The 57,671-nt window shown below is 53.9% G+C and carries 46 protein-coding genes and 2 pseudogenes (1 of these 48 cut by a window edge); 34 read left to right on the plus strand and 14 right to left on the minus strand.

The annotated features are described in order from the left end of the window. Positions 1 to 104: 104 nt before the first annotated feature. The 5 genes from glpE (at position 105) to malQ (ending at position 6,775) form a co-directional block, all read left to right on the plus strand. Positions 105 to 428, plus strand: a complete 324-nt coding sequence (gene glpE, locus H4F65_RS19810) for a thiosulfate sulfurtransferase GlpE (RefSeq protein ID WP_010277860.1) — start codon at positions 105 to 107, stop codon at positions 426 to 428. A 68-nt stretch (positions 429 to 496) separates the two neighbouring features. Continuing rightward, a complete protein-coding gene (gene glpG / locus H4F65_RS19815) occupies positions 497 to 1,330 on the plus strand; it encodes a rhomboid family intramembrane serine protease GlpG (protein WP_014916895.1) in 834 nt (277 codons plus the stop codon). A gap of 24 nt (positions 1,331 to 1,354) precedes the next feature. Beyond that, positions 1,355 to 2,113 (plus strand): DeoR/GlpR family transcriptional regulator, encoded by a 759-nt coding sequence (locus H4F65_RS19820; protein ID WP_010277854.1) that lies wholly within the window; start codon positions 1,355 to 1,357, stop codon positions 2,111 to 2,113. 42 nt (positions 2,114 to 2,155) lie between these two features. Further along, entirely contained in the window at positions 2,156 to 4,678 is a 2,523-nt protein-coding gene (malP, locus tag H4F65_RS19825) for a maltodextrin phosphorylase (protein ID WP_010277850.1), read from the plus strand. A gap of 12 nt (positions 4,679 to 4,690) precedes the next feature. Next, entirely contained in the window at positions 4,691 to 6,775 is a 2,085-nt protein-coding gene (malQ, locus tag H4F65_RS19830) for a 4-alpha-glucanotransferase (protein ID WP_010277848.1), read from the plus strand. Between the two features lie 69 nt (positions 6,776 to 6,844). Here malQ and nfuA read toward each other — a convergent pair whose 3' ends face one another. Together nfuA and gntX are read right to left on the minus strand one after the other, a co-directional pair. Next, complete coding sequence (gene nfuA / locus H4F65_RS19835; RefSeq protein WP_010277845.1) at positions 6,845 to 7,420, minus strand: Fe-S biogenesis protein NfuA; 576 nt, start codon at positions 7,418 to 7,420, stop codon at positions 6,845 to 6,847. A 60-nt stretch (positions 7,421 to 7,480) separates the two neighbouring features. After that, positions 7,481 to 8,182 carry a DNA utilization protein GntX gene (gntX, locus tag H4F65_RS19840; protein ID WP_010277841.1) on the minus strand — a complete coding sequence of 234 codons (702 nt, stop codon included), beginning with the start codon at positions 8,180 to 8,182 and terminating at the stop codon, positions 7,481 to 7,483. An 83-nt stretch (positions 8,183 to 8,265) separates the two neighbouring features. Between gntX and bioH the strand changes: the two genes are divergently transcribed. The 17 genes from bioH to H4F65_RS19925 all read left to right on the plus strand — a co-directional run bounded on the left by bioH (position 8,266) and on the right by H4F65_RS19925 (position 26,490). Continuing rightward, complete coding sequence (gene bioH, locus H4F65_RS19845; RefSeq protein ID WP_010277837.1) at positions 8,266 to 9,033, plus strand: pimeloyl-ACP methyl ester esterase BioH; 768 nt, start codon at positions 8,266 to 8,268, stop codon at positions 9,031 to 9,033. Positions 9,034 to 9,214: 181 nt separating this feature from the next. Next, complete coding sequence (gene acrD, locus H4F65_RS19850) at positions 9,215 to 12,331, plus strand: multidrug efflux RND transporter permease AcrD (protein ID WP_010277834.1); 3,117 nt, start codon at positions 9,215 to 9,217, stop codon at positions 12,329 to 12,331. Positions 12,332 to 12,477: 146 nt separating this feature from the next. Beyond that, positions 12,478 to 13,092 (plus strand): LysE family translocator, encoded by a 615-nt coding sequence (locus H4F65_RS19855; protein WP_010277832.1) that lies wholly within the window; start codon positions 12,478 to 12,480, stop codon positions 13,090 to 13,092. Positions 13,093 to 13,198: 106 nt separating this feature from the next. Next, positions 13,199 to 14,182 carry a GlxA family transcriptional regulator gene (locus H4F65_RS19860; protein ID WP_010277830.1) on the plus strand — a complete coding sequence of 328 codons (984 nt, stop codon included), beginning with the start codon at positions 13,199 to 13,201 and terminating at the stop codon, positions 14,180 to 14,182. Positions 14,183 to 14,306: 124 nt separating this feature from the next. Continuing rightward, positions 14,307 to 16,052 (plus strand): alkaline phosphatase, encoded by a 1,746-nt coding sequence (locus tag H4F65_RS19865; RefSeq protein ID WP_010277828.1) that lies wholly within the window; start codon positions 14,307 to 14,309, stop codon positions 16,050 to 16,052. Between the two features lie 12 nt (positions 16,053 to 16,064). After that, positions 16,065 to 16,544: a hypothetical protein gene (locus tag H4F65_RS19870; RefSeq protein WP_010277825.1), complete on the plus strand. Its 480-nt coding sequence runs from the start codon at positions 16,065 to 16,067 to the stop codon at positions 16,542 to 16,544. Positions 16,545 to 16,552: 8 nt separating this feature from the next. Beyond that, complete coding sequence (locus H4F65_RS19875; protein WP_010277821.1) at positions 16,553 to 17,245, plus strand: ABC transporter ATP-binding protein; 693 nt, start codon at positions 16,553 to 16,555, stop codon at positions 17,243 to 17,245. Then, entirely contained in the window at positions 17,242 to 18,681 is a 1,440-nt protein-coding gene (locus H4F65_RS19880; protein ID WP_010277817.1) for an FtsX-like permease family protein, read from the plus strand. The genes H4F65_RS19875 and H4F65_RS19880 overlap by 4 nt, the downstream gene beginning before the upstream one ends. A gap of 393 nt (positions 18,682 to 19,074) precedes the next feature. Beyond that, positions 19,075 to 19,809 (plus strand): carbapenem biosynthesis transcriptional regulator CarR, encoded by a 735-nt coding sequence (gene carR / locus H4F65_RS19885; RefSeq protein WP_010277812.1) that lies wholly within the window; start codon positions 19,075 to 19,077, stop codon positions 19,807 to 19,809. Positions 19,810 to 19,990: 181 nt separating this feature from the next. Next, positions 19,991 to 21,502 carry a carbapenam-3-carboxylate synthase gene (gene carA / locus H4F65_RS22025; RefSeq protein ID WP_010277808.1) on the plus strand — a complete coding sequence of 504 codons (1,512 nt, stop codon included), beginning with the start codon at positions 19,991 to 19,993 and terminating at the stop codon, positions 21,500 to 21,502. 2 nt (positions 21,503 to 21,504) lie between these two features. Beyond that, positions 21,505 to 22,257 carry a carboxymethylproline synthase gene (gene carB, locus H4F65_RS19895; protein ID WP_010277805.1) on the plus strand — a complete coding sequence of 251 codons (753 nt, stop codon included), beginning with the start codon at positions 21,505 to 21,507 and terminating at the stop codon, positions 22,255 to 22,257. 14 nt (positions 22,258 to 22,271) lie between these two features. Beyond that, positions 22,272 to 23,093: a TauD/TfdA dioxygenase family protein gene (locus H4F65_RS19900; RefSeq protein ID WP_010277801.1), complete on the plus strand. Its 822-nt coding sequence runs from the start codon at positions 22,272 to 22,274 to the stop codon at positions 23,091 to 23,093. Between the two features lie 54 nt (positions 23,094 to 23,147). After that, the gene (gene carD, locus H4F65_RS19905) at positions 23,148 to 24,278 is read left to right on the plus strand and encodes a carbapenem biosynthesis protein CarD (protein ID WP_010277797.1); all 1,131 of its coding nucleotides are present in this window, start codon (positions 23,148 to 23,150) and stop codon (positions 24,276 to 24,278) included. After that, positions 24,278 to 24,556 carry a 2Fe-2S iron-sulfur cluster-binding protein gene (locus H4F65_RS19910; RefSeq protein WP_010277792.1) on the plus strand — a complete coding sequence of 93 codons (279 nt, stop codon included), beginning with the start codon at positions 24,278 to 24,280 and terminating at the stop codon, positions 24,554 to 24,556. The genes carD and H4F65_RS19910 overlap by 1 nt, the downstream gene beginning before the upstream one ends. Beyond that, positions 24,550 to 25,416 (plus strand): formylglycine-generating enzyme family protein, encoded by an 867-nt coding sequence (locus H4F65_RS19915; protein WP_072014224.1) that lies wholly within the window; start codon positions 24,550 to 24,552, stop codon positions 25,414 to 25,416. The genes H4F65_RS19910 and H4F65_RS19915 overlap by 7 nt, the downstream gene beginning before the upstream one ends. Next, positions 25,406 to 25,939 carry a carbapenem self-resistance protein CarG family protein gene (locus H4F65_RS19920; RefSeq protein WP_010277774.1) on the plus strand — a complete coding sequence of 178 codons (534 nt, stop codon included), beginning with the start codon at positions 25,406 to 25,408 and terminating at the stop codon, positions 25,937 to 25,939. The genes H4F65_RS19915 and H4F65_RS19920 overlap by 11 nt, the downstream gene beginning before the upstream one ends. After that, positions 25,936 to 26,490: a hypothetical protein gene (locus tag H4F65_RS19925; protein WP_010277770.1), complete on the plus strand. Its 555-nt coding sequence runs from the start codon at positions 25,936 to 25,938 to the stop codon at positions 26,488 to 26,490. Before H4F65_RS19920 ends, H4F65_RS19925 begins: the two co-directional genes overlap by 4 nt. A 93-nt stretch (positions 26,491 to 26,583) precedes the next feature. On the opposite strand, the gene H4F65_RS19930 is transcribed toward H4F65_RS19925, so the two are convergent. The 5 genes from H4F65_RS19930 to H4F65_RS19950 form a co-directional block, all read right to left on the minus strand. Continuing rightward, the gene (locus tag H4F65_RS19930; protein WP_010277768.1) at positions 26,584 to 27,633 is read right to left on the minus strand and encodes an asparaginase; all 1,050 of its coding nucleotides are present in this window, start codon (positions 27,631 to 27,633) and stop codon (positions 26,584 to 26,586) included. A 302-nt stretch (positions 27,634 to 27,935) separates the two neighbouring features. Next, a complete protein-coding gene (gene kduI, locus H4F65_RS19935; protein WP_010277766.1) occupies positions 27,936 to 28,772 on the minus strand; it encodes a 5-dehydro-4-deoxy-D-glucuronate isomerase in 837 nt (278 codons plus the stop codon). A 12-nt stretch (positions 28,773 to 28,784) separates the two neighbouring features. Continuing rightward, complete coding sequence (gene kdgT / locus H4F65_RS19940) at positions 28,785 to 29,741, minus strand: 2-keto-3-deoxygluconate transporter (protein WP_010277762.1); 957 nt, start codon at positions 29,739 to 29,741, stop codon at positions 28,785 to 28,787. 353 nt (positions 29,742 to 30,094) lie between these two features. After that, positions 30,095 to 30,883, minus strand: coding sequence for an IclR family transcriptional regulator (locus H4F65_RS19945; protein ID WP_010277756.1), 789 nt, complete (start codon positions 30,881 to 30,883; stop codon positions 30,095 to 30,097). Between the two features lie 222 nt (positions 30,884 to 31,105). Beyond that, complete coding sequence (locus tag H4F65_RS19950; protein WP_010277752.1) at positions 31,106 to 33,439, minus strand: Tex family protein; 2,334 nt, start codon at positions 33,437 to 33,439, stop codon at positions 31,106 to 31,108. A gap of 345 nt (positions 33,440 to 33,784) precedes the next feature. Between H4F65_RS19950 and H4F65_RS19955 the strand changes: the two genes are divergently transcribed. Continuing rightward, positions 33,785 to 35,071, plus strand: coding sequence for a citrate synthase (locus H4F65_RS19955; protein WP_010277750.1), 1,287 nt, complete (start codon positions 33,785 to 33,787; stop codon positions 35,069 to 35,071). A 59-nt stretch (positions 35,072 to 35,130) separates the two neighbouring features. Here the strand turns inward: H4F65_RS19955 and H4F65_RS19960 are convergent, their stop codons facing one another. After that, positions 35,131 to 36,798 carry a methyl-accepting chemotaxis protein gene (locus H4F65_RS19960; RefSeq protein ID WP_010277748.1) on the minus strand — a complete coding sequence of 556 codons (1,668 nt, stop codon included), beginning with the start codon at positions 36,796 to 36,798 and terminating at the stop codon, positions 35,131 to 35,133. A gap of 463 nt (positions 36,799 to 37,261) precedes the next feature. Further along, positions 37,262 to 38,965, minus strand: a complete 1,704-nt coding sequence (gene olsF / locus H4F65_RS19965; RefSeq protein ID WP_039320287.1) for a bifunctional ornithine lipid synthase OlsF — start codon at positions 38,963 to 38,965, stop codon at positions 37,262 to 37,264. A gap of 173 nt (positions 38,966 to 39,138) precedes the next feature. Here olsF and greB point away from each other — a divergent pair, with 173 nt between their 5' ends. Next, positions 39,139 to 39,618 (plus strand): transcription elongation factor GreB, encoded by a 480-nt coding sequence (gene greB, locus H4F65_RS19970; RefSeq protein WP_010277745.1) that lies wholly within the window; start codon positions 39,139 to 39,141, stop codon positions 39,616 to 39,618. 85 nt (positions 39,619 to 39,703) lie between these two features. On the opposite strand, the gene H4F65_RS19975 is transcribed toward greB, so the two are convergent. After that, on the minus strand, positions 39,704 to 40,585 hold the full coding sequence (locus H4F65_RS19975) for an HpcH/HpaI aldolase/citrate lyase family protein (protein WP_010277743.1): 882 nt from the start codon (positions 40,583 to 40,585) through the stop codon (positions 39,704 to 39,706). A 250-nt stretch (positions 40,586 to 40,835) separates the two neighbouring features. Here H4F65_RS19975 and H4F65_RS19980 point away from each other — a divergent pair, with 250 nt between their 5' ends. The 10 genes and pseudogenes from H4F65_RS19980 (at position 40,836) to envZ (ending at position 54,073) form a co-directional block, all read left to right on the plus strand. Continuing rightward, the gene (locus H4F65_RS19980) at positions 40,836 to 42,737 is read left to right on the plus strand and encodes an IucA/IucC family protein (RefSeq protein WP_010277740.1); all 1,902 of its coding nucleotides are present in this window, start codon (positions 40,836 to 40,838) and stop codon (positions 42,735 to 42,737) included. A gap of 81 nt (positions 42,738 to 42,818) precedes the next feature. Beyond that, positions 42,819 to 45,032 carry a TonB-dependent receptor gene (locus tag H4F65_RS19985; RefSeq protein ID WP_039320290.1) on the plus strand — a complete coding sequence of 738 codons (2,214 nt, stop codon included), beginning with the start codon at positions 42,819 to 42,821 and terminating at the stop codon, positions 45,030 to 45,032. Between the two features lie 41 nt (positions 45,033 to 45,073). Next, positions 45,074 to 46,477 (plus strand): Y4yA family PLP-dependent enzyme, encoded by a 1,404-nt coding sequence (locus H4F65_RS19990; RefSeq protein WP_010277729.1) that lies wholly within the window; start codon positions 45,074 to 45,076, stop codon positions 46,475 to 46,477. 13 nt (positions 46,478 to 46,490) lie between these two features. Then, positions 46,491 to 47,507, plus strand: a complete 1,017-nt coding sequence (locus tag H4F65_RS19995; protein ID WP_010277727.1) for a PLP-dependent cysteine synthase family protein — start codon at positions 46,491 to 46,493, stop codon at positions 47,505 to 47,507. Positions 47,508 to 47,517: 10 nt separating this feature from the next. After that, a pseudogene (locus H4F65_RS20000) lies at positions 47,518 to 48,689 on the plus strand (NAD/NADP octopine/nopaline dehydrogenase family protein). Positions 48,690 to 48,749: 60 nt separating this feature from the next. After that, positions 48,750 to 50,000, plus strand: coding sequence for an MFS transporter (locus H4F65_RS20005; RefSeq protein WP_010277723.1), 1,251 nt, complete (start codon positions 48,750 to 48,752; stop codon positions 49,998 to 50,000). Continuing rightward, complete coding sequence (locus tag H4F65_RS20010; RefSeq protein ID WP_010277721.1) at positions 49,993 to 51,153, plus strand: ABC transporter substrate-binding protein; 1,161 nt, start codon at positions 49,993 to 49,995, stop codon at positions 51,151 to 51,153. The genes H4F65_RS20005 and H4F65_RS20010 overlap by 8 nt, the downstream gene beginning before the upstream one ends. Positions 51,154 to 51,221: 68 nt before the next feature. Next, positions 51,222 to 51,632: a ParB N-terminal domain-containing protein gene (locus H4F65_RS20015; protein WP_010277720.1), complete on the plus strand. Its 411-nt coding sequence runs from the start codon at positions 51,222 to 51,224 to the stop codon at positions 51,630 to 51,632. 363 nt (positions 51,633 to 51,995) lie between these two features. Continuing rightward, positions 51,996 to 52,715 carry an osmolarity response regulator transcription factor OmpR gene (gene ompR, locus H4F65_RS20020; protein WP_005969424.1) on the plus strand — a complete coding sequence of 240 codons (720 nt, stop codon included), beginning with the start codon at positions 51,996 to 51,998 and terminating at the stop codon, positions 52,713 to 52,715. Further along, entirely contained in the window at positions 52,712 to 54,073 is a 1,362-nt protein-coding gene (gene envZ / locus H4F65_RS20025) for a two-component system sensor histidine kinase EnvZ (RefSeq protein WP_010277715.1), read from the plus strand. The genes ompR and envZ overlap by 4 nt, the downstream gene beginning before the upstream one ends. A gap of 78 nt (positions 54,074 to 54,151) precedes the next feature. Here the strand turns inward: envZ and pckA are convergent. The 4 genes and pseudogenes from pckA to yrfG form a co-directional block, all read right to left on the minus strand. Next, positions 54,152 to 55,772: pseudogene (pckA, locus tag H4F65_RS20030) on the minus strand (phosphoenolpyruvate carboxykinase (ATP)). Positions 55,773 to 55,969: 197 nt separating this feature from the next. Then, positions 55,970 to 56,839, minus strand: coding sequence for an Hsp33 family molecular chaperone HslO (hslO, locus tag H4F65_RS20035; RefSeq protein WP_010277708.1), 870 nt, complete (start codon positions 56,837 to 56,839; stop codon positions 55,970 to 55,972). A gap of 115 nt (positions 56,840 to 56,954) precedes the next feature. Then, entirely contained in the window at positions 56,955 to 57,365 is a 411-nt protein-coding gene (gene hslR / locus H4F65_RS20040) for a ribosome-associated heat shock protein Hsp15 (protein WP_010277707.1), read from the minus strand. A gap of 118 nt (positions 57,366 to 57,483) precedes the next feature. Next, on the minus strand, positions 57,484 to 57,671 hold the final stretch of the coding sequence (gene yrfG / locus H4F65_RS20045) for a GMP/IMP nucleotidase (protein WP_010277704.1). It continues 499 nt past the right edge of the window; only the last 188 of its 687 coding nucleotides appear in the window; the start codon falls outside the window, past its right edge; the stop codon is at positions 57,484 to 57,486.

Genomic DNA, 57,671 nt, shown 5'->3' on the forward strand with positions numbered 1-57,671 from the left:
AAATAACCTTATAATCATATGGGTTTTATGCCGTTGAAGGCGGGTTACAATGACGCCAGTTGTTACTAACATCCTGTCCATTATTAACAAGGTTGTCACTTTCGATGGAACAATTTGAAGCTATCAGTATTGATCAAGCCCATTCCCGCTGGCAGGAAGGGGGCGTTGTTGTTGATATTCGCGATCCACAGAGCTTTGCCGCAGCCCATGTTCCCGGCGCGACGCACCTGACGAACGAGACGCTGTCTGATTTCGTGCGCGGCGCTGACCTCGAAGCACCGGTCATGGTGATTTGCTACCACGGCATCAGCAGCCGCAACGCTGCACAGTACCTGATTAGCCTGGGGTTTGATTCGGTGTACAGTATCGATGGTGGCTTTGAGGCCTGGCAAAACCGCTACCCGCAAGACACGCAGGCGCAAGCCTGATCGCATGACGATTAAAGAACCTTTATTATCATGTTCCTAACTCAACCTACCCACTGGCGCTCCCCGCTATGATGATTCGCGTTATTGCTCTCTCCAACCCGCGTCTGGCTCAGGCATTTGTTGATTACATGCGTACACAGCAGGTCCATCTGGAAATGCGGCCTCAGGGGCATGAAGCTGAACTGTGGCTGGAGGATGAAAGCCAACTGAGCAAGGTTCAGGGTGAACTGGAGATTTTTCTGCGCGATCCGACAAACCCGCGCTATCTGGCGGCCAGTTGGCAAACGGGATCGATGGATACCGGTATTCAATACCAACGCTACTCTTACCTGCAAACGCTGAAACAAAAAGCAGGCCCGCTGACGCTCTCCCTGATGGTCGTGACGATCGCGGTGTTCATCCTGATGCAAATCTCGGGCTATGAGAGCGTGATGGTATGGCTGGCATTCCCGGCTGAGGGGCAACAGATAGAGGTGTGGCGCTGGTTCAGTCATGTTTTGTTGCACTTTTCCCTGCTGCACATTTTGTTCAATCTCATGTGGTGGTGGTATCTGGGCGGCCCGGTTGAAAAAGTGCTGGGAACCGGAAAGTTGCTGGTCATCACGCTGGTTTCCGCGCTGGTGAGCGGTTGGGCGCAGTCCTGGTTTAGCGGCACCCATTTTGGTGGCCTGTCTGGCGTGGTTTATGCCCTGATGGGCTATGTCTGGCTGCGAGGGGAACGAGAGCCTGACGGTTATTTATCCATGCCGCGCAGTTTGATGGCCTTCGCTTTACTGTGGCTGGTCGCCGGATATTTCGATATTTTAGGCATGTCGATCGCGAATGCGGCGCATGTGGCCGGTCTGGTTGTTGGGCTATTGATGGCCTTTTGGGACACGTATAATAAAACAAACCCTCGGTAAATCGGGGCGTCTTAGGGGATAAATGTGAAGCAGACACAACGGCATGACGCCATTATTGAGCTGGTGCGCCAGCAGGGCTATGTCAGTACTGAAGAGCTAGTGGAGCATTTTGCGGTGAGCCCGCAGACCATTCGTCGCGATCTGAACGATCTGGCCGAGCAGAATAAAATCCATCGCCACCACGGCGGTGCGGCATTGCCGTCCAGCTCGGTTAACACGGCCTACCATGACCGTAAAATGATGTGGTCGGATGAAAAAGCGCGTATTGCCCGTCGGGTGGCGAGCCAAATTCCAGACGGCGCTACCTTGTTTATCGATATCGGTACCACGCCGGAAGCGGTAGCCTATGCGCTGATGCAGCATAAGGATCTGCGCGTCGTCACCAATAACCTGAATGTAGCCACGCTGCTGACGGCAAAAGAGGATTTTCGCCTGATCTTGGCCGGTGGCGAAGTGCGTACCCGCGATGGCGGTATCATGGGTGAGGCGACGCTGGATTTTATCTCTCAGTTCCGCCTGGATTTCGGCATTTTGGGCATCAGCGGTATTGACATGGATGGGTCATTACTGGAGTTTGATTACCATGAAGTGCGCACAAAACGGGCGATTATTGAAAATTCTCGCTGCGTCATGCTGGTGACCGACCATTCCAAGTTTGGTCGTAATGCGATGGTGAATTTGGGTAACATGGATTTGATAGACTATCTTTTTACCGATCAGTCACCACCGCCCAGCGTACTGAAAATCATTGAACAACATAAGGTACAGTTGGAGTTGTGTTGAACCCGATGTGCCTTTTCCATGATGGACAAAGGAGGAGGCACGATGTCAGATTCTTCAAGAAAGTCGGGTTCTGCAAAAGTATCCGGATCGTCAAAACGTTCAGCGGCTGCAAAAAAGCCAGAGGCTTTAACGCAGCCCGTTTCCTCCACCCATCCTGCTATCGCCTTTGATGCCTCAGAATTTACCGCCGCGCTGCGCCGCCAACAGCGGCTCGGTGGCGTCGCGTCCCTGAAAGCGATGACGCCAGTGCAGTGCTGGCGCGCCGTCAGCCTTGCACTGTCTGAACAACTGCTGATGCACTCCGCTTCGCCAACGTCTCCTGCTGCCAATACGCCTCAGCGCCATGTGAACTACCTGTCGATGGAGTTTCTGCCCGGTCGTCTGACGGGCAACAACCTGCTGAATCTGGGCTGGTATGACGCGGTAGCTGCCGTGCTGGCTGAGCAGGGGCTGAACCTGAGCGACATTCTGGAGCAGGAAACCGATCCGGGTTTAGGCAACGGCGGATTAGGTCGGCTGGCGTCCTGCTTTCTGGATTCGATGGCAACGGTGGGGCAGCCTGCAACGGGTTACGGCCTCAACTACCAATACGGCCTGTTCCGGCAGCATTTTGCGCAGGAAAAGCAGCAGGAAACGGCCGATGACTGGCAGCGCGATACCTATCCGTGGTTTTTACCGCGCGCGGAGCTGGCGGTGGATGTCGGGTTTGGCGGGCGTCTGCAACCTCAAACTGACGGCACCTTGCGCTGGTTGCCGGATACCGTTTTCAGAGGTGAAGCCTGCGATCTGCCAGTGATTGGCTATCACAACGGTGCGGCGCAACCGCTGCGTTTGTGGCGTGCGACGCATCGCGCGCCGTTTGATTTGACGCTATTCAACGAAGGGCACTATCTGCGTGCGGCACAGGCGGGGATTTCCGCCGCCAGTCTGACCAGCGTGCTGTATCCGAATGACAATCACGCGGCGGGCAAACGTCTGCGCCTGATGCAGCAATACTTCCACTGTGCCTGTTCGGTGGCCGACATTCTGCGCCGGCATCTTAAGGCGGGACGCGCGCTGTCCACGCTGCCGGATTATGAAGTCATCCAGCTTAATGATACTCACCCGACGCTGGCGATCCCTGAACTGATGCGGCTGCTGATGGATGAGCATCAGATACCGTGGGAGGAAGCCTGGTCGATAACCGGACGCACTTTTGCCTATACCAACCACACGCTGATGCCGGAAGCGCTTGAGCGCTGGGATGAACGGCTGTTTGGCCGCCTGCTTCCGCGCCACCTGTCTATCATTCGGCAAATCGATACGCAGTTTAAGGCGCAGGTCGAACAGCAATGGCCTGGCGATCGGCAGGTATGGGCGAAACTCGCGATTCGCCACCAGCGCCAGATTCGCATGGCAAACCTGTGCGTTGTCAGCTGCTTCGCGGTCAATGGCGTGGCGGCGCTGCACTCGGAACTGGTGGTGAAAGATCTGTTCCCGGAATATCACCAGCTGTGGCCGACCAAATTCCATAACGTCACCAACGGCATTACGCCACGCCGCTGGCTAAAGCAGTGTAATCCGGCGCTGTCCACGCTGATCGACGACACGCTGCACACGCCGTGGGTGAATGACTTGCCCGCGCTGCAAGGGCTAGAGCCCTATGCTGACGATGCTGGCTTTCGTGAGCGTTATCGACAAATCAAAGCCGATAATAAAACGCAGCTGGCGACTTATCTCCGCCAGCAGTACGACATCGTGATCGATCCGCACGCGTTGTTTGATGTGCAAATCAAGCGATTGCATGAATACAAACGCCAGCATTTGAATCTGCTGCATATCCTCGCGCTATATCGTCAATTGCGTGACAATCCGCATCTGGATATAGTGCCGCACGTCTTTTTGTTCGGTGCCAAAGCGGCACCGGGCTATGTATTAGCAAAAAACATCATTTATGCCATTAATCGGGTCGCTGCGGTCATTAATCAGGATCGCCGCGTTAACGATTGCCTGAAGGTCGTCTTCCCGCCGGACTATCGCGTCTCGCTGGCCGAACGGATGATTCCTGCCGCAGATGTGTCTGAACAGATTTCAACGGCAGGTAAAGAGGCGTCCGGCACGGGCAATATGAAGCTGGCGCTGAACGGCGCGCTGACCGTCGGCACGCTGGACGGGGCGAATGTGGAAATGGCGCAGCAGGTTGGTGCAGACAATCTGTTCATTTTCGGTCACACCGTCGAACAGGTAAAAGCGCTACAGGCGCAGGGCTATGAGCCGTCTGACTACCTTGCTGTGACACCGCTGCTGCGTGAAGTACTGAACGAACTAGCGAGCGGTGCATTCAGTCAGGGGGATAAAAATGCGTTTGCCCCGCTGTTGGATAGCCTGCTGAAGCTGGGCGATCCCTATATGTTAATGGCCGATTTTGCACCGTATTGTGAGGTGCAGCAGCGTGTTGATGCGCTTTACCGTGAGCCGGATGAATGGACGCGCCGCTGTGTGCTGAATACCGCCAGAATGGGGATGTTCAGTTCGGATCGGGCGATTCATGATTACCAGACGCGCATTTGGCAGGCGCATCGTTAGGAAAAGGAGAGGGTGTTCAAGGTGGATAAACTGGCAAGCCAGCAGACAGGCATCGCGGAAAGCTATACCGATGCGTATGGCAAAGAGCACATTGTTGCGGCCGCAATCAGAAACCAGATTCAGGCCATGATGGACGTTTCTGATAGCGATAATGCACCCTTGCCGCCTGTTCGGGTCTTTTTGCAAGGCCGGGATGCGGTCATCGAGCTTGCTGGTCACGGTGAATTCCTCTGGACGCTGATGTATGAAAACGGCGGTCAAATTCAAGGACAGATAACGGGCGGCTCAACGCTGGCGCTGCCGGGTGTGCTGCCGCTGGGTTACCACTACCTGACGCTGACGCAGGCCGACCAGCGCTGGAGCTGTCGGATTATTGTTGCCCCGCACCGCTGCTATGAACCCGAATCCTTACTACAGGGAAAACGCTGGTGGGGCGTGACCGTCCAGCTGTATACCTTGCGATCGCAGAACAACTGGGGCGTCGGGGATTTTGGCGATCTGCGCCAACTGGTAGAACAGATTGCCCGACGTGGCGGTGCCTTTGTCGGGCTGAATCCGCTGCATTCGCTGTATCCCGCACTGCCAGAAGCTGCAAGCCCTTACAGTCCTTCCTCTCGGCACTGGCTGAACATTATTTATATCGATGTGAATCGGATCGATGATTTCCAGCAGAGCAGTGAAGCGCAGGCATGGTGGCACCGTGAGGATACGCAAAGCGCGGTGTCTGCGCTGCGGGCGGGGCGCTGGGTCGATTATGAACCGGTGACGGCCCTTAAGCTGACCGCTTTACGGCTGGCTTTCCGCTACTTTACGACGCGCAGTGCGCTGGATCCGCGCATTAGCGCCTTTCGCCAGTTTGTCGTGAGCGGTGGGCAGAGCCTGCAACTTCAGGCGACGTTTGATGCATTGCAGGCTTACCTGAAAAAGCAGGGCGAGAATTACGCGGACTGGCACCAATGGCCTGCCAGCTACCATGACGTACACAGTGAAACCGTGAAGTCATTCCGCCGTGAAAACAGCGATGAGATTACGTTTTACAGCTGGCTGCAATGGGTGGCGCATGAGCAGCTTGCGGAGTGCTACGCGCACAGTAAACAGCTTGGTCTGCCGCTCGGTCTGTATCGCGATTTAGCCGTTGGCGTTGCAAAGGGTGGCGCGGAAACCTGGGACGAACGGCAGCTCTATTGCCTTGATGCCTCTATCGGTGCACCGCCGGATCCTCTGGGGCCGCAGGGACAAGACTGGCAGCTTGCACCTGTGAATCCTACTATGCTGCAGCTTCGTGGCTATCAGCCTTTTATCGACGTCCTGCGCAGCAACATGGCGCACTGTGGTGCATTGCGTATCGATCACGTGATGGCGCTCTTGCGCCTGTGGTGGATACCCAAGGCGGAGTCGGCGGGCAACGGGGCTTACGTGTATTATCCGGTCGACGATCTGCTGGCGGTACTCGCGTTGGAAAGCCAGCGTCATCGCTGCCTGATTATCGGTGAGGATTTAGGCACGGTGCCGCCGGACATTGTCAGCAAGCTGCACGACTACGGTATCTATTCTTACAAAGTGCTGTTCTTTGAAAAGGACGAGGAAAACCACTTCCGCGCACCGGAAGATTACCCGCGTCAGGCCATGACAACGATCACCACGCACGATCTCCCGACGCTGCGCGGCTACTGGCAAACCGTGGATTTATCGTTGGGGCGGGAATTGGGTCTGTACCCAACAGAAGCGCTACTGCAAGAACAAATGCTGCAGCGTGAGAAAGCGAAACAGGGGCTGCTCAACGCATTGCACGAATTCGGACTATTGCCGCAGCGGGTTGGTCGCAACTCGGCGCTGACAACGATGGGCGCACCGCTAAGCCGTGGCGTTCATCGCTATGTCGCTGACAGCGCCAGCGCGCTGGTGGGGTTCCAACTGGAAGACTGGCTGGACATGGCGACGCCGGTTAATGTGCCGGGTACCAATCGTGAATACCCCAACTGGCGGCGCAAGCTCACGCGTCCGCTGGAGTCGATCTTCGCTGACCGCTGCCTGGAAAGACTGGTTCGGGATATGGATTTGCGTCGTGGCGCGCCGATGAAAGCGCAGAAAGCCTAACAGTAGAATAATACTCTTCCTCCCCTGAGTCGGGGAGGAAAAGCAAAGAGAAATCAGCAGGGGAGAGGATTAGTAGTAGGAGTGCTCGCCGCGCTGGTGTTCGGTGAGATCTCTCACGCCTTTCAGCTCAGGGAAGGTTTGCAGCAGCTCCTTCTCAATCCCTTCTTTCAGCGTGACGTCAACCATAGAACAACCGTTGCAGCCGCCGCCAAATTGCAGAATCGCCAGACCGTCATCGGTAATTTCCATCAGCGTCACACGGCCGCCGTGGCCAGCCAGCTGTGGGTTGATCTGCGATTGCAGCACATACTCCACACGTTCCATCAGCGGGGCGTTGTCGTCCACTTTACGCATTTTGGCATTCGGTGCTTTCAGCGTCAGTTGAGAACCTAACTGGTCGGTCACGAAGTCGATTTCAGCGTCTTCCAGATAAGGTGCGCTGAGTTCGTCCACGTAAGCAGAAATCTTTTCAAACTTCAGTACGGTATCGCTGGCTTCTACGGCATCCGGCGGGCAATACGACACGCCACACTCGGCGTTTGGCGTACCTGGATTGATAACAAATACGCGAATCTGTGTGCCTTCTTCCTGTTTTGCCAACAGTTTCAGGAAATGCTCCTGAGCAGCATCGGTAATACGGATCATAAGAGTAAGCTCGATAGTTGACTGCACTTATCGGTTATAATACGCCCATCCTCCCCCCAACTACAAGGTTCGGCACAAACACCAGACCTGAACGCCCGCTGCACCTTGAGCCAGTAGCAGCCTGCTGATTTCGGCGGCGGTACTGCCCGTCGTAACCACATCATCCAGTAAAACCACCTGCTGCCCGGACAGCGAGACATCACAGGAAAATGCACCCCGCAGATTTCTCCGTCGTGCGCTGGCGCTGAGCGTTTGCTGTAGCGGCGTGCGCCGGGTGCGCTGCAATTCGCGTGGCTCGTAAGCACAGTTCAGCCAGCGGGCGAGAGGCCGGGCGAGCAGCTCGGTCTGGTTGAAGCCACGTCGCCACTGGCGGTTCCGGTGCAGGGGAACGGTGAACAGACGGTCAGGACGAAACAGGGGAATCCGCCCGGAGAGCTTTCGCTCGCGGTAGGTCATCTGCCAGCGTAGCAACAGCTGTCGGGCGAGCACCGCTGCCAGCTCGGTTTTACCGTGAAACTTAAGATGCTTAAGCAGCGTGTTGAATGGCGGCACGTAGTCGCTGATAAACGTTATTGATTGCCAGGGCGGCGGGTTTTGCAGGCAGCGTCCGCACTGATGTGTTGTATCGGTTGAGGGTAAGCCACAGCGCGGGCAGCAGAGGGGCAAACGCGGCAAATGGCGCTGGCAGTACGAGCAAATTCCCTGCTGGCTGTGATGAAGCGGCAATAAGCATAGCCAGCAGCGTGCGGAGATGGTTAACATTGTTTTCCTTAACGATCGTTTTCCCTGAAATACATTGACCCCATGCAAGCGTGAAGGGGTTTCCTGAGGAAGGAAGATAACTGATGACAGCGTTGTATTGGCAGACTGAAGGTGCAGGAAATACGGATCTTGTGTTGCTGCACGGGTGGGGATTGAATGCGCAGGTATGGCAAAGCATGATTGCGCGACTCGCCCCGCATTTTCGTCTGCATTTAGTCGATCTGCCGGGCTATGGCAGAAGTCAGGGATTTGGGCCGATGCCGCTGAGTGACATGGCGAACATCGTGCTGGCGCAGGCGCCGGAACACGCCGTCTGGCTAGGGTGGTCGCTGGGCGGATTGGTGGCCAGCCAGATTGCGTTGAGCGCCCCTGCGCGGGTGGACAAGCTGATTACCGTGGCGTCATCCCCTTGTTTCAGCGCGCAGGACGGCTGGCCGGGCATCAAGCCGGACGTCTTGCAGGGATTCCAGCAGCAGCTTAGCGAAGATTTCCAACGTACGGTCGAGCGGTTTCTGGCGCTGCAAACGCTGGGAACGGAGAACGCACGGCAGGATGCCCGACTGTTAAAAAGCGTGGTGCTGGAACAGCCGATGCCGTCAGTCGAGGTATTAAACGGCGGGCTGGCCATTTTGCGCGAAGCGGATTTACGCCAGCCGTTAGCCGACTTGGCCGTGCCATTCCTGCGGCTCTATGGTGCGTTAGACGGGCTGGTGCCGCGTAAGGTTGCCGGATTGCTGGATGACCAGTGGCCGAACTCAACCTCAGTCGTCATTCCAAAGGCCGCGCATGCGCCGTTTATCTCGCACCCTGATGCCTTTACCGAGCAGGTGATCGCGTTCGCGCAGGCGTAGCCGACGATAATTTACATTTTCTCCTCAATTTCTCCACGATTTAGCCGACATCGACAGTTAAGGTAATTCGGCACCCTGTGCGCAGGGGGTCTCTGGGTTGAATGAATCCGATTTCGAACGATTATAAATAGGCTGCTCGTGAAGCAGCCACGTTAAAATATGGCTGAGGAGTGTTGGAGAGATGGCGAACTTTTTTGTCGACCGTCCCATTTTTGCGTGGGTGCTGGCTATCCTTCTCAGCCTTTGCGGTATGTTGGCGATCAAGTCATTGCCGCTGGAACAGTATCCCGATCTGGCTCCGCCCAGCGTGCGGATCACGGCGAGCTACCCCGGCGCGTCGGCGCAGACGCTGGAAAATACCGTCACACAGGTTATTGAGCAGAGCATGACCGGGCTGGATAACCTGATGTACATGTCCTCGGACAGCAGCAACACTGGGCAAGCCAGAGTCATGCTGACCTTTGAGGCCGGCACCGACCCCGATGAAGCTCGCCAGCAGGTGCAAAACCAGCTTCAATCCGCTATCCGCAAGCTGCCGCAGGACGTCCAGCAGCAGGGCGTCACCGTGAGTAAAACCGGCGATACCAATATTCTGATGGTCGCGTTTGTTTCTACCGATGGCAGCATGGACAAGCAGGATATCGCCGATTATGTCGCGACGAATATTCAGGAACCGATTAGCCGTATCAGCGGGGTGGGCGAGGTTTCTGCGTATGGATCGCAGTATGCGATGCGCATCTGGCTGGATCCGGCCAAACTGATGGATTATGCGTTGACCACCAGCGACGTAGTGCGGGCGATTGAATCGCAGAACAGTCAGGTCTCGGTAGGGCAGGTCGGCGGCGTGCCATCTGTGGATAATCAGGTGCTTAATGCGACAATCAACGCGCAGTCGCTGTTAGAGACGCCGCAGCAGTTTCGCGATATCACGCTGCGCGTCAAGCAGGATGGTTCCGCCGTGACGTTAGCTAACGTTGCAGAAGTCGAACTGGGCGCGGAACGCTATGATTTTCTCAGTCGTTTCAACGGCCAGTCCGCCTCTGGTCTGGGAGTGACGCTGGCGTCCGGTGCGAATGAGCTGGAAACCGATAAGCGGGTCAGAGAACGTATCGAGGAGCTGTCGCAGTACTTCCCGCACGGGCTGGAAGCCAAAATCGCTTTCGAAACCTCCCCTTTTGTTAAAGCCTCTATCACCGATGTGGTGAAAACTCTGTTCGAAGCGGTGCTGCTGGTCTTTCTGGTTATGTACCTGTTCCTGCAGAATTTCCGCGCCACGCTGATTCCTACTATTGCGGTGCCGGTGGTATTGCTCGGCACGTTTGCCGTGCTGTATGCCTTCGGCTTTAGCCTGAATACGCTGACGATGTTCGCGATGGTGCTGGCGATTGGTCTGTTGGTCGACGATGCCATTGTGGTGGTGGAAAACGTAGAGCGTGTGATGAGCGAGGAAGGGCTCTCACCACGTGAGGCGACGCGAAAATCGATGGGGCAGGTGCAAGGGGCGTTGGTCGGGATCGCGCTGGTGCTGTCCGCCGTATTTGTGCCGATGGCCTTCTTTGGCGGCACGACGGGAGCGATTTACCGCCAATTCTCCATCACGATTGTGACCTCAATGATTCTGTCTGTGCTGGTGGCGATGACGCTGACGCCCGCGCTGTGCGCGACGCTGCTCAAGCCGCTTGCTAAAGGCCAACATCACGGCCGTAAAGGATTCTTCGGTTGGTTTAACCGCAGCTTTACCCGTACGTCGCTGAAGTATGAGCGTGGTGTCGGCAAGATATTGATCAGCAGCGGGCGCTGGCTGCTGCTGTATATGGGCATCATCGGGATTATGGCCTTCCTGTTCTTCCGGCTACCGACCTCATTTCTGCCGCAGGAAGATCGCGGTGTGTTCACGACACAAGTGCAGCTCCCGCCGGGCTCGACGCAGCAGCAGACCTTACAGGTGGTCAACAAGATCGAGCAGTATTATCTCACGCAGGAAAAAGACAATGTGACGTCCGTGTTTTCCACCATTGGCTCAGGGCCGGGCGGAAATGGGCAGAACGTAGCGCGGCTGTTTGTACGTCTTAAAGACTGGGGTGAACGCACCACGCCGGAGAGCAGTTCGTTTGCGGTGATCGAACGCGCAACCAAAGCCTTTCGTTCTATTAAGGAAGCGCGGGTGTTCGCCAGTAGCCCGCCGTCAATTAACGGGTTAGGTAGCGCCGCCGGTTTCGCCATGCGGTTACAAGATCGCGCGGGACTGGGACACGATGCGTTGATGGCGGCGCGGGATCAGCTGTTAAATATGGCTGATAGCAACCCCGAACTGACGCGCGTGCGCCACAACGGTCTGGATGATAGCGCGCAGTTGCGCATTCATATCGATCAGCGTAAAGCACAGTCGCTGGGCGTATCGGTGGATGACATTAACAGCACGCTGAAAACGGGGTGGGGTTCTACCTATGTGAATGACTTCCTTGACCGTGGCCGGGTGAAGAAAGTCTACGTTCAGGCGGCGGCGAAGTTCCGCATGCTGCCGGACGATGTCAGCAAATGGTATGTGCGCAACAACAGCGGCGGCATGGTGCCATTCAGCGCATTTGCGCAAACCGCCTGGGAAACCGGCTCGCCGCGCCTTGAACGTTACAACGGCTATTCCTCGCTGGAGATTGTCGGCGAGGCGACGCCGGGCGTCAGTACCGGCACGGCGATGAATGTCATGGAATCGCTGGTGGCGCAATTGCCGGAAGGCTTTGGATTACAGTGGACGGGTATGTCGTTGCAGGAGCGATTGAGCGGGGTGCAGGCACCGGCGCTGTATGCCATTTCGCTGCTGGTGGTGTTCCTGTGTCTGGCCGCGCTCTATGAAAGCTGGACGGTGCCGTTCTCCGTCATGCTGGTGGTGCCGATGGGCGTGTTGGGGGCGCTGGTGGCAACCTTGGCGCGCGGTCTGGAAAACGATGTCTATTTTCAGGTTGGGCTACTGACGGTGGTCGGGCTATCGGCGAAGAACGCCATCCTGATAGTGGAATTCGCCAACGAGATGAACCAGAAAGGGAAGGATTTGGTTGAGGCCACGCTGGAGGCTTCCCGCCAGCGGCTGCGGCCGATCTTGATGACGTCACTGGCGTTTATTTTCGGTGTCTTACCGATGGCGACCAGCAGCGGTGCAGGCTCGGCCAGCCAGCATGCGGTGGGAACGGGCGTGATAGGCGGGATGCTGGCTGCTACCTTCCTCGCCATTTTCTTCGTGCCGCTGTTCTTTGTCGTCGTACGCCGCCGCTTTCCGTTAAAGGAGAAAGCACCGGAGTAGGGTAATAGTCGACATTTCCTGACGACCTGATGGCATTCGTCAATGGTGGTTTGCTGGGTGTCCATAAACAACACTATTTAGTCCGAACTGTTCATTTCTTCACGCTGAACAGTTCGCTCTAATACCTCTGTAAAAGAGGAGAGGTTATGGACATCACAGTATGGTTTTACTTCGCACTTGCCTGTTGCGGCCTTGCTCTGACCCCTGGGCCGAATGCGTTACTGGTCATCACGCACAGTATTCGATTCGGGCCTGCTATCACCCTGTATACCATTTGGGGTGGCATACTGGCCTTCGCGCTGCTGATGGTTGTGTCCCTGTTTGGCATTGACGTGTTGCTTACCATGTACCCTGCTTTCCTGACTTACATAAAATTTGCCGGCGGCATGTATCTTATCTGGCTGGGTTTCAGGCAGTGGCGGTTAAGGACGCTGCCTATCAGTGAATCTGCGCCAGTGGTGGCATCAATAAATCGGTTATCCCTTTTTACTCAGGGTGCCGCGTCGGCAGGGGCGAATCCGAAAGTCTTTTTATTCTTTGGGGCGTTTCTCTCTCAATTTATCGATCCGACAAAGGACACATTGCTGCAATTTGTCGTGATGGTTGCCACCTTTGTCGCCGTGGAGTTTCTGGTTGAACTGGCTATCAACCTAACGGCGGGGCGATTTCGGGTTTATCTTGCAGAGCATGGCAAAGCCTTTAGCATGGTTTGCGGTGCCATCTTTATGACGATTGGCGGACTGGTGTTGTTTATGCAGTAAGCGGTGGGTCTTGCGCTAAAAAGCCGCTTTCCCTCGCTGAGCGTTAAAATAGGGTTATCTCTGTCTGGATTGCGTTGTCGCGATCCGCTTTTTGAGCAGGCGTAACATGGTCAATCCCCAGATAAAATTCGTTCTGCTGCTGATGCCGGGTTTTTCCCTTCTGTCGGTCGGTGGATTTCTCGATAAGCTGCGGTTCTCCAGCGATGAGGAAGACTATAGTCGTCAGGTGAACTGTTCCTGGACGCTGACGACGCTGGATAACCAGCCTGTGAAAGCCAGCTGTGGGGCCGTGCTGGTGCCAGACGAGGCGGTTTCAGCGCGGAAAATCCATGCTGAAAACTGCGATTATTTCGTCATTTTCGGTGGGAATACACCCGCCAAAGTCATGTCTGATACCGCCTCTTATCTCCCCTTGCTGCGGCACCTTCGGCGCAGCAAGATCCCGCTGGTGAGTGTCGATAATGCCGCCTTTCTGCTTGCGGAGACGGGGTTTTCTGGCAAACGCATTCTGGTTCACTGGCGTCATTTTGGTGAGTTTAAAGCGCTTTTTCCGTCTATTACCCCCGTTACGGACAGGAACGTCATGGAGGAAGGCGGTATCTATTCCTGCCCCGGCGGCAGTGCCACCATCGAGCTGGCAGCCTTTCTGCTGGAAAAAAAGCTGGGAAGAGAACGGGCTATCAAGGGATTGTCAGATATGTTGGTCGGTGGGTTTGTTCCTCCGTCTAGCCTGACATGGAACAGCCCTGAGCTTGAAGGCGCGCCGACGTCGGTACGACGGGCGCTGACTATCATGCGCCAGAGTCTGGCAAGCAGGCTAACTTCTGAGGATATTGCTCAGCGCAGCGGCCTGTCGCGGAGACAGCTGGATAGATCGCTGCAAAAGCGCATTGGCCGTACCATCCAGCAGACGTACATGGACATGAAGATCGCTCAGGCCTGTTGGCTGATGCTGCGGACTTCCCGCACCTTGTCCCAAATTGCGGCAGATACCGGCTTTGCCGATCCCAGTCATCTGAGCCGTATTTTCCGGCAGCATCTGGGGATGGCGCCCGGAAAGTGGCGTCGGGAGAATGCATTTGAAACGTAACAGCCAGATTGTATTTGTTATTGAAAATAGATGTAGATGCAATAATTTATGGGTAAATTCATCAAACTGTAAAAAAAGGTAACTACGTTATGTCCTGCTAAACTACGCAACCAAGGACATAACAATGAAAGCTCGCTGGTTACTGCCTTTACTGATTTCTGCTGCGCTGCCAGGAATGGTGCAGGCTCAGGCCATTTATCCCATTGACCGCGCCACCATGTTGGCGGGCGGGAAATTCGATTTTAAAGTCGAGTTTGATGAAGTACTTAAGCCTGAAGATATTCGCATTCTGATCAACGGCAAGGATTACCAGCAGGTGCTGGGCAAAACGGCATCGTTTGTTGAGCGTGAAGACGGCGGCAACGCGTCCACGATCTGGCTGCGAGACGTGAACTTGCCGGAAGCGGGCAAGTATGTGGTAGAGGCGGAAGCCAAAGGCAAAAAGACGCAGGTGAACTGGGACGTGTATTCCGCGTCCGGCACGCGTAAAGCCAAAAACGTGATTCTGTTCATCGGCGATGGCCTGTCCGTTGCGCACCGCACTGGCGCGCGCATCCTGTCCAAAGGGGTGACGGAAGGGAAAGCGGACGGTCGTCTGGCGATTGATGACCTGCAATATATGGCGTTTGCCGGTACGTCCAGTACCGACTCTATCGCGGCCGATAGCGCCAACACCATGAGCGCCTATATGACCGGCCACAAATCCGGTGTGAATGCGCTGGGTGTCTACGTCAGCCGTAGCAAAAATTCACTGGATCACCCAAAGCAGGAAACGCTGGGTGAGCTGTTAACCCGTTCTACCAAAATGTCTGTCGGCGTCGTCAGCGATGCTGAACTTCAAGACGCTACGCCAGCGGCGGTCGTCTCTCACACGCGTCGTCGTGCGGATAAAGCCGAAATCGTTGAGATGTTCTACAACGTGCAGCCTACGGTCATGCTGGGCGGCGGTTCTGCCTATTTCCTGCCAAAAAGCACGCCGGGTTCTAAGCGTAAAGACGAAACCAACTACGTTGAGAAATTCCAGCAGGCGGGCTATTCACTGGTTACCGATGCGGATTCACTGAAGAAAAATGCTGCGCAGGCGACCAAGCTGCTGGGGCTGTTCCACACTGGCAACATGGATGGCGTGATGGATCGTCGCTTCCTGAAAAATGACGTTGCCAAGAAATTCCCGAACCAGCCTGACCTGACCGACATGACGCAGGCGGCGCTGGATGTGCTGTCCAAAAACCAGGATGGCTTCTTCCTGATGGTGGAATCTGCGCTGATCGACAAAGCGTCCCACCCGCTGGATTGGGAACGTGCTTTCACGAACACCATCATGCTGGATCAGTCTGTCGCCATCGCCAAGAAATTTGCCGAGAAAAACCCAGACACGATGATTATCGTGACGGGTGACCATACGCATGGCCTGTCTATCATCGGTACTGTGGACGACAGCAAGCCGGGCACCGAGATGCGTGAGAAGGTTGGCGTGTATGAAGATGCGGGCTATCCGAACTATAAGGATGCCAACAAAGACGGCTACCCGGATGACCTGAACGTTTCTAAACGTCTGGCGGTGTTCTTCAACAACTTCCCTGACTATTACGAGACGTTCCGTCCGAAGCTGGATAACCAGTTCGTTCCTGCTATCAAGAACGAAAAAGATGAATATGTCGCCAACAAAGCCTATGAGAAAGTGCCGGGCGCGGTATTCCGCGAAGGGATCCTGCCACGCTCTTCCGACACGGGTGTTCATGCCGTTGACGACATGGTGATTCAGGCGAGCGGCCCAGGTGCAGAGCGTATCCGTGGTTACATGGAAAACACCGATCTGTTCCGGGTGATTGTTGATGCACTGGCGGTGAAACCGCAGGACAAAAAGTAATCCTACGACGCTATGAATAATGCGAAATGCAGCAAAGCGGGGGCGACCCCGCTTTTATTCTCCTGGCTGCGCGTGGTGCTGGCGCTCCTCCTCATCGGTGGTATCGCCCCGGTAAAAGCCGCGCAGTCTGAACTCTCCTTCGACAAGCTGTACGCCTCTTACGGCGTGCTGGGTCTGGAGTTCTCCAATGAAGTCAAAACGCTCTCCGGCAAACGGGTAAAAATGCGTGGCTTCATGGCACCGCCCCTCAAGGCGGAGTCACAATTCTTTGTCTTAACCAAAATGCCGATGGCGCTGTGCCCCTTCTGTTCGTCTGATGCGGACTGGCCTGAAGATATCCTCGTCGTTTACCTCGCCAAGCGTCAGACCTTCGTACAGAACAACACCATGATTGAGGTGGAAGGCGTACTGGAACACGGATCGTGGACCGACCCTGAAACGGGTTTTGTCAGCCTGCTGCGACTGCGTGAAGCCACGTTCGATACCCTTTAGGAGCGCTGATGGCGGAGTTATTGATTCAACACCTGAGTGTGACCTTCCCCGATACGTCCGAGGCCGTGCTGGCTATTCCCGCGCTGTCGATTCGTTCTGGCGAGCGGGTCGCGGTGATGGGGCCTTCCGGTTCCGGTAAGACCACGCTGGTGAATGCTATTACCGGGATGGATCACAGCGGAACGGGCTGTGTGCAGTGGGAAAAACAGGATATCTGGCAGATGAACGAAGCGGAACGCGACCGCTGGCGGGCGCAGCATATCGGGCTGGTAATGCAGGATTTCCACCTGTTCCCCGGCTTGAGTGCGATAGAGAACGTCTTACTGCCTGCGCAGTTTCACCACTGGCGGATCCCTGCGGCGCTCAGGCTGCGGGCGGCAGATTTGCTGGCACAGGTCGGGCTGGATACCGCGAAACGTCCGATTGAAGTGCTATCACGCGGCGAGAAGCAGCGGGTAGCGGTCGCAAGAGCCTTGCTCAGCAAGCCTGATATCATCATCGCCGATGAGCCCACGGCCAGTTTGGATGCGCACAGCGGTGAGCAGATTGCCGATCTGCTGGTGACGCTGGCGCGCGAGAGTCGCGCGACGCTTATCGCGATTACGCACGATGCACGTCTGGCTTCACAAATGTCGCGCTGTATTCAACTGGAAAAAGGACGCCTCGTGGCTGACACGCTGTATCAGGAGGCTCGCGCATGATTCCTTGGCGTCTTATCTGGGTTGACTGGCGTCGGCTTTGGCCGGGCGTGCTGGTTGTAGTGTTGCTGATCGCCGTGGCGACAGCGTTAAGTATTTCGGTGAGTTTGCAGGAAAGAGCGCTACGTATGGGCAGCGCCAAGGCTGCCGATCGTTTCGATCTGGTGATCGGCGCGCCGGGGAGCGAAACCCAACTGGTGCTGTCGTCCGTGTTCCTGCAACCGTCGGCGCTGACGCTGATTCCTGCGCAGGTGCTGACCGATCTGGAGAAGAACCCGCTGGTTGCCTGGGCGGCACCAGTCGCGTTCGGTGATTTCTATCAGGGGATGCCGATTGTTGGCACCACGCCGCCGTTGGTCACCGATAACGGTAAACGGCAACTCACCACCGGACGCGTGTTCAACGACGGCTTTGAGGCCGTGGTAGGGGCGCAAACGGGGCTGACGGTGGGGAGTACCTTTAGCCCGATCCATGGTCAGGTGGGGACAGAAGGGGCGCACGCGCATGATGATGTTACCTACACCGTTGTCGGTGTTTTACCTGCTGACGGCGGCGCGTGGGATAAAGCGATTCTGGTTCCAGTGAACGCGGTGTGGCGAGTACACGGTATCCATCCGCCTCATGCTGCGGACGATGAACACCACGATGCTCACGACCATAACGAGCATACCGACCATGATCATGGCGCACATGAGCACGAAGGTGAACATGGCGGCCATTCTCATGATCATGATGAAACCACGCAGGTGGAAGGCGAACAGCATGCTGATGAACATCACAACGAAGCCCATCCTGCGGAAGGTGCGGAAAGCGGTGATCGTCATGATGCTGTCGCTCAGCCGGTAACCGCGTCACACGATGACGAGCACGGCGAAGCAGAAGCACACGGGCACGCCCATCAGGCGGGGTTGCCCGCTATTGTCGTTAAACCGAAAACGATCGCGGGTGCTTATCAACTGCGTTCTCTGTATCGCAACAACACGACGCTGGCGGTGTTCCCCGGCGAAGTGCTGGTGAAGCTCTACTCGATGCTGGGCGACATTCGTGAACTGCTGACCTATATCTCGCTGGGAACGCAGGGATTAGTCGGCGTCGCGGTGGCGATGGTGGCGGTTATCCACTTACGGCAACGGCAGAAACAGATTGGCGCACTGCGTGCCTTTGGCGCGCCGCGCTACGGCATTTTCACGCTGATTTGGAGCGGGTTGATGTCGCTGGTAAGCGTCGGCGTACTGCTGGGAGTCGGTCTGGGCTACCTTGCCGCCCGTGCGATTGCGGTGGTGATGAGTGAGAAAAGCGGCTTCGTCCTGCCGGTGACGCTGGAATGGGAAGACATCCACTTCGTCCTGCTCCTGTTGCTGGTCGCCGCCGTGGTGCTCACCATTCCCGCGATGCTGTCCTACCGTCAATCTCCTGCTACAGCGCTGCGTGGAGAGTAATGGGTTACGACTTAGTCGCAAAACTAAGCTGTAATGGCATCGGACCTGTAGTTTTTGCGTCCGATGCTGTTTTTTCCTTACCTATTTACCCCTTCCGATTCCCATACTCAGTCAACGGCCTGCGTCCCTTCGTTATTATGGCTTGGGATCAGTAACGAGCAGCAATACTATTACTTATTTCCATAAATAATATTTCTAAAAATAGTAACTATATTAATTATTATTTGGTTGGGCTATGTATATAAAATGTTGACGGATTGTATCTTAATTGATAACTTTCGGCCTTGTTAAATCTTAGTGATTATATCTGGTGTAACTAAAAATAATTATATCTACTCTCTGGGAAAAAGTTGATCTTTTAATCTTTGAGCAAAGTCGGTAAGAGAGGGTAATATGGATCATGAAATCCATTCCTTTATCAAAAGGAAGCTGAAAGGAGTCGGTGATGTATGGTTTTCTTATTTTATGATGAGTAAAAACTCTACCAGCCAACCTTATATTATTTCGAATTATCCCGAAGCATGGATGAAGGAGTATATAAAAAAAGAGATGTTTCTGAGTGATCCTATCATTGTTGCCTCATTAGCTCGGATCACGCCGTTTTCTTGGGATGATAATGATCTTGTGACGCTAAGAGCCAAGAATCAGGATGTTTTTATTTCTTCCGTGCAGCACGATATAAGTTCAGGTTATACCTTTGTTTTGCACGACCATGATAATAATGTGGCGACACTGAGTATAGCGAATCACCTGGAAGATGCGAATTTCGAAAAATGTATGAAGAATCATGAAAATGATTTGCAGATGTTACTTGTGAATGTACATGAAAAAGTGATGGCATATCAGCGTGCTATCAACGTTCAAGATAACCCCCCCGATAATTCAAGAAATGCCTTACTCTCTCCGCGTGAAACCGAAGTGCTTTTCCTGGTTAGTAGTGGACGAACTTACAAAGAGGTTTCTCGTATATTAGGTATTAGTGAGGTCACCGTTAAGTTCCACATTAACAACTCAGTCCGTAAATTGGATGTTATCAATTCCCGCCATGCTATAACTAAAGCACTTGAGTTAAATCTTTTCCATTCCCCCTGTGAGCCTGTAGTGATGAAGCATATGGACGCCCGTTAGCGTGTATTAATGCTTGCTAAATAGGGAGGAACCTATCCAAAAGAATAGTTACTCCCTATCTAAAAGAAATACATTAGCTGAACTTTTACATGGTTAATATTTACCTTTGCCTTTTCTATGATACGTGACGAATTCAAACGTTGTTTTCTCTCATGTTGTTATTAAGGTAAGGGTTATTACTGTGAGCAATAGTTTTTGCGTTGTTTATAAAGGTTCTGATACCGATATAAATAATATCCAACGCGACTTCGACGGAAAGGGTGAAGCATTATCTAATGGCTATCTTTTTATCGAACAGAATGGCCATTATCAGAAGTGTCAGATGGAAAGAGGATCGGCCTACCTAATAGGCTCGCTGTACAATCGGACGTTTCTGATCGGATTGGCCGGCGTGTGGGAAGGCGAAGCTTATCTGGCAAATGATGCCGAGCTGTTAGCGTTGCTGTTCACGCGTCTGGGAGCGAATGCACTGGCGCTGGCTGAAGGTGACTTCTGCTTTTTCATTGATGAACCAAACGGCGAATTAACGGTAATTACCGAGTCGCGTGGTTTCTCGCCGGTTCATGTCGTACAGGGCAAAAAAACCTGGATGACCAATAGCCTTAAACTGGTTACTGCGGCAGAAGGTGAAGACGCGCTGTGGTTTGAAGAAGAGGCGTTGGTGTGCCAGTCACTGATGCGGGCGGATACCTATACGCCGGTGAAAAATGCGCAGCGTCTTAAGCCGGGAGCGGTGCATGTCCTTACGCACGATAGCGAAGGTTATTCTTTCGTTGAAAGCCGCACGCTGACCACACCAGCCAGCAACCAATTGTTAGCGCTTCCGCGTGAACCGCTGCTGGCATTGATTGATCGCTACCTTAATGCGCCGCTTGAGGATTTAGCGCCGCGCTTTGATACCGTAGGGATTCCCTTGTCAGGCGGTCTGGATTCCAGCCTGGTAACGGCGCTCGCCAGTCGTCATTTCAAACAATTGAATACGTATTCGATTGGGACGGAACTCAGCAATGAGTTTGAGTTTTCTCAACAGGTTGCTGATGCACTCGGTACACATCATCAGGTGAAAATTCTGTCCGAAACTGAAGTGATCAACGGCATCATCGAATCCATCTATTACAACGAAATATTTGACGGCTTATCCGCTGAAATCCAATCTGGGTTGTTCAATGTCTATCGCCAGGCGCAGGGGCAGGTGTCCTGCATGCTCACCGGATATGGTTCCGACCTGCTCTTTGGCGGCATACTGAAGCCGGGAGCGCAGTATGACAATCCGAATCAGCTGCTTGCCGAGCAAGTGTACCGGACGCGTTGGACAGGGGAGTTTGCTACCCACGGCGCTTCCCGTTACGGCATTGATATTCGTCACCCCTTCTGGAGCCACTCCCTAATCTCTCTGTGTCATGCGCTACATCCTGATTACAAAATTTTCGACAACGAAGTCAAAAATATCCTGCGTGAATACGCCGATTCGCTGCAATTGCTGCCGAAAGACATTGTCTGGCGCAAGAAAATCGGCATTCACGAAGGTTCCTCCGTCAATCAGGCCTTTGCGAATGTTCTCGGGTCAACGGTTGATAACTACCAGACCAAAAGTCGCTTTACCTACCGTGTTTATCAAGCCTTCCTTCGTGGCCGTCTCTCCATTACAGATGTGACGCCCTCTCAGCTTAAAGATCTGATTAAAAAGGATTAACTATGGTTTTGGAAGAGAATTCCGGTGAGATCCGTGTGATCACGCTCGATCATCCGAACAAGCATAACCCCTTTAGTCGTTCGCTGGAAACCAGCGTGAAGGACGCGCTGGCGCGAGCCAACGCTGACGAAAGCGTACGAGCTGTCGTGGTGTATGGCGGGGCCGAGCGTTCCTTTTCCGCTGGCGGAGATTTCAACGAAGTTAAGCAGTTATCGCGCAGCGAGGACATCGAAGAGTGGATTGACCGCGTGATTGATCTGTATCAGGCCGTCCTGAATGTGAATAAACCGACGATCGCAGCGGTGGATGGCTATGCGATTGGTATGGGTTTCCAGTTCGCCCTGATGTTTGACCAGAGACTGATGGCGTCGACAGCAAATTTTGTGATGCCGGAACTTAAGCATGGTATCGGGTGCTCGGTCGGGGCGGCCATTCTGGGGTTCACCCACGGATTTAGCACAATGCAGGAAATTATCTACCAGTGCCAATCGCTCGATGCTCCACGCTGTGTGGACTATCGGCTGGTTAATCAGGTGGTGGAGAGCAGTGCGCTGCTGGATGCTGCTATCACACAGGCGCACGTGATGGCCAGCTACCCGGCTTCTGCATTCATCAATACGAAACGAGCGGTCAACAAACCGTTCATCCATCTACTGGAACAAACCCGTGACGCTTCCAAAGCTGTCCATAAGGCAGCGTTTCAGGCTCGTGATGCTCAGGGACATTTCAAAAATGTGCTTGGCAAAAAATACTGAGGATAAGGAAGAAAATGAGCGAAATAGTGAAGTTTAATCCGGTCATGGCGTCCGGTTTTGGCGCGTATATCGATCATCGGGACTTTCTCGAAGCCAAGACAGAGACGATTAAAAAATTACTGATGCGTCAGGGATTTGTCGTGGTCAAAAATCTCGATATTGATGGTGACACATTCCGCGATATCTACTCGGCTTACGGTACGATCGTGGAGTATGCGGATGAAAAGATCGGCGTAGGTTTCGGCTATCGCGATACGTTGAAACTGGAAGGGGAAAAAGGAAAAATCGTTACCGGACGTGGTCAACTTCCCTTCCACGCTGATGGTGGCCTGCTGCTGTCACAGGTGGATCAGGTTTTCCTCTACGCGGCCGAGATTAAAAACGTCAAATTCCGTGGCGCAACAACGGTATGCGACCATGCTCTGGCTTGTCAGGAAATGCCTGCTCACCTTCTGCGCGTACTGGAAGAGGAAACGTTCGAAGTTCGCGTGCTGGAGCGGGGCTATTACGTGGATGTTTCGCCAGACGGTTGGTTCAAGGTGCCGGTCTTCACCGATTTGGGATGGGTCAGAAAGATGCTGATTTATTTTCCATTTGATGAAGGACAACCGGCTAGCTGGGAGCCGCGGATTGTCGGTTTCACCGATCATGAAACCCAGGCATTCTTCCAGGAACTCGGGGCGTTTTTAAAACAGCCACGCTACTACTACAAACACTTCTGGGAAGATGGTGACCTGCTGATTATGGACAACCGTCGTGTCATTCATGAGCGTGAAGAGTTTAACGATGACGACATCGTACGTCGTCTGTATCGCGGACAAACCGCCGATATCTAACTCTCATGATTCCGGCGCGAAAACGTGCCGGATTGATATGGATCTGGAACCATCATGCCTAACGATCTTTACGCTATCTACAATCGTTACACGTCAAGGACCCTGTTTTTTAAATACTGTGCGACAGCGACGCTAACGCACAGACTGACACGTCGGCTGTCGCTTTTTACGTTGAAAAAGTGCCTTGCCCGGCCACGGGGACGCCTTTTCTCTCTGGTTAACAGCATTTATTTTGGCGGAGAAACGCTGGAAGAGGTTCAGAGTACAGCAACTTTTCTGGCACGCTCTGGCATTGCTTGCGTACTGGACTACGCCGTGGAAGGGGAAAATGACGAGACGCAGTTCGATAAGGCAATGGAAAATACGCTGCGCCTCATCGAGATGTCGCAGCAGACGGATAGCCTGCCTTTTGTCGTGATTAAACCGTCGTCGCTGGGGAGTGTTGCCGTGTATGCCCGGCAAAGTGAAGGGCTCGCGCTGGATGAGGCATTCGCCAGCGCATGGTCACGCATCGTTACGCGTTTCTCATGTCTGTTCGATTATGCCCGCTCTCATGGCGTGCGTGTGATGGTTGATGCGGAGCAGACCGCGATTCAGCCTGCAGTGGATCGTTTGGTTCTAGACATGATGCGTGAATTTAACCGCGAGAGTGCGGTGATCACGCTGACGCTGCAATTTTATCTAAAGGATCAACTGCGTTTTCTCGACGAATGCTATCAGCGAGCCTGTCAGGATAATTTTCTGTTCGGCGTGAAAGTAGTACGCGGTGCTTATCTGGAAGAAGAGAAACGAGTGAACGGTGGCGTGCGCTGCTTTGCAACCAAACAGGAAACCGATCGTAGCTATAACGCGGCGGTGGATTACATTGCACTGCGTCTGGATCGAATCGCACCGTTTTTCGCCACGCACAACGAGGAAAGCCTCGCCTTGATTATGTCGAGTGAGTCGCTACGCGCGGGGCGCACCTGGGTAGGTCAGCTTTACGGGCTGGGCGATCATATTACTTATTCGCTGCTGCAAACCGGTTTCCGCGTGTGCAAATACCTGCCTTACGGTCCGCTCGATAAGTCGTTGCCCTATTTACTCCGCAGGATTGAAGAGAACGCTGTTGCCTCGGCAACCTTCAAAAAGGAAAATAAACTCTTGCAGAAGGAGTTGCTGCGCCGTCTCGTAGGAGGGATGTAATGTCAAAATTTCATTGTCATATTCGCGATACGGCTATCGGTTTCCCCGTGTCGGAGGATGAAAGCGTGCTCAGTTCAGCCTATGAAGCTGGTGTCGAATTGCCTTATCGCTGTGCTTCTGGTTACTGCGGTGTTTGCAAGGTGCGTCTGACGTCCGGCAACGTCAACATGGATCATTCTGGTGGGATCTCACGTAAAGATATCGCTGATGGTTACATTCTACCTTGCTGTTCCGTGCCGCTCTCTAACCTCGAAATTGAACCTGTATCGTCATGCTGAAGAAAACGCTAATCGTTGGACTTTGCTGTGCTTTCCCCCTCTTCAATGCTCGAGCGGTGAATGCTGTTCCTGACGAGGTGGCTGTCAAAGGTGGCAATTTCTATGTTGGATCGGTCTTCGGCTCGGAAGACTATGCCGCCCATACCAACACGTCTGTCGCATCTTTTGCCATGACGAAAACGGAAATCACCTATCAGCAATACCATGCTTTGCTTGAGTGGGCTGATGCGCACGGTTATCAGCTCAGCGGTGGTTGTAACGGCGCCACTTTTGAGGATTGCTTGCCGCCTGAACAGGACGCCAGCCTTCATCCTGTCACCAATGTGTCGTGGTGGGATGCACTGATTTTCGCTAATGCGCTGAGTGAACGGGAACGGCTGCCGCCTTACTATCTGACAGCAGACGGCAAAACGCTAAAACGCGCGCCGGATGATGGCAGTGAAAAGGCCATACGTGAGAATCCGCAGGCTTCGGGTTACCGTTTGCCGACGCTGGCGGAATGGCAAGTGGCAGCCAGAGGCGGAAAGAAGGGTCTGGCGCAGGGGACGTACGGACAGCGCTATGCCGGTAGCGAACAGCCGGACAGTGTGGCGCATTTTCCTTCTGACTCTCAATCATTCGGCACGGTGCCTGTGGCCTCGAAGCGTCCCAATGCTCTGGGGCTTTATGATATGAGCGGCAATGTGTCTGAGTGGTTGAATGAGTCTTATGCGGTGGAAGGCGGAAAAACCATGTACTACTTTTGTGGCGGAAGTTATCTGGAACGCACGCACAGTCTTGCTAGCTGCGATCTGCACACGCCCGGTTTTTTCATGCCGGATATTGGTTTTCGACTAGTAAGGACACTTGATGGTCAATAAATTCGTAGGGTGGCTGGCGCTCTGTGCCATTAGCAGCACGGCTGCTGCACTCTCTCCTGTGACATTGAAAGACGGCATCAATCGGCTGGATCTCAATCAGGACGGTGGGAACGATTATGTCGTTGTTGCCCAGTTTGACAACAATACCTCGCATCCTAATCTCGGGATGACCTTTTTTGTCCGCCGTCCAGACGGTGGGCATAGCATTATGCCGGTAGCCAACAGCAATACGTTTACCTGGTTCGACTATCGCCTGTCCGCTGCGGCGGATTTTCTGGTGCAGGACAATCGGTTATTCCTGTCTGGAAAGCATTACTTTCTGGTGACGGCAAGGAAGCAGGGGGAAAACGTCTTTGATCCCACAAAAGTCGTTTTAACAATTTACGACTTTAAAGCCTCACGGGACGATCCCGGTGTACCACTCTATGAATGGTCGGAGCGCAAGCGTGTGGTAACACAAAATACCTACCAATCGGTCGATGAGGCCTACAAGGAAGTGAATGAGGCGATGCTGGCAAAATGAAAATATCGGTATTAATCGTATTCGGGCTATTGGCATCCTTCGGGGCGTGGGCGCAACTCAGTGAGCAGGATTACCAGCAACGCGTACAGGAGTTTTTTGATGCAGAACCGCCGCTGTGTCTGGGCGAAAAGCAGTGGCCGGTTCATAGTCCTAAAGGTGATTCCCCCTGGAACAGTGGACGGTTGCATGCGCTGGTGGACGCGGGGCTGGCATACGCGACGCCTGAAGGAACAGGAAAGGCATATCGGTTATCGCCTGTAGGTGAGAAGAATTGGCGCCAACATGGCGACCTTTGCTATGGTCGTATGCAAGTGAGCCGTATTGAGAGAATCGATCGTGTGAATCAGGAACTGACGGTGGTGTATTTCACTTATCATCTGACATCGTTGGAAAGTTGGGCTCATAACCGTTCGTTACGCTTTGCCTTTAGCGAGTTGGATAATCTTGTCGGTGGAATGCAAACCACGCGTTATTCCGCTACGATTCGTGAGACGTTAGGTGGGGCGGCCAAATTGCAGGATTACCCTGTGCCGGTAGAACTGGATTACTAACTCGATCCTGGTGAAAATAATTCCTTGTTTTGAAAAGGTATCCCGACAGGTTCATACTGCGGGATACCCCATTGTTATCGTCTATCCCTGTGATTACTGCTCGAAATAGCCGCGGATTTTCTCGATATCGTCGCCGTTAGACAACGCCAGAGAGAGCAGAATGCGGGCTTTCTGCGGGTTGTAGAATCCACTGCCGATAGCACCGTCTTTCTTCTTATCCGTTACATAGCCGTTGCCAGTGCGTGTGCTGATCACCACCGGAATGCCTTTGGCCACCGCTTTCTTGATGTCTTCTTTGATACGCGTTGGCGTAGAACCGTTACCGCTACCCGCGATAATGATCCCTTTTGCGCCCTGTTCAATCGCGGCATTCAGCAGGCCGCTGTCTTGATCCTGATAGCCGTACAGAATGTCGACCTTCGCCAGTGTTTCCTTATTACTTACGTCAAAGAACGGTTTGTTTTCGGGAGCGGCTGGCTGGTAGAAGAAGCGCGGAACACCGCCGTAGAAGGCACCGAGATAGCCTTGTTCATTGGCTTTGAATGTGTCCAGCGACGTGGCATTGGTTTTGGTGGTGTAGAAGGCAGAGCCGATGCGGTCATTCAGCAGCACCATCGCGCCGCGTTTTTCCGCGTTCTTGCTGGTCGCCAGCGTGACGGCTTCCAGCAGGTTCATAGAACCGTCTGCACTGATGGCGGTAGCGGGACGCATCGCGCCAACGATAACTACCGGTTTCTCGCTTTTTACCGTCAGATCCAAAAAGAACGCCGTCTCTTCCAACGTATCGGTGCCGTGAGTCACAACGACGCCGTGTGTGTTTGCATCGCTTAACTGTTTGCTAATCGCTTTGGATAGCTTCAACAGAATAGCCTGATCGATATTTCCGCTGGCAGTGTTGGCGATTTGCTCACCGGTCACCGTCGCGACATCGCCAATAGTGGGTACCGCGTTCAGCAGTTCCTGAATGCCGATCGCGCCCGCCTTATAGCCTGTCGTATCCGTGTTGGATTCTGCCTTTCCGGCGATGGTGCCGCCGGTTGCGTATATCGTAACGCCAGGTTTGGTGTCATCGGCCAGCAGGGCATGAGACGACAGCATCAGGCAAGCGGCGGTGATGGTGCGAGCGATGAATGAGAGTTGCATTAGCAGGTCCTTGTTTTTGTCATTGGAAAGCAAGAACAAAAGCAACTTCTATACCAATGCTTATTTATCTATTATCCAGCTAATTAATCACGGAGAGTCTTTGCTTTGGTGCATAGCGTGGGGCGCTGGCGGCTGTATTGCACTGCAATGGTGAGCACGGTGGCAGTGAATGGGATGAGAGGAAAAGCTGTGCCGATAATCTTGAATGGCGTCATTTGACGTCTTACCGACTCTGTATAAAAACAGGGTGAACGTGGTTCACCCTGCTGCATTTTACGGTCTTGGCGTGACGCCAGAGGGGATTAGCGTAAATCCAACATCGCGATATGGTCCATATCGTCAAACGTCAGGTTTTCGCCGATCATGCCCCAGATAAAGGCGTAGTTTTTGGTGCCGACACCGGTGTGAATCGACCAACTCGGGGAGATCACTGCCTGCTCGTTATGCATCACCAGATGGCGCGTTTCATGCGGCTCACCCATCATATGGAAAATAATGGTGTCTTCCGCCATATCAAAATAGAAGTACACTTCCATTCTGCGCTCATGGGTATGCGTCGGCATTGAATTCCAGTTGCTGCCTTCCGCCAGACGCGTTAATCCCATGCTCAGTTGGCAAGTTTCCACCACTTCCGGCACCAGATATTTGCAAATCGTCCGCTTGTTACAAGTTTTGACGTCGCCCAGCGGTGCTTTGATCGCCTGATTCTGTGTAATGATGCGTGTCGGGAAAACGGCATGTGCTGGTGCGCTGTTGTAATACAGTTTCGCAGGCTTGGCGCTGCCCAGGCTGCTGAACGCTAAGGCTTTCGCTCCCTTGCCGACATAGAGCGCTTCCTCATTGCCAACTTCATAGCTTGTGCCGTCGATGACGATTTTTGCCGGGCCGCCAATATTGATCAGCCCCAGCTCGCGACGCTCAAGAAAATAGTTCACGCCAAATTGTTTGCCGATGTCGTCATCAAACGTTATCTCGCCCTCCACCGGCATGATCCCGCCCACCACGATACGGTCGATGTGGCTGTAGGTCATGGTGTATTGGTTTGGCGTAAATATCTGCTCAATCAGAAATTTCTTTCTCAGCTCAGTGGTATCAAGCGTTTTCGCATGTTCACTGTGTACACTTTGTCGTACGTCCATTTTGCTACCTTCTTATGCGTGTTTAGGTGAAAAGCGTTTTGCCCATAATGCTGTAATGATGGGCACCAATACTGATGTCACGATCACACTGGTGGCGACTAACGCTGTTGCCTGTTGAGCGACCGGAGCGAATTCCGGAGCCATATTCGCGATCAACAGAGGAGTGGCGACGGCGGCACCTGCGCTGCTGGATGCGGCCACGCCTGCGGTTCCATTACCACCGCCGATAAATTTATCCGCCAGAATCAGTGGGATACCTGTAACAACAATCACCAGCAGGCCGAGGAAGATACCTGCGAAGCCCGTCTGGAGGATCACTGATAAATTAATGGTGTTACCTAACGCAAAGGCAAAGAAAGGAATCAGCGTTTGTACTGAATTACCGAACAGTTTTCTCAAATCCGGGTCCAGGTTACCCAATACAAAACCAATCAGAAAAGGCAGGACGGCACCGACAAATAACTGAGGTTCAAAGGTAGCGATACCGCTGGCACCCAGAATGACCATGGTCATCAACGGGCCAGATTCCAGAGACATCAGTACGAAGGCACCTGCTTCTTCTTTCGAACCGTATTGGTTCATCAGTGCAGCGTACAAACCGCCGTTAGTCATGTCCATTGCTGCGACCAGCGCCAGCACGGAGATCCCAGCCAGCATGCCATTTTGGATGCCGTCACCCGGCAGGAACGTGCCCGCGATCAGCGCCACAACCCAGGCGGTGGCGATTTTGGTGACCACCAGAACGCCTGATTTTCTCAGCATCGTTCCCGTTGCTTTAAATTCAATGGACGCGCCCATGCAGAAAAACCATACCGCCAGAATAGGGATTGTGCCAGTAATCAGGCCGTTACTGAAAGAACCTAAATATTTCCCAGCGCCTGGCGTAAAGGTATTACAGAGTGCGCCCAAAAATAGCGGCACCAGCATTAATCCCCCAGGGATTTTATCAATAGCTTGTTTGATTTTCATAAAAGACCTCATTAAAAGATAAAAGCATGTTCAGCCCGCTTTCAGTGAAAGCAGAAGGAGTATTGGTATAAAGTCATAAATAGGGCGGAATAAAACCCAAGGGGTTATTACCCGATTTCATTAATTAGTGAAGATGGTTGTCCCCATTATAAAATTGATAATTAATATTTTTCGTCATCTTAATGATGACTTATGTCATGTTTTTTTAGTTATAGATGGCCTGCCCGTAATGCGTAATTAGCGTTTACAGGTAATTATGTCGTGATATATCGCCACGTTATTTTTTTACGTGACTATGATGAATTTCAATAAATCAAAAATTGAAATTCACTAGGTTATTTTCGATAAATATATTATCTAATATCAATCTTCCGGCTGTTAATATGAGCAGTAATTGCTTTGCTGGTTTTAATCAGGCTTGCCAGATGTTTTTCTTTTTTTCCATTCGCATATTGTGACTGCATACCGTTAACGCCAATGGCGGCGATGACTTCACCATTTTGGTTAAAGATAGGCGCAGCCATGCAGCAGATCTCTTCTATATCTTCGCCGTCGTCTATTGCCCAGCCCTGTTCCTTGACGATTTTCAGGTGCTGCAGGAAATCTTCTTTATTGGTAATCGTTCGGGGCGTCAAATACTCAAAGGTGCAATCGGCAATCAGTGATTCAATTCTTTCCTGTGGTAGCCAGGCGACGAGCACTTTCCCCAGAGACATACGATTAAATATAATTTTCTTACCTTCCCAGGATGTTTTTACGATGGCCTTGGGGGATTCGACTTTACTCAGGAAGAAACCGTTATCGCCGTCCATAATACCAAGATGGCAGGTCAACTCCGTCTCTTTGACTAATTCATGCATAAAGTTAATCGTGTCTTTACGCAGATCAATATTCTTTATTACCAAACCGCCAAGCTCAAACAGTCTCAATCCCAAAACATAACGACCGTCAGCGCGCTGACGTAACAATTGCGTCACCACCAGCACTTCCAGTAGATGATGTACGCTGCTTTTGGGTATAGACAAATCAGTGCAAATCTCAGTGAAGCTGGCTTCGTCATGTTTGGCGATGTAGTCAATAATCATCACTAAACGGACGGCTGCCGGCGCTTTACTGTGTTCGAGCTGTTGGAATATATTCATGTTGTTCTATATATAAAACTTCGGTTTCCTATATAGAACAATAATAACGCAACGGTAATTTATTTACCTAGATGCAGATCACAAAATAATCGCGAAGTGGTTGAATATTTCAATATAAATGAAACGTAGTTTTATTAGGGAAACAAAATGGCGGTATTTTGGCAGGAAAGATGCCTGACCTCGTAAATAAGGCCAGGCATGATTTAAATGACAGAACGGCGGTTAGCGCTTTTTAAAGGCGGCAGCCAGAGCATCGCCCATCGCGCTGTTGCCAGCGAGAGGGGCGCTAGCGGGACGAGGACGTGATTTACCGGCTGGCTGACGCGATGAAGTATTGCTATCGCCACGCGCATTGCCACCGCCACGACGTGATGCGGTGTCGCCCGGCTGTTCATCAAGGCGCATGGTCAGCGCGATACGTTTACGTTGCAGATCCACTTCCATCACTTTCACTTTGACGATATCGCCGGCTTTCACGACCTTGTGCGGATCGTCGACGAAATGGTCGGCCAGTGATGAAATGTGTACCAAACCGTCCTGATGGACGCCGATATCCACAAACGCACCAAAGTTGGTGACGTTGGTGACGGCACCTTCCAGAATCATGCCCGGCAGGAGATCGTTTAAGGTTTCCACGCCGTCGGCGAAGCTGGCGGTTTTGAACTCAGGACGTGGATCGCGACCCGGTTTTTCCAGCTCTTTGATGATGTCGGTTACCGTCGGCACGCCGAAACGCTCATCGGTGAAATCCGACGGTTTCAGGTTACGCAGCGCATTCGGGTTCCCCATTAGCTCCTGTAACGCCTGTTCGGTCGCGGCCAGAATACGTTCCACGATCGGATAGGCTTCCGGGTGAACGGTAGAGGCATCCAGTGGGTTGTTGCCGTGGTTGATGCGCAGGAAGCCTGCACACTGTTCAAAGGCTTTTGGCCCCAGACGGCTGACTTTCAGCAGCTGTTCGCGATTGTGGAAGCGGCCATTCTCATCACGCCAGGTCACAATATTTTGCGCCATCATGCGCGTGAGTCCGGCGACGCGGGTTAGCAGCGCCACGGACGCGGTATTCAGATCAACGCCGACGGCGTTTACGCAGTCTTCGACCACTGCATCCAGTTTTTTCGCCAGCAGACTTTGGCTTACGTCATGCTGATACTGACCCACACCGATGGATTTCGGGTCGATCTTCACCAGCTCCGCCAGCGGATCCTGCAAACGGCGGGCGATAGAGACTGCGCCGCGCAGCGAGACATCCAGATCGGGGAATTCCAGCGCCGCCAGCTCGGACGCGGAGTACACCGACGCGCCAGCTTCGCTGACGATCACTTTCTGTGCTTTGATATCTGGGAACTGTTTCTGCGTGTCGAGGAAGAAGCGTTCGGTTTCACGCGATGCAGTACCGTTACCAATCGCCACCAGCTCAACCTGATGTTTGAGGCACAGTGCGGCGATGATCGGAGCGGCTTTAGCTGCCTGACCGGTATGCGGATAAATCGTATCGGTCGCAACCAGCTTGCCAGTGGCATCCACCACCGCGACTTTTACACCAGTACGCAGGCCGGGATCGAGACCCATGGTGGCGCGCATGCCCGCCGGAGCGGCCATCAGCAGGTCGTGCATGTTGCGGGCGAAAACGTTGATTGCTTCGTCTTCGGCTTTTTCACGCACGCTGCCCATCAGTTCAGTTTCAAGGTGCAGCAGTACTTTAATGCGCCACGTCCAGCTAATGACGGCGCGCCGCCAGCTGTCCGCTGCCGCATTCCCTAAACGCAGGTTCAGGTGGTCGATAATAATCTGTTCGCAGTAGCTCTCACGCGGCGCTTCTTCGTGCTGCGGATCGGCGTTCAGAGCCAGTTGCAGCACGCCTTCGTTACGGCCACGGAACATAGCCAGTGCGCGGTGTGAAGGCACCTGAGCAATCGGTTCGTGATGATCGAAATAGTCGCGGAACTTCGCACCTTCTTCCTCTTTCCCTTCCACAACGCGGGAAACCAGATGGGCATTTTTCCACAGATAGTGACGCACTTTCGCCAGCAGCGTGGCGTCTTCGGCAAAGCGTTCCATCAGGATGTAACGTGCGCCGTCCAATGCGGCTTTCACGTCCGCGACGCCTTTCTCAGCATCGACATAAGCCTGTGCCGTCAGCTCCGGCTCCTGGCTCGGGTCCTGCCACAGGCTGTCGGCCAGCGGTTCCAGACCGGCTTCAATCGCGATCTGCCCGCGCGTGCGGCGCTTCGGTTTATACGGCAGATAGAGATCTTCCAGCTCGGTTTTGCTCAGCGTGCCGTTAATGGCGGTGGCGAGCTGCGGGGTTAATTTCCCCTGTTCGTCGATGGATTTCAGAATAGTCTGGCGTCGGTCTTCCAGTTCACGCAGGTAACCGAGGCGCGTTTCGAGCTGGCGCAACTGGGTGTCATCCAGCCCGCCGGTCACTTCTTTACGGTAACGGGCGATAAAAGGGACGGTGTTTCCTTCGTCCAGCAGGCGGACGGCGGCGTCTACCTGCTCCGTACGCGCCTGCAATTCGCTGGCGATAATGTGGCTTAATGAATCATTCATAGGTCTGATATCAATCGTCATCAAGTGAGTGGGTGAAATAAGTGAGGACAGTTATACGGATTGAGCGTGCAAAATGCCAGCCGCTGCCGTCTGGAATACGGGGACGATGATGGCGCGGTTCGCCGGATTACGATCGGAGAAGGGGAAAGAGGCGCGGCAAAATTTACCTACATCAATATTCCGTCAGATTCTTGCAACCCACTCACGATTTTAGCGTATGACATACGTTGGCCTTGTGTAGCTATAAATTGAGCGCGTTAAATTGAGTGCCGCACGGGATGACCGATCCAGAAGCCCGTAAGAGCGGACGAGAACAACATCATTATTCGGGCAGGAGAAAGGTTCATGACAGTCAGAACGTCCACGTTGACGGCAGAAGGGCAAGCGGATATCACGTTGAACATGCGTTCCGGCGTGCTGGGGAAAACGGCGGTGGATATTCGCCCACTCGGTGAACACGGGCTGTGCAGCTATGACCCCGGTTTTGCCAATACGGCAGGGTGCGAGTCGGCGATTACCTATATAGATGCGGTGAATAGCGTGCTGCTGCATCGGGGCTTCCCTGTCGAACAGCTCGCTGAGCAGTGTGACTTTACTGAAGTCTGTTACATCCTGCTGCATGGTGAAGCGCCTTCGGCGGAAGCGTATGCGAAATTTGCTGACAACATCACCCGCCATACGCTGGTTCATGAGCAAATTACCCGGATGTTCAGCGGCTTTCGTCGCGATTCCCACCCGATGGCGCTGATGTGCGCGGTGGTGGGCGCGCTGGCCGCGTTCTATCACGATGTATTGGATATCCATAACGCGGAGCATCGCGAGCTGGCGGCAGTGCGGCTGCTGTCGAAAATGCCGACGTTAGCGGCAATGTGCTACAAATATTCCATCGAACAGCCATCCGTGTATCCCCGCAATTCGCTCTCCTATACCGGCAACTTTCTGCATATGTTGTTTTCGATTCCGGCGGAGAAATATGAAGTGAATCCGGTGCTGGAACGAGCGATGAACCGCATCCTGATTCTGCATGCCGATCATGGTCAGTGCCCGTCTACGATGGCGGTCAGAGCGTCAGGTTCTTCTGGCGCTAACCCGTTTGCCTGCATTGCTGCCGGGCTGGCATCGATGTGGGGGCCGCTGCACGGCGGGGCGAACGAAGCCTGTATGCGCATGCTGGAAGAGATTAAAACGGTCGATCGCGTCCCTGAATTTGTACGACGCGCGAAAGACCGCTGCGATTCATTCCGGCTGATGGGATTCGGTAACTCGGTCTACCAGCATTTCGACCCACGCGCGGCGATTCTGCGTAAAACCTGTTATGAAGTGCTCAATGAACTCGGCACGGAAGACAGCCTGTTGCAGGTGGCGATGGAGCTGGAACATATCGCCATGACCGACGCCTATTTTCTGGAGAATAAACTCTACCCGAGCGTCGATTTCTATACCTCAGTCATTCTCAAAGCGATGGGGCTGCCGCCATCAATGTTTACGGTGATTTCCACCGTCGGCAGAACGATCGGCTGGATTGCACATTGGGATGAGATGCATAAGCAGGATGAAATCAGCATCTACCGTCCGCGCCAGATTTATACCGGACAGCCGCGTCGGGACTATGTTTCCGCGCTGAAAGACTGATGCGACTTTTACCATGATGCCTATGTCGCGGCATCATGGTGATCATGGGCAGTATAAGCCTAGAATTTTTCCCAGTTATCCTGTGCGTTGCCGACCGGCGCGAGCGCTAAACGAGCGGGTTGGGCTTTCTTCGCCGTCGGCGCTGGGCGGACTGCTGGCGTGCCTCGCAGATGGAAATGGTTCATGAGCGTCACCAGATGAGAGGACTGTTCGCGCAGGCTGGTTGCCGCATTGGCGGATTCTTCCACCAGCGTCGCGTTCTGCTGGGTGACCTGATCGAGCTGGTTCACGGCATCATGAATTTGCGAAATACCGGATTCCTGCTCCTGCGTTGTCGTCCCGATCTCGCTGATTAAGTCTGCCACGCTGCGCGCCTGACGTACCAGCTCATCAATGGTGCTGCCGGTATCTTCAACCAGACGATTCCCCGCTTCCACTTTTTCGACGCTGGTGTTGATCAGTACCGCGATCTCTTTAGCGGCGGAGGCGGAACGCTGTGCCAGCGAGCGCACTTCTCCAGCGACCACGGCGAAGCCGCGGCCTTGCTCACCCGCGCGCGCGGCTTCGACCGCCGCATTCAGCGCCAGAATATTGGTCTGGAAGGCGATGCCATCAATGACGCTGATAATGTCGCGGATTTTGTGTGAACTGGTGGAGATCTCTTTCATCGTAATGACCATGTTGCTGATGGCATAACCGCCCTTGGTCGCTGTTTCGCTGGCCTGGCTGGCAAGTTGAGTGACGCTACGCACGGTATGGGCATTCTGACGAATCGCCTGGCTCATCTGTTCCATTGAGGCGGCCGTTTGTTGCAGGCTGGCGGCCTGTTCTTCCGTACGCTGGCTCAGGTTTTCGCTGCCTGCGGCGATTTGGCTGGAACCGGACGCGATGGCTTCGCTGCTCTGCCGCACCTGCTCGACGATATCGCCCAGGTTATGGCTCATGTGACGCATGGTGGCTAACAGGCTGCTGTGGTCGTTCGGCTTGATATTGATATCGACGGCCAGATCGCCATCGGCCACCTGCCGGGCAACGTGGGTGGCATAGAGCGGTTCGCCCCCCAGTTGGTTTTTCAGCGTGCGGGTAATTAGCCAGGCTACGACTGCGGCCATCGCGGCAGCGGCAAGCGCGAGAATCAGCATGATAACGCTGCCGGACTGCGCATCCTGCTGCGCCCCGCTGACAATCTCGTTGGTATCCTGCTGCTGCGAGGCCATCATCGCGTCCAGCACTTTAAACAGTGCGTTTTGTGCCGTCTGCATCTCATTGAGAATAATGGTGTTACCTTGCAGACGCTGCTGCGGATCGGTGGATTTCACCAATTCCATCGCTTTCAAAAAGGCCTCAAGGTAGGGCGGACGAGTGTCCTGAAACTGTTTCAGCAGCGCGCGGGTGCCTTCGGTATCCAGCTGTTGCCCCAGCTTTTTCAGGTTGGCGGTATTGCGGGCGATTTGCTCGTCGACGAACTGCTTTTCCTGTCTGATTTGTGCAGGATCGGTGCTGAGTGCCATGTTACGGATCAGACGAGCATTGGCGTCAAAGCCAGCTTTAACCTCCTGAATCAATAACATATTCGCCAACGTGGTACCGGAAAGCCGGTTGATGTCGTTACCCAGCCCAACCAGCTGGAGTCGTCCGAAGAATGCCACCATCAGGCTGATGATAATAACCAGAGAAAATCCCATACCCAGCATCTTGCCGAGTTTGATTCTGTTCAGCATATTCATAAACATCCTTAATTTTTTGACATGCTATGAAGGCATAACGGAGGGGGCTTGCTATCGTAATCGATGCAAGTAATGACAAGGCATTATAGCTATGTTTCGTATTTTCGGGATACATCGGCCACTCCCGTCCTTAAAAACATATCGATAAGAATATCTGTAATATCGGCATGAAAAGCGTTCTGTTGATCACGTAAATTACGGCGAATGGGATTTCGTATGAAATGTGTGATCTGAGAGACAAAATGCGTGCGGGTACGGCGTTGGCTAATGGGAAAAACGTGGGAAAGTGGTGCGTTAACCCCTTTAGAAGTTAACGCACCGATCAATCAAGACGCTTTATCGCTGATATACCCGTCATACTTCAAGTTGCATGTGCGTTGGCTGCGTTCAGTCACCCGAATCACTTACTCAAGTAAGCTCATCGGGATTCCTTCACTTGCCGCCTTCCTGAAACTCGAATTATTTAGGGTTTAAAAGGGGCGATATAGCGCTGATAGCGTGATTCTTTCAGCTGTTGTAGGTCGACCAGTACCAGACCGTCGATGCAGTTATTGAAATCGGGGTCGATACCGAAGTCGATAAACCGCACGCCGCCCGGCTCACACAGCTCCGAATACTGCTTGTAGAGCGTGGGGATCGCGCAACCCATGTTGCTGAGCATGCTTTTCAATCGCGTGAGATCCTGCTGGTAGTCCGTTCCTTCAAACTGTTTCAGCACGTCAGGCAGCGAGGCTGGGTAAGGGCGACGCGACGTAGCCAGCGGCTGATCGGGCGTGAAGTGCAAGCGATAAAACGCAACCAGCAAATCGCGTGCATGCGGCGGCAAAGTACCGGAAAGCGACACCGGACCGAACAGATAGCGATGTTCTGGATAGCGCGCCAGATAGGCACCAATACCCAGCCAGAGATAATCCAGCCCGCGTTTACCCCAGTATTTGGGCTGAATGAAACTGCGGCCTAGCTCAATGCCTGATGCCAGTATCGGATCCATTTCGTCGCCGTACTGGAACAGACTGTGGCTGTAGAGGCCGCTTTTCCCTTTTTCTGCGATCAAACTGGCCGTCGAGACAAAGCGATAGGCACCGACAATCTCCAGTTCGCGGTCATCCCACAGGATAAGATGCAAATAGTCATCGTCATAGCTGTCCAGATCGCGACGTTGGCCGGATCCTTCGCCCACAGCCCGGAAGGCGATTTCGCGCAGGCGTCCGAGTTCGCGCAACAGCGGCACGTAATCTTCTTCACCGCGTCGATACAGATAGACAATCTTGCCATCCGGCGTGGTACCCAGCGTTTCGCACTCTGACAGCGCGCGCTTCAGCAGCACGCGGTCTTCAGCCAGCGCAATGGGTTTTTCACCGGTAAAACAGCCGGGCTTTCCTTGCCCTAGGCGATAAACGTGACGCCGGAAACGAGCCGCCAGATCGTTAGCGTTCCATTCGCCCTGGCTCCAGGACGCATAGGGAATTCTGGCACCGATACGCAGCTTGAGGGTTTGGTCGCGCTGACCAAACATTTCTCTTACCAACAGGAGCGTGGATAGCGGGCGATAAACCATGGAAGAGAGATAAAACAGCGCGCTGTTGCGTCCGCCGATATGAATCGGAACCACGGGCGCGCGGGCTTTGCTCGCCATACGGATAAAGCCGTTGTGCCAGTGACCGTCGCGAATACCTTGCAGGCTAGCGCGTGAAACTTCGCCCGCGGGGAAGACAATGATCGCGCCGTCGCCTTCCAGATGCTGCTGGATGGCGCTGATTTGCTGGCGTTTGGTGCGGTTATTGAAGTTATCGACGGAAAAAAACAGATTTTTGAGCGGGGCGACATAAGAGAGTAGCTGGCTGGCGACGATGCGGACATCGGGCCTGACGCTGGCGACGGTACGCAGTAGCGCCAGACCGTCCAGTGAGCCAATGGGGTGGTTGGCCACCAGCACCACCGGCCCCTGACTGGGGATATTTTCTAAATCCCCTTCGACCATTTCACAATTGAAGTTGAAGTAGTCAAGAATCTGTTCGACCAGATCTAAGCCTTTTAAATGCGGATAACGCCGCGCAAATTGGTGCATTTCATTTTCAAATAGCAGAGAACGCAAAACCGTTTTCTGCCAGGGTGGCGTATGGCGATGCGGGGCAAGATCTTGCAGAATGGCGTCTAAGCTAAACATAAATCGTTCTCCGTAGCTCTCCGTGGCTAAAAGTACGGGATAGAAATGACATATTTATGTCTGTTGATAGATTATTAGCCAAAACTGTAAATCTGTGTAATGAACGCGCGATTTTTGCACGTGGGAATCTCAAAGAATGGTGTACGCACTAAGAGCCTAACGGGGTTACTGACTTGAAAACCAACCTGATTACCCGCGAGGGGTATGACAAACTGCGGGCAGAGCATGACCATCTCTGGAATGTAAAGCGCCCGGAAATTACGAAAATTGTCTCCTGGGCAGCGAGCCTTGGGGATCGCTCAGAAAATGCGGACTACACCTATAACAAGCGTTTATTGCGCCAGATCGACAGGCGTGTGCGCTACCTGAGAAAATGCCTGACGGAATTGAAAATCGTTGATTATTCGCCGCAGCAGGATGGCAGCGTATTCTTTGGTGCTTGGGTCGAGATCGAAAATGAACAAGGTGAGGTGAAGCGCTTGCGGATTGTCGGCCCCGATGAGATCTACGGCGATAATAAAGACTATATTTCAATCGATTCCCCGATGGCGCGCGCCATGCTGAAAAAAGCGGTTGATGAGGAGTTCACCGTGAATACGCCAGACGGTCCGCGTGAGTGGTTCGTCAATTCGATTGATTACGTTAAGTCATAATCGACCCGGTAGCGGCACGCAGGGGGAGCGCGCGGCAAGCTGTGCAGGCGCATTTCCCCCTTAGTGTTCTAGTGGCGCAAGAGGTTTAGTTATCTACATTTTGCGCCCGTAATAGCTGCCTGGCCTGCTCAATGACGGGTAAATCCACCATCTCCCCGTTTATCTGGAAAGCGTAGCTGTGTTCGGCGGCTTTCAGAACCTGCTTTGCCCAGTCTATTTTGCTGCGATCCGTCGCGAATGCCCGCTGAACGGCATCGATCTGCGAGGGATGAATACAGAGTTTGGCTGAGAAGCCGAGCGAGCGCGCATGTAATGCGTCAGCTAACACCCGGTCGTGATGCGTGAAGTCAGGATTGACGCAATCTATCGGTGGCGGCAAGTCGGCCAGTCTGGAGGCTAATACAATGCGGCTTCTGGCATACAGCAAGGCATACAAGGATTGATCGCAATGAATATCGAGTGAGAAATCCAATGAGCCAAATGCGACTCTTTCTACCCCTGCTGCACAAATCTCTTCTGCATGATGCAACCCCTGTGCGGTTTCAATTATCGCAATAATATTAACCGTTTCCGATCTATTACGATTTATCATTTCTCGCGCGTCATGCAGCATTTTTGCGGATTCTATTTTAGGTAAAACAATTTCCCATTTGTCTTTTTTATGTTTGGATGGAGCGTTATTTCTTAATTTTTCTTTATTATTAAGTTTATTCAGAAACTCGATGTCTTCACTGAATTCCACTGAACCAAATTTGTTTAAACGTATATATTTTTTGCAATTTATTTCAGAGACGGGCGTATCGTTTTTATCCCATTGGATAATATTTTCTCTAGCCTGATTTTTTTCATCAGGATGAACAGCATCTTCTAAATCAAATATCACGGCATCGGCACCGCAGCAGACGGCTTGTTGAAAGCGGTGGGGCGCATTACCAGGCACAAAGAGATAGGTTTTAGCGTGTTCCATGCTGCTCTCCTTCTGTTAGTTCATTGATTAAATGCGGTTTTATTAAAATGTAACGCATTAATTGCGAATAAGAATGATACCTATTTACATCGTCGTGGTTAATATGCTAGCTTTCCGTTCATTATTTTTCAATCCATCTATTACGACATTTTTATTAAATTTCGGGACGTGTTAACCCGAGATTTAACGACATCCTTTTATACGTTACTGCAATCGGTTTTTACTTGTTTTATCGGTATGAGGAGTGGTTATGAATATCAAGGTTGACGAAATTAAACACAGGGATATACATCAGGATGTAGATGATTTTCTCTCTGATTACTCAAATAAAAACGCGTTAAGGCGATTGATTCGCTGCTTTTTCGCAGAAGGAATTTTGAATAAAAATGACCTGAGGTTTATTGAGGGTAATTCCAGGGAAGCAACGCTGACTTTGCAGGGTGGCAAAGGTATATTGAAATTTGAAGATATTTCGTCATCACCGGCAAACACCTATATTAATAATGGAAATATTTATCTCATTCATTCAGATGGGACGTCTTTTCCCGTTACCAGCCACGAGCGATTGATTGATTTACTTCGCGACAGTTTCGATTTTCATCCTGACGAGAGCGGTATCAGTGGCCTGAAAAAAGACGTCGGTAACAGTATTCGTAATGATACCAACGCCCGGCGCTATCGTTGCCAATGGCGTGCTGAGGTGGCCGATGCCATGCAGCAGGACGGGCAGAACGCTTTCACGCCGTGGCTGCGTTGGCAGCTCAGCATTCGCGATGCCGCCATGTTTCTCGATCAGTGGGGATCGCTGGAAGGCCACCCTTACTACCCGACCTGGAAATCCCGCCCCGGACTGAGTGACGAAGACGTCCAGCGGCTGTCACCCGAATTTAACGCCCGCGTGCCGCTGCGTATTACCGCGCTGCGCCGCGATATGGCGTATGTCGAATCCATGCCGCACGTCGATGATTTTCATTCGTGGTTTGCTCATGCATTCCCCGCGCTCTGGCAGGACTGGAAGCAGCGCCTGAATCAACAGGGGCTGGATGAGACGCAGTGGCTCCCGCTGCCTATCCACAGCTGGCATCTGGAAAACTGGGTGAAATCCCACTATGAGGATGAAATTGCCGAAGGGATTCTGCTTACCGACGGCCCCGATCTCATCACGCTACCGGGTATGTCGTTCCGTACCGTTTTGCCCGTTGAACCTCCTTCTTCTCCTTTCATCAAACTCCCCGTCGCCATCTGGATGACTAGCGAAATGCGCAGCCTACAGGCGAAATCCATCCAAATGGGGCCACGTATCAGCACCATTATCGAAGCGATTCTGGCGCAGGAAGGCGGATTTGAGCAGCGGCTGGCGTTTTTCCGCGAAGAGACGGCGTTCCACTACAAGCACGCGGTGCATCAGGATGACGCACCGGGCAAACATCTCTCCGTCGTTTTCCGCGATGCTCGAATTTATGAACGCACCGACGGCGCCCTGCCCGTGACCGTCGCCACGCTGTTTACGGCGCTGCCTCATCGCGACCAGCCGCTGTTCACCGAGCTGGTGACGCTGTCCGGGCTTGGCCCCGAAGCGTGGTTCCGCCAATACGTCCGCGCCGTAACCCGGCCTGTTATCGCTATCTATCTGCTGTACGGCATCGGGCTGGAAGCGCATCAGCAGAACAGCCAGATCCTCTTTTCACCGGAAGGTGTCGCGCAGGGATTATTAATCCGTGATTTCGGCGACGGGCGTACCTATGCGCCGCTGCTGCGTCAGCGCGGTCACCATCTGCAACCCTACGTCTGGCCCGGCATTCTGCCCACGGTATTTGAAGACGACATCGAACCCGTGCGGATGTTTGTCGTCGACGCCTGCTTTGTCAGCCACCTGCACGAACTGGCGCTGGCGCTCAGCGCGGAATACGGCTTTGCCGATGCCCGGCTGTGGCAGGTGATGAAAGAAGAAACCGCCGCGGCGTTTGACGCAGTGAAGTCGCGCGTTGATGGCGAGCTGTGGCAGACCGAACGCGACATGTTTATGACCCAGCCCTGGTATACGCGTTCGCTGCTGCGCATGCATATCCAGGAATATCGCGACTATCGGATTCAGCACGGTCTGAGCAATCCCTTCCTCATTGAAGAGGAAGAAACCCGCATCGGATCGTGATGTATGGCGATGCTCCCGCCTCACAGGCTGAAAACGGGAGCATCTTTTTCACTCCTCATTTTGAGATGGATAACTTTGTTGATGAACGCCAGGAAGAACTTCACTCCACCTACCGGGAAGACTCGTTTTCCTATTCCCTCCGCGTTGGCCATCGCCGTAACGGCTGTGCTAAGCGGCATCGCGATACCCGCGCAGTCTGCAACGGGTGAGCGCGATGATTCCACTATCGTGGTGGAAGCTAAAGACGCGAATGCCGTGCAGGGGCTGGTCGCGGGTGGCATGTCGGCGCGGTCGTCCAGCACCGGGCTGCTGGGCAAAAAGGACGTGATGGATACGCCGTTTAACGTCAGCAACATGACCTCATCGTTTATTGAAAATAAACAGGCACAGACGCTGGGGCAGGTGGTCGCGCATGACGCATCGGTGCGGGTGAGCAGTTCTCAGGGCGGTCTGCTGGATTCCTACTACATTCGCGGTTTTCCACTCAATGAAGGAAACCTGAGCGACATCGCCATGAACGGCGTCTACGGTGTTGCGCCCAACTATCAGCTGATGACTGACTACATCGAGCGGGTGGAAGTGCTGAAAGGGCCGTCGGCGCTGCTGTATGGGCTGTCGCCTAACAGCAGCGTGGGCGGCGTGATTAACGCCGTCACCAAACGCCCGACCACCGTCGGAAATCTGACCCGCCTCACGACCAGCTGGCAGTCTGATTCCCAACTCACACAGCATGCGGATATTTCCCGCGTCTATGCGCTGGACAATAACAATCTGCTCGGCGTGCGTTTTAACGGGAATTACGGCTACGGCGACACGGTGTGGGATGGCAGCGACAAGCGTACACAGGTCGGCTCGCTTGGGCTGGATTTTTCGTCAGAACGCTTCCGCGCCACGTTGGATCTCATCACTCAGCATCTGAAAACCCGTGCGCCGTCTCGCCCTTATTCGTTCGCGCAGGGTGTGACCGTGCCCGATGCACCGGATGGCAACACTAATATTTCCCAGCCGTGGGGGTTCTGGCACTCCAAAGATCAGTCGGTGTTGCTGCATACCGAATACGATCTGGCGGATAACGTCACCTGGTTTACCGATTTAGGCGGTTCCAGCGCACACGTGAGCCGACTGTCGGAGCAGGTGCCGCAGGTCACGAATAATAATGGTGATGTGAGCAGAACGAGTAGTAATGCTTCCTATCTTGTGAATTATCGCGCCGCCGTTAGTCGTTATAATTTAGCTACGGGTATTAGAGCTGACGTGGAAACGGGCTCGGTGACACACAAACTATCAGCCCAAACCAGTTATTACCGGGATCGCCATGCAACAACAAGTGTAATTGGTCCAGACCTCAATACTAATATCTATAACCCCGTATATATGTCTCCCGTTGACATTCCCGCACCTGCAACGATAAGCAAACGTTCTTCCACTGCGCTGTCAGGTATCGCATTGGCGGATACGCTCGGCTTCTGGAACGATGCGCTGCAAGTCACGGGTGGGCTGCGCTATCAGCAGATCAAGTCGGATAACTTTGTTCCTGGTAATAGCGCGCCATCATCGTCCTACGACAAAAATGCGATCACGCCGATGGTCGGTGTGGTGGTGAAACCCTGGCAGCACGTCTCGCTCTATGCCAACTACATTGAGGGGCTGAGTAAAGGAGATATTGCGCCTGCGAATGCGAGCAATCCGGGTCAGGTGCTTGCGCCGTATAAGAGCAAGCAGTACGAAGCCGGGGTGAAAGTGGACGCGCTGGGGACGATCTCTACGCTGAGCGTCTTCCAGATCACCAAGCCGAGCGGCGCGCTGGTTAACGGGGCGGGTAGTGAGTTCGTTACCGCTAACGAGCAGCGCAATCGGGGTATCGAGCTGGATGTCGTCGGTTCACCGCTGGAGGATCTGCGCCTGACCGGTGGTTTGATGCTGCTGGATGCCGAGCTGACCAAAAGTGTGACGCCGGGGGCGCAGGGCAAGCGCGCGCCGGGGACGTCGCGTTTTCAGGCTAACGCCGGCGTGGAATATGACCTGCCGTTCCTGCGCGATCTGACGCTGAACGCCAACGTCACCCATAACGGGAAGCAAAACGTCAACACCATCAATACCCAGTCTATTCCTTCCTGGACCACCGTTGATTTTGGCGCGCGTTACAAGACGCGAATCTACAACGCGCCCACCACGTTCCGAGCTGATGTCCTGAACGCCTTTGACCGCAATTACTGGTCTGGCGTGACGTCGTTCAGCACGGTATCGCAAGGAACGCCGCGGACGCTGATGCTGTCCGTCGCGGTTGATTTCTAAGGATAGGCATTTTTCAGGAACCGAACGTTAAGGAGATAGCGATGAGCAACCTGTTTAGCTTTGCCGCAGTGTCTTCCCTCCCTGTCGCGCAGGCCCACTGGCCTGAGAGACTGACGCCTTATCTGGATAGCGAGATTGAGCAGTTTCTTTTCAACTCGCCGCAAAGGTTGTCATGGTTGGTTGAGCAGTATGGGTCGCCGCTGAATATTGTCTGGCCGCACACCGTGGCCAACAATATCGCGGCATTGCGGACGGTGTTGCAGCGTCACGACGTGGACTGCCGCCTGTACTACGGCGCAAAGGTGAATAAATCGCCGGGTCTGGTACAGGCGGCGGTGAATGCGGGCGTCGGCGTGGATGTTTCCAGCCTACAGGAACTGAAAGATGCGCTGCGGGCAGGCGGCGACGGCGCGCGGCTGTGCGCCACTGGCCCGGCCAAAACGCGTGAGTTCCTGACGGCGCTGGTTCATCATCGCGCTCTTATCGTGCTGGATTCACCGGAAGAATTCGACGAGGTGCTCGCGCTGGCGGATTTGTTGCGCGTGACGGATCCCGTGCGGGTTCTGCTGCGCTATCGCCCATCGTTCGCGCAGGCCAGTCGGTTTGGCATGCTGGCTGATGAGGTTGCAATCTGCCTGGAGGCGTTGAGCACCAGACAGGCTGTGCTTCATCTGGAAGGCTTCCATTTCCATCTCGGCGGCTATGAGCCCGATACCCGCGTGGCGGCATTCGCTGAGGTACTGCCATTACTGGAGCGGGCGCGGTCAAAGGGATTACAGCCCGCGATTATTGATATCGGCGGGGGATTGCCGATTCAATATCTTTCGGCTTCACGCTATCAGGATTATTTAGCGAAGCAGAATGCGGCGGATTACCGCCACGGTCAGGTGCCGACCTCGTTTTACCCGTATGGCGGTGAGCGTTCGGCTGTCGACTATCTTGAGGCATTCCTGTCCGCCTCAATCGGACAGAACCGCGTGGCGGACGTGCTCAAGCAGCACGGCCTGATTCTGGCGATTGAGCCGGGACGCAGCCTGGCTGACCAAAGTGCGATTACCGTGTTTCGCGTCACGCGCACGCGCCGCCAGCCGGATGGCAACCACGTTGTGTTTGTGGAAGGCAGCAGCTTCAGCGCGTGTGAGACCTGGTTTAACTCTGAGTTTTTGATTGATCCTCTGCATGTTTTTTCCGTCAAAAAAGACACGCCTCTGGTGCCGGGCAAAGCCTGGATCGCCGGACACAGCTGTCTGGACGACGATGTCATTACGAACCGATTGATTCATTTTCGAACCGTGCCGCAGTCAGGCGATTTACTGATTTACGCGAATACGGCGGGATACCAGATGGACCTGCTGGAAAACGCGTTTCATCGGCATCCGCTGCCTGCGCGCCTGTGTGCGTTCAAAGGTAAGAAAGGTGAGCTGATTTTTTCCAGTGATAACTGAATGGAGCAGAACCATGATCCTGAATAAAGTAACTGATTTGATTGGTAATACGCCCGTTATACAAATTCCGGTTCCCTATGGGGATACGCGTTTGTTTTTAAAAGTGGAGAAGAACAATCCCGGCGGAAGCATGAAGGATCGCATGGCGAGAAACATGATTGTTGCCGGACTGAAGTCAGGCAAAATCCGCCCCGGTGGCACCATTGTCGAGTCGTCATCAGGGAATACCGGTATCGGGCTGGCGCTGGCGTCAATTGAATATGGCCTGCGCTTTATCGCCGTGGTCGATCATCACGCGGCACAGGACAAAATCGCCATCATGCGCGCGCTCGGCGCGGAAATTCGCTACGTCTCCGGCGACTACGGCGAAGATGAGGTGGCGGTGGTGGAACGCCAGCGCATGGCGGCACAGCTGGCGCAGGAAATACCCGGCGCGGTGTTTATGAACCAGTCGGATAACGCGGCGAATGCAGGCGGTTATGCCGATTTTGTCCGTGAGCTGTTCAGCCAGATTGGCAAGATCGACGCATTTGTCGGCTGCGTGGGCACCGGCGGATCGATGACGGGCATTTCGCACGGCCTGAAAGTCCATAATCCAGATATCACGACCATTGCCGTTGAACCGGTGGGTTCTATCGTCTTCGGCCACCCCGGTAAGCCTTACTATCAATCCGGCACCGGTACGCCCGCGGGGGATACCGTAGGGCTGGTGTTGGATTACAGCTGCATCGACTGTGGCGAGCAGGTTTCGGATGCGCAGGCGTTTGAAACGGCACGCTATATCGCACGGCACTACGGTTTGCTGGTCGGCGGTTCGACGGGCGGGGTGATCTATAAAGCGCTGGAGCTGATCTATCAGGATCGCATCGGCGGCAACGTCGTGCTGGCGATTGCCGATGGCGGGGAGAAATATCTGCACACGGTGTTTAACGAAGAGTGGCTCGCGGCGCGTAACCTGATCGATAGCGGCGTGTGGCACGATCTGGATCGCTGGCTGGGCAATGCGATTTCTCTGGAGCAGGCAAGCTAAGGAGTCAAGGATGATCGAAACGCTAAGCGGGCAGCCGCTTAACGTGGTGATTTGCGGGGCCGGCAAGACCGGCCATCTCGCCACGGTGCTGTTTAAACAACTGCCAGACGTCAAGGTGACGCTGCTGGGCAGCCATCCTCGTCTGCCGGAAGCCTATCAGCAGCACGGTAAACGGCTACACGCGTTGCTGCCGGATGGCGAGACGCTGACGGCCACGCCGGACTGCGTGACCTGCGACCCGGCGGAAGCCTGCCGCGATGCGGACGTCGTTATCATCACCGTTCCCGCCAACTTCCGCGCCGATCTTCTGGCGCGGATTGTTCCCCATCTTCCCCGCGATAAACCGGTTTATGTCGGCGCAATTCCCGGTTTTTGCGGCTTTGACTGGCTGGCCGAACGTGAGCTGGCCGCGCGCGCCCAAACGCGGTGATTTGGGGCATGAAGGACGTCGCGCACATTGCGTTTGATTTGCTGCCGGGCCAGTCGATCAAAATGGGCGGCGAAAAGGCCACGCTGTATGTCGCCACGCATCGGCGCGAAACGGCTGCGAGCCAGCAGGCGCTGATGGCGCTGCTGCAACGGCTCTATTCTGCGCCGGTGGTGCTATTGCCAGATTATCTGGAGATCACGCTGACGCCGGGTAACCCGATTATGCATAGCGCGGTGATTTACGGCCTGATCGGTCCTTACGGGCAGTGGCATGCCCGACCGCTCTCGCAGCCGCTATGCTGGTGGAATGATTGCCCGGAACTCGGTGCCTATTATCTGGAACGCATGGACGAGGAGAACCAGCGGCTGTGTGCAGCGCTGGAGACGCGGCTTGGTGTGCGACTGGACTCGGTGCTGCCGCTCAAGCAGGAGATTATCGATGCCTATGGCGATCAGATTGCCGATGCGCACACGATGCTTTCCGTGCTGCGCACCAATCAGGCTTATCACGGCATCGGTCTGCCGCTGCGAAAACATGACGCTGGTGGGTACGTGTTTGATACTCAGCATCGGGTGTTTCAGGAGGATATTGCCTACGGCCTGAGCCTGCTGGTGACGATTGCGGAGAACCTGGCCGTTAGCGTGCCGTACATTGAGGAAGTCTACCGGTGGTGCAGTGATTACATGGGAACCTCGACGCAGGATCGTCCCGACTATTTCCCGCCGCACTGGCTGACGGATGAGATGAGTTGACGTGATGACCGTAGCGGAAATGAGGCCGGGTGACGCCGTGAAATCAGAAGGAGCTGACGCATGCGCTTGAGCGGACAGGTCGCGTTCATCATCCACTTTATGTTTGTCGTACAGCTAGTGGCGATGGGGGCGATGGAGATGAGCGGGCCGTTTTGGCCGCTGCATCTGGAAAGTATGTCATCGGGTGCGGAACTGAGTATCGCGGGGATTGCCGTGTACGTCGGGCCGATGCTGGGCATTATGCTGACCAGCGCCTTCTGGGGAAGGATGGGCGATCGGCTGGGCAACAAAGCCATGATGATCCGCGCGTTGTTTGGGCTGGCGTTAACCCAGCTCGGGCTGGCGTGGGCAAACGACATCTGGACGATAGTCGCGCTGCGTTTTATTCAGGGAGCCTGTGCGGGCTATATTGCGCCCGCGCAGGCGTATGGCGTCGCGGTGGTCAGTCCGCTACAGCGCACGCGGCTGTTTGCCTGGCTTCAGGTCTCTACCAACGTAGGATCGCTGCTGGGAGCGATTGTCGGCGGGCTGATCCTCGATTACCTGAACTTCTTCTGGATCAACCTGAGTGCGGCGATCCTCTGCGCGCTGTGCGGCATCACCGTGGCGCTCTTCCTACCGCATGTTGCCCCCGATGTCCCTGCGGCTCCGCCTGCGGATGCGCAGGCGAAAGCCCTTCCCCGCAGGCGGCTCTGGGCGCTGTCGCCGATTCCCGGTCTGCTGCTGATTTCTGGCCTACTGCTGACCAGCCGTATGATCCCGCAAACGCCGTTTTCCCTCTATCTGGACGGCTTCTTTCAGGTGGATAAGTGGGTTATCGGGCTGTGTTATGGCTTGCAGGCGACCGGCGTGATTGTCTCTGCATCGCTGTGGGCGCGCTATTTTGAAAATCTCTCGCTGTCGCAGACGCTGAGCCGCCTGTGTGTGGTCATGCTGGCCTGCGCCATCGTGACGTTGACGGCCGCTACGATCCTGAATATTGCGATTTTCATCCCGCTGTACTTCCTGTGGGGCGTGCTGTTGGGGGCGACGACGCCCGTGCTGATGGCGCTGATTTCCCGAGCGGCTGGGGCCGGACAGCAGGGGTACATACTCGGCGTGGCGCAAAGCGTCAGCCAGTTTGCCTCGATTCTGGGCATTTCTTTGGGCGGATTGGTTCTCTACTCCCCCGGATTACGTTCGCTGTTCTTCTGCGTTGGTGCCGCGTATCTGGTGACCTTCCTGGTCGCGCTGATGCTGCTACGACGCCTGCGGATACAGGCGGAAAAACATGACTCTCTCTCGACGAAGGGAAATATCGAAAATGTGTAATCGTTGGACGCGGCAATATTGCCGTCGGTTATTGCTGAGCGCGCTGTTGATGATAGGCCTGTCGCCGCTGGCGGGGCAGGCTGAGCAAACCGCGCAAACCTCAACCATCATCAAGGACGTGTTGGGGCGCGAGGTGAGAGTCAAGACGCCGGTGCAGCGTGTCATGCTGGGGGAGGGGCGTCAGCTTTATCTGGTTGCGATGCTCGACAGGGAAGACCCGGCGAAAAGGATTGTTGCCTGGAAGCGCGATCTGATTCAGTCCGATCCGGCCACGTGGCACCAGTATCGTGACCGCTTCCCTCAACTGGCAAAAATCCCGACGTTTGACGGCACGGAAAAGGGAACGTTTGACGTGGAGCAGGCGGTGTCGCTCAAGCCGGACGTCATCATTATGAACATTGAGGCACAGCGGTCGATTGTCGATGCGGGTTATGACCGGATACTGGACAGCGTCGGCATTCCGATTGTGTATGTCGATTTTCGCTATCACCCGCTGGAAAACACGGCGCCTACCATGCGTCTATTCGGCAAGCTGTTTAATCAGGAAGCTCGTGCCGAAGCCTTTCTCGCATTCCGTGAGGCACAGCTAAAACGCGTTTCCGATGTGCTGGCGGCTAAAAAACCGCGTTCCCCACGCGTTTTTATTGAGCGACTGGGTGGCTATACCGATGAATGTTGCCTGACGTTCGGCCCGGATAACTTCGGTAAATTCGTGCAATTGGCCGGTGGCGATAACGTTGCGGCGAAGAATGCGCCGAGCACCTTTATGCAGATGCACCCTGAACAGGTGATTGTGGAAAACCCGGAAATTGTAGTGATCACCAGCGGTAATTTTGAGGCCTTCGTGCCCGGCGGACGCTGGATTGGTCTGGGGCCGGGGCAGGATGTGACGGAAGGGCGCAAGCGGCTTGAATGGTTTTTGGGACGTCCGGCCTACACCAACAGCATCGCCAAGCAGCAGCGTGCATTTCATGCCATCTGGCATCAGTTTTACAATGGCCCGTATGACTTTATCGCCATTCAGCAACTGGCCGAGTGGTTCCACCCAGACTTATTTCGCGATCTCAACGCGGATGACACCTTCCGCCAGCTTCACCAGCAGTTCTTGCCGGTTGATTACCAGCCGGGCTATTTCGTCAGTCTTACACAGTAAGTCACTCACCGTCGGCTCCGGTGCACTGGCCGGAGCTATAAGAGATTGTTTATGTCAGGAGGTTGAGCGTGTTTGAAAGTATGACCTACCAGATTGCTCTTACGCCCGTGCAGTTCCTGCTTCCCTCTGAAAATGTCGATATGTCGAACGTGGAATGTCTGATGGAGGATATTTGCCGCTGTGGCTGCTGGACGACACCCGTACCCATAGAGAAAGAAACCGGGATTATTATGGACGGCAATCACCGATTACGCGCGGCTAGCGAGCTGGGATTAAAGCACATCCCTTGTGCGCTGCTTGATTATGACGATCCTCGTGTGTCCGTTTACCATTGGAAGACCGGGAAGCCTTTTTGCAAGAATCTGATTATGCAGACGATTGTGGCGGAAAAGAGTCTATTTCCCTATAAGACGACGCGTCATTTTTTCCAGCCTGCGCTGCCGTCGGTGCGTGTTGTGCTGGATGAACTTATGCGCTAATCATCGCGATGCGTCAACCGCTTCACGTTGTCGTTCTGAATTCAGTCGGCAACGTCCTTTCTCTTCGCTTTTCTCCTGCTTTTGCCGCTACCGTGCCTTTTTATTGGTAGCGGCGTTACTATAATCATCGTGAGCGATAATCTTCCTTAATCAGGATTGTCATAAACGACACGCTTTGCTAGCTGTAACCTGCGTAAACGCCGATTATTTTATGACTGACAGCACAGGAAATGATTGATTACACGAATTTTAATATGCTTTGTAACAATTTTGCCTAGAATGTATACCAGAAACGACTGTCAGTAATTCGTGTGTTTCTGAACAATAGCAGTGTCGGCGCTATTACGCCTTTGGAGAAAGAGAATGCAAGAAAACTATAAAATTCTGGTTGTAGATGACGACATGCGGTTGCGTGCGCTGTTAGAGCGTTATCTGACTGAGCAGGGTTTTCAGGTACGTAGCGTAGCCAATGCTGAACAGATGGACCGTTTACTAACCCGTGAATCCTTTCACCTCATGGTACTGGACCTGATGCTGCCGGGCGAAGATGGGTTGTCCATTTGCCGTCGTTTGCGTAGCCAGAGTAACCCGATGCCGATCATTATGGTAACGGCGAAAGGGGAAGAAGTAGACCGCATCGTCGGGCTGGAAATCGGCGCGGACGACTATATTCCTAAACCTTTCAATCCGCGTGAATTGCTGGCTCGCATCCGTGCGGTGCTGCGTCGTCAGGCGAACGAACTGCCGGGCGCGCCGTCGCAGGAAGAAGCCATTATCGCGTTTGGCAAATTCAAGCTGAATTTGGGCACGCGCGAAATGTTCCGCGATGATGAACCGATGCCGTTGACCAGCGGCGAGTTTGCCGTGCTTAAGGCGCTGGTTAGCCACCCACGTGAACCGCTGTCCCGCGATAAGCTGATGAACCTGGCCCGCGGTCGTGAATACAGCGCGATGGAGCGTTCCATCGACGTACAAATTTCTCGTCTGCGCCGCATGGTGGAAGAGGATCCGGCGCACCCGCGCTATATCCAGACCGTGTGGGGTCTTGGCTACGTGTTTGTCCCGGACGGCAGTAAGGCATGATGCAATGGCGTTTTTCTCCGCGCAGCTCATTTGCACGGACGTTGCTACTGATTGTCACGTTATTGTTTGTCAGTTTGGTCACCACCTATCTGGTGGTGCTCAACTTCGCGATTCTGCCGAGTTTGCAGCAGTTCAATAAAGTGCTGGCATACGAAGTAAGAATGCTGATGACGGACAGTCTGCAACTGGAAGATGGCTCCACGCTTGAGGTGCCGCCTGCGTTCCGGCGTGAGATTTACCGCGAATTGGGTATATCGCTGTACACCAATGCGGCGGCGGAGGAAAGCGGCCTGCGTTGGGCCCAACACTACAAGTTTCTGAGTGACCAGATGGCGCAACAGCTGGGCGGCCCGACGGATGTGCGGGTTGAAGTCAGCAAGAATACGCCGGTGGTGTGGCTGAAAACCTGGCTGTCACCGGATATCTGGGTGCGCGTTCCCCTCACCGAAATTCATCAGGGCGATTTCTCGCCGCTCTTCCGCTATACGCTGGCGATAATGCTGCTGGTGATTGGCGGCGCGTGGCTATTTATTCGGGTGCAGAACCGACCCTTGGTTGAGTTGGAGCATGCGGCTTTGCAGGTCGGTAAAGGCATTATTCCGCCGCCGCTGCGTGAGTATGGTGCTTCTGAAGTGCGTTCCGTGACGCGTGCCTTTAACCAGATGGCCTCCGGCGTGAAGCTGCTGGCCGATGACCGCACGTTGCTGATGGCGGGCGTCAGTCACGATCTGCGTACGCCGCTGACGCGAATTCGTCTGGCGACCGAAATGATGGGCAAGGAAGATGACTATCTGGCGGAGTCGATCAATAAGGACATTGAAGAGTGTAATGCGATTATTGAGCAGTTCCTCGACTACCTGCGTACCGGTCAGGAAATGCAGACGGAAGTGGCCGACCTGAACGCCATTATGGGCGAAGTGGTGGCATCGGAAAGCGGTTATGAACGCCAGATCGACAGCGATTTTGCTACCGGCGAACTGCTGGTGCGCATCAGCTCCCTTTCGATCAAACGCGCGGCGCTGAATCTGGTTGTGAATGCGGCACGTTACGGGAACGGCTGGATAAAAGTCAGTACTGGACGTGAACTACAGCGCGTCTGGTTTCAGGTAGAAGACGACGGAGAAGGCATCGCGCCCGATCAGTTACAGCACCTGTTCCAGCCGTTTGTGCGTGGCGATAGCGCGCGAACCACTAGCGGTACAGGGCTGGGGCTGGCGATTGTGCAGCGTATTATCGATGCGCACAATGGCGTGCTGGATGTCGGCAGAAGCGAACGCGGTGGGCTCTGCGTCCGCGCGTATCTGCCGCTGCTCTCGGACGTCGCGGTAGCAGATGCGGGTGTCGCAAAAGAGTCATAAGCAATTTTGGGCAGCACTGGCATGAATAAGAAAGGCGCGGATTCCGCGCCTTTTTCGTAATGGTTTTCTTACCTGTCGTTACCGCTTCGGTCCTGCTTTCACCAGCGCTGCGCCTGCCGGTGCATCGGTGTACTTATCGAAGTTGGTGATAAAGCGCTGTGCCAAATCGTCCGCTTTTTCCTGCCATTGTTCGACGTTGGCATAGGTATCACGTGGGTCGAGAATGTCAGGATTGACGCCGGGTAGCGAGGTCGGAATCGCCAAATCGAAGACAGGCAGCGTCTGCATTTCTGCATCATCAATACTGCCGTTCAGAATGGCGTCAATAATCCCGCGCGTATCCTTAATGGAGATACGTTTGCCGCTGCCGTTCCAGCCCGTGTTCACCAGATAGGCCTGTGCGCCAGCCGCCTTCATGCGTTTCACCAGCACTTCAGCGTACTGCGTCGGGTGCAGCATCAGGAAGGCTGCACCGAAGCAGGCGGAGAAGGTCGGTGTCGGTTCCGTTACGCCCGCGCTCGGTTCCTGCCAGTTTGGCGGTAAAGCCGGACAGGAAGTGATACTGCGTTTGATCGGACGTCAGGCGGGAAACCGGTGGCAACACGCCGAACGCATCCGCCGTCAGGAAGATCACTTTCGTTGCATGGCCCGCTTTGGAGACCGGTTTAACGATATTCTGAATGTGGTAGATCGGATAAGAGACGCGGGTGTTCTCGGTTTTGGAGCCGTCGTTGAAGTCCACGGTGCCGTCTGCCAACACGGTGACGTTCTCCAGCAGCGCATCGCGTTTGATGGCACCGTAGATATCCGGCTCTGCTTCCTTAGACAGCTTGATGGTTTTGGCATAGCAGCCGCCTTCAAAGTTGAAGACGCCATCGTCGTCCCAGCCGTGTTCGTCATCGCCAATCAGCTGGCGTTTCGGATCGGTGGACAGCGTGGTTTTACCCGTACCGGACAGGCCAAAGAAGACCGCTACATCACCTTTTTCACCGACGTTTGCCGAACAGTGCATGGACGCGATGCCTTTCAGCGGCAGCAGGTAGTTCATGATGGAGAACATCCCTTTCTTCATTTCGCCGCCGTACCAGGTGCCGCCAATCAGCTGGATGCGTTCTGTCAGGTTGAACGCGACAAAGTTCTCGGAGTTCAGCCCCTGTTCCTGCCAGTTTGGGTTGGTGCATTTTGCGCCGTTCATCACGATGAAGTCCGGCTCAAAGCCTTCCAGTTCTTCATCGCTCGGGCGGATAAACATGTTTTTGACGAAATGTGCCTGCCACGCTACTTCCGTGACGAAACGTACGCTGAGACGGCTGTCTGGGTTAGCACCGCAGAAGGCATCGATGATGAACAACCGTTTGCCGGACAGCTGTGTCGTGACCAGTTGCTTCAGGTGCGTCCAGGTTTCCTGGCTCAATGGGTGGTTATCGTTCTTACCTTTGCCTTGATCGGACCACCACACGGTGTCGCGGGTGATGTCATCGCGCACGATGTATTTGTCTTTCGGGGAACGGCCGGTAAAGATGCCGGTATCGACGGCTACCGCACCCAGTTGGGTTTCGATGCCGCGTTCATAGCCTTGTAGGGTAGGGGAGCGTTCTTCTTCAAAAAGCAGTTCATAGCTGGGATTGTAGACAATATCGCGGACATCGTGGATTCCATAAGCCGTCAGGGCTTGCGGGGTAATACCGTTGATCAGCATGTTGCTACTCCTCAAGTTATAGTCGTACTACTAAACATTGTAGGGAGTGAGCTTATTTTAACCGCGATAACAATCATAAAATTAAATAAATTCATTAATAACTTTGCTTATTTAGGGTGATTGAAAAATAATCACGTCGGTTTACAGATGGGAAAATAAGCAAAATAAAACGGGTACTGTCGTACCCGTTAAAAAGATTAATGCAACAGATTTCCTGATGAATCCTGCCGTATGGCGCGGATGTCCAGCGAATTAAACAGGTAGTGCGTACCGCAATAATCACAGTGCATATCGATTTCACCGTCCTGCTCGATCATCTCATTCACTTCCTGATCGGACAGCGTCATTAATGCATCTGCGCAACGATCGCGCGAACAGTGGCAGCGGAACTCGACATCCTGCGGCTCATACACGGTGACTTCTTCCTGATGATAAAGGCGGTACAGCACCTCAGTGGCAGGCAGGGTAAACAGCTCGTCAGCTTTGACCGTCGTGGTGAGCTGTGCCAGATGATCAAAATCATTACGATCGGCATCCTGTGCAGGCAATACCTGGAGCAGCATGCCTGCGGCTGCCTGCTTCCCGTCGTGTTGACCGGTACGGATAAACAGCCGTGTCGGCAACTGTTCGGACTGCTGGAAATAGCTCTCCAGACATTCGGCTACGGTTTCACCTTCTAAACCGACGACGCCCTGATAGCGTTCGCCGTCAGTCGGCGTAATGGTAATGACCAGATAGCCATTGCCGACCATTTCTTTCAGCGAACTCCCCGGAGCGATATCCCCTTGCAGACGGGCAACGCCGCGCATCTGCTGCTGGTGATTACCGTTAATCACCGCCAGTTTCAGTGGGCCATCGCCCTGAAGCTGAACGGTAATATCGCCGCTGAATTTCAGCGTGGCCGTTAACAGGCTGGTGGCAACCAGCATTTCGCCTAGCAGCGTTTGTACCGCAGCTGGATAGTCGTGGTTGGTCAAAATACGTTGATACGTTTCGTTAACTGTCACCAACTCGCCACGAACGGCATAATTTTCAAACAGATAACGATGTAGTTGGTCATGAGCCATAATATTTTCTCGTCGTTGTGCGGAGATGAGTAGTGCGGCGATGAGTGGTGCGGCAATCGCTGGGTCTTCTCTCTATTGTCAGCAGTTTGATGACCAACAAATGAAGAGCGGAGCGTTATTCCTGATCGCTGTATTTAAATTTAATCAGATCGCGTCGCTCTTTTTTATCAGGGCGGCGATCGGGGTGTGGCATCGTCAGCGCATTCATTTTCCGCGCCTGTGCCAGCTTTTCTCGTTTCTCAATGCTTGCGGCTGTTTCCTGATACAGCGCCTGCGCCTCTGTCGCGCTTCTGCGCTGGCCGCTGACGGCTAAAATGACTACGGTGCGTTCATCATTGCCCTGACGCAGTTTGATCTCGGCATTCAGTTCGACCTGTTTGCTCGGCTTACCGCGTTGCCCGTTATAGTGCACTTTGCCGCCGTCGATCATTTCGCGAGCTATCGCCCGGGTTTTATAGAAACGGGCGGCCCAAAGCCATTTGTCCAGACGAACGGCGTCGTCGGCCTGCTCGGTAGCTTTCACCATAAATCCCCCTGATTACCCTAATGCCGATCGTTTAAGGATCGCGTTACTGGGGGCGACCACGGCGCGAGGCATCCCTGCGGGAAGCTCATCACCGTGTTTCCCCCTCAGGCCGCCTGCATTACTCTGCGTTAACGGAGTGACGCAGAGCGGGTAGCAGCGCAAGGTAGTCGTTCATTGACGGATGTTGCAGGAATGCCTTTTCCTGCTGGCCGGAATCGGGATTACGCACGCCCAGACAGTAATGAATACCGAATGTTTTCGCGGCATCCAGAATCGGTTCGCTGTCATCCACGAATAACGTTCTGG

The organism is Pectobacterium brasiliense (genome assembly GCF_016950255.1).
Taxonomy (GTDB): Bacteria; Pseudomonadota; Gammaproteobacteria; order Enterobacterales; family Enterobacteriaceae; genus Pectobacterium; species Pectobacterium brasiliense.

Excerpts from the sequence above, each read along its gene's own strand:
- glpE (WP_010277860.1), top strand. The coding sequence starts at position 105 with ATGGAACAATTTGAAGCTATCAGTATTGATCAAGCCCATTCCCGCTGG.
- glpG (WP_014916895.1), top strand. The coding sequence starts at position 497 with ATGATGATTCGCGTTATTGCTCTCTCCAACCCGCGTCTGGCTCAGGCA.
- malP (WP_010277850.1), top strand. The coding sequence starts at position 2,156 with ATGTCAGATTCTTCAAGAAAGTCGGGTTCTGCAAAAGTATCCGGATCG.
- nfuA (WP_010277845.1), bottom strand. The coding sequence starts at position 7,420 with ATGATCCGTATTACCGATGCTGCTCAGGAGCATTTCCTGAAACTGTTG.
- gntX (WP_010277841.1), bottom strand. The coding sequence starts at position 8,182 with ATGTTAACCATCTCCGCACGCTGCTGGCTATGCTTATTGCCGCTTCAT.
- bioH (WP_010277837.1), top strand. The coding sequence starts at position 8,266 with ATGACAGCGTTGTATTGGCAGACTGAAGGTGCAGGAAATACGGATCTT.
- acrD (WP_010277834.1), top strand. The coding sequence starts at position 9,215 with ATGGCGAACTTTTTTGTCGACCGTCCCATTTTTGCGTGGGTGCTGGCT.
- H4F65_RS19855 (WP_010277832.1), top strand. The coding sequence starts at position 12,478 with ATGGACATCACAGTATGGTTTTACTTCGCACTTGCCTGTTGCGGCCTT.
- H4F65_RS19860 (WP_010277830.1), top strand. The coding sequence starts at position 13,199 with ATGGTCAATCCCCAGATAAAATTCGTTCTGCTGCTGATGCCGGGTTTT.
- H4F65_RS19865 (WP_010277828.1), top strand. The coding sequence starts at position 14,307 with ATGAAAGCTCGCTGGTTACTGCCTTTACTGATTTCTGCTGCGCTGCCA.
- H4F65_RS19870 (WP_010277825.1), top strand. The coding sequence starts at position 16,065 with ATGAATAATGCGAAATGCAGCAAAGCGGGGGCGACCCCGCTTTTATTC.
- H4F65_RS19875 (WP_010277821.1), top strand. The coding sequence starts at position 16,553 with ATGGCGGAGTTATTGATTCAACACCTGAGTGTGACCTTCCCCGATACG.
- H4F65_RS19880 (WP_010277817.1), top strand. The coding sequence starts at position 17,242 with ATGATTCCTTGGCGTCTTATCTGGGTTGACTGGCGTCGGCTTTGGCCG.
- carR (WP_010277812.1), top strand. The coding sequence starts at position 19,075 with ATGGATCATGAAATCCATTCCTTTATCAAAAGGAAGCTGAAAGGAGTC.
- carB (WP_010277805.1), top strand. The coding sequence starts at position 21,505 with ATGGTTTTGGAAGAGAATTCCGGTGAGATCCGTGTGATCACGCTCGAT.
- H4F65_RS19900 (WP_010277801.1), top strand. The coding sequence starts at position 22,272 with ATGAGCGAAATAGTGAAGTTTAATCCGGTCATGGCGTCCGGTTTTGGC.
- carD (WP_010277797.1), top strand. The coding sequence starts at position 23,148 with ATGCCTAACGATCTTTACGCTATCTACAATCGTTACACGTCAAGGACC.
- H4F65_RS19910 (WP_010277792.1), top strand. The coding sequence starts at position 24,278 with ATGTCAAAATTTCATTGTCATATTCGCGATACGGCTATCGGTTTCCCC.
- H4F65_RS19915 (WP_072014224.1), top strand. The coding sequence starts at position 24,550 with ATGCTGAAGAAAACGCTAATCGTTGGACTTTGCTGTGCTTTCCCCCTC.
- H4F65_RS19920 (WP_010277774.1), top strand. The coding sequence starts at position 25,406 with ATGGTCAATAAATTCGTAGGGTGGCTGGCGCTCTGTGCCATTAGCAGC.
- H4F65_RS19925 (WP_010277770.1), top strand. The coding sequence starts at position 25,936 with ATGAAAATATCGGTATTAATCGTATTCGGGCTATTGGCATCCTTCGGG.
- H4F65_RS19930 (WP_010277768.1), bottom strand. The coding sequence starts at position 27,633 with ATGCAACTCTCATTCATCGCTCGCACCATCACCGCCGCTTGCCTGATG.
- kduI (WP_010277766.1), bottom strand. The coding sequence starts at position 28,772 with ATGGACGTACGACAAAGTGTACACAGTGAACATGCGAAAACGCTTGAT.
- kdgT (WP_010277762.1), bottom strand. The coding sequence starts at position 29,741 with ATGAAAATCAAACAAGCTATTGATAAAATCCCTGGGGGATTAATGCTG.
- H4F65_RS19945 (WP_010277756.1), bottom strand. The coding sequence starts at position 30,883 with ATGAATATATTCCAACAGCTCGAACACAGTAAAGCGCCGGCAGCCGTC.
- H4F65_RS19950 (WP_010277752.1), bottom strand. The coding sequence starts at position 33,439 with ATGAATGATTCATTAAGCCACATTATCGCCAGCGAATTGCAGGCGCGT.
- H4F65_RS19955 (WP_010277750.1), top strand. The coding sequence starts at position 33,785 with ATGACAGTCAGAACGTCCACGTTGACGGCAGAAGGGCAAGCGGATATC.
- H4F65_RS19960 (WP_010277748.1), bottom strand. The coding sequence starts at position 36,798 with ATGAATATGCTGAACAGAATCAAACTCGGCAAGATGCTGGGTATGGGA.
- olsF (WP_039320287.1), bottom strand. The coding sequence starts at position 38,965 with ATGTTTAGCTTAGACGCCATTCTGCAAGATCTTGCCCCGCATCGCCAT.
- H4F65_RS19975 (WP_010277743.1), bottom strand. The coding sequence starts at position 40,585 with ATGGAACACGCTAAAACCTATCTCTTTGTGCCTGGTAATGCGCCCCAC.
- H4F65_RS19980 (WP_010277740.1), top strand. The coding sequence starts at position 40,836 with ATGAATATCAAGGTTGACGAAATTAAACACAGGGATATACATCAGGAT.
- H4F65_RS19985 (WP_039320290.1), top strand. The coding sequence starts at position 42,819 with ATGAACGCCAGGAAGAACTTCACTCCACCTACCGGGAAGACTCGTTTT.
- H4F65_RS19990 (WP_010277729.1), top strand. The coding sequence starts at position 45,074 with ATGAGCAACCTGTTTAGCTTTGCCGCAGTGTCTTCCCTCCCTGTCGCG.
- H4F65_RS19995 (WP_010277727.1), top strand. The coding sequence starts at position 46,491 with ATGATCCTGAATAAAGTAACTGATTTGATTGGTAATACGCCCGTTATA.
- H4F65_RS20005 (WP_010277723.1), top strand. The coding sequence starts at position 48,750 with ATGCGCTTGAGCGGACAGGTCGCGTTCATCATCCACTTTATGTTTGTC.
- H4F65_RS20010 (WP_010277721.1), top strand. The coding sequence starts at position 49,993 with ATGTGTAATCGTTGGACGCGGCAATATTGCCGTCGGTTATTGCTGAGC.
- ompR (WP_005969424.1), top strand. The coding sequence starts at position 51,996 with ATGCAAGAAAACTATAAAATTCTGGTTGTAGATGACGACATGCGGTTG.
- envZ (WP_010277715.1), top strand. The coding sequence starts at position 52,712 with ATGATGCAATGGCGTTTTTCTCCGCGCAGCTCATTTGCACGGACGTTG.
- hslO (WP_010277708.1), bottom strand. The coding sequence starts at position 56,839 with ATGGCTCATGACCAACTACATCGTTATCTGTTTGAAAATTATGCCGTT.
- hslR (WP_010277707.1), bottom strand. The coding sequence starts at position 57,365 with ATGGTGAAAGCTACCGAGCAGGCCGACGACGCCGTTCGTCTGGACAAA.